This is a genomic window from Dokdonia sp. Hel_I_53 (assembly GCF_007827465.1).
GTDB lineage: Bacteria > Bacteroidota > Bacteroidia > Flavobacteriales > Flavobacteriaceae > Dokdonia.
The window spans coordinates 2,483,086-2,540,756 of record NZ_VISL01000001.1; the positions used below are offsets into that span (position 1 = coordinate 2,483,086).

The following is a 57,671-nucleotide window of genomic DNA, read 5'->3' on the forward strand; positions in this document are numbered from 1 at the left end:
ATAACCCGCATAAGCAACACCACCCACAATCCCAAAACTCAGACCTAAGTTGGCAGCATTTGTAATACTCTTTGCAAAAATCCACGAGATAATGAGACTACCCGTAACCATCCATACATTAGGAGACTTCTTACGATGCGTAGCCTTAAAAAACTCATCAGGACTTTTGGCAAGCGGAGACAGCACAAATAGCATCACACTCGATGCTATAATTAATCCCCATTGCCAGATTTCTACATTCATATATTGATTTCTTATTCTAATATTTATCACTTTCCGTCTGGAAAGTGTATTTCATAAAAGTTCCCCTCTTTGAAGAGGGGCTAGGGAAGATGTCCGCACTACTACACCCATCTCCCACAATTCATTAATCTACATCCCACCACACGCGCACATTAAGGCTATTGCCGTCTGTTGCATCAAAAGCTGTCTGGTAATTATCTGCATTGAGCGCTTCTTCTTCAGATGGGTAAGGCATACGCACAGGAATTAAACCGTCATTAAGACTTGCTTGCACATCCATAAACGCAGGAAAACCGGTACGTCTATATTCTATCCAACCTTCATAGCCGTTTATAATGTTTGCAATCCACTTTTGAGTAAGTATTTGTTCTAGCGGCGAACTATCTGCGTTATTAAAAGCAGCATTACCTGTTAGATAATCTGATGGTAACGGTGTTTGCCAGTATTCAAAAGCGAGCGTTACGCCGTTTTCATAAAGTGCCTGCGCATCTGCGGTGATAAGACCGCGCTGGGCAGCTTCGGCGAGTGCAAGCGAAGTTTCCCAAGCCGTCATAAAGTTGGCATCTAGCACAGAAGTATCTTCTCTAAAAGCTGTGCCTGCAAGTGATAAATCTCCTAATACTGCAGCCGTTGAGGTTGCATCTATTCCATTTATAAGTCCGTTAAAATCGTCAGTATTTGATGCTGGTCTAAAGAACGTATTAAGCCTCGTGTCTTCAAGATCTACAAGAATATTTTCCATCGTTTCAGAAAGTACGAAGTTGTTAAAGTCACCCACACGTAATTGTGCAAGTCTAAAGCTGTTAGGCTCCGTGTTGCTAAAGTTAAAAATAGCATTATCGCTATTACTCGATATAAAGTTATCCTCATTAACAAGTGTTTGTAATTCTGTACTTACATCTACACGATCTGAGATACGTAAAAGATGTTTAATTTTAATACTGTTTGCAAAGCGTACCCAAGCTTGTAAATCACCACCATATAGAATATCTCCTTCTAGCGGGATGACATCTTCATAAGCCTCAATAGCAGCAATTCCTGCATCTAGATTTGCCAGAATACCATCTGCTCCAGTATATATAGCCTCCTGCGTATCATAAGCTGGTGTTACCGTTCCATCTATTCCGTTAAATGCTTCTGAGTAAGGAACATCGCCAAAAAGATCTGTAAGCCCAGCCGCCATATAAGCTTTTAGGATAAGTGCTGGGCCTTCATAAACGGCAAAGGTCACATTAGTTTGCGCCTGCTGTAAGATAATCTCGTTGTCTCTTAAATTCGTATAAAAAATAGGCCAAGGATTTCCTCCTAGCTGAGGTGATTTTAAGGCGTGACGATCAAAAAGGTTAAAGTCAAGAGCCGTTCTGTGTTGCGAGAGTAAATCTCCAGCCACAAAACCTTCATAACTCATTTGCTCTCCGTAGTCATAAATAACTTGTCGCAATAACAAGCTAGGCTGCACGCTAACGGGATCATTTGGGTTTGTGTTTATTTCTTCAAAATCTTCTGTGCAACTGCTCATTCCAAGTAAAAGCAGGAGGGAAGTGATGTATAAAAAATTTTTCATTTGTAATGTTTTATGTTACGCTTTCGCGAAAGCGTTAAAAGTTAAATCCTGCCTTAAATCCGAAGCTTCTTGTTGTAGCATAACTCAAATCTTCTACACCGCTCACAAATCCTTGTCCTTGTACTGCGAGTTGCTCAGGGTCAAAATGTGGATTTTCTGTGATGGCAAAAAGATTGCGCCCTATAAGTGAAAGGTTTACGTCTACACCTTCTTTGAGCCCGATAAATCCGTCTTTAAGCTTGAATGAATATCCTATAGAAAACTGACGAAGTTTTAAGAACGAGGCGTCATAAATGTTGTTTTCTTCGTGGTTGCGGTCATAAAACTGACGGTAGTAACTCTCTGCCGAAACTGCCGTGGTGTTTGGAACAAAATTTGGATTTGCCGCAGTGCCTATGTTTACAACTCCTTGTGCTATAATTCCCTCTTCTGGGCGGAAAGCTGTTTCTGCTAGTTGGCCTCCTACATTACCTAGCGCTCGCGTTCTTGAGACAATATCTCCACCTTGACGCCAGTCAAATAAGAAAGAAGCACTCCATTGCTTGTAGCGGAAATCATTGTTCCATCCTAGGTTAAAATCTGCGGTGTAGTTTCCTATTTTCTTGAGGTTGTTGTCTGCAATAAAGCGACCATTATTATCAATGATAAAATCACCATCGTCATTACGTAGGTAGCCTGTTCCATAAATATCGCCAACTTCCCCGCCTTCTTCTACTTGGAAAAATACGGTTTGGTTTGCGCTGTCATAAATACGGCTAAAGGCAAGCGTAAGACGACCATCAGATTGCGGTAGACTTTCAACTACAGATTTGTTGGTGCTGAAGTTAAAGGTCGTGTTCCATCTAAAGTTTTCATTTACGATAGGAGTGATGCCTGCAATGACCTCGATACCCGAAGTGCGCACCTCACCGCCATTTACCACCTGCTGATTAAAGCCTGAAGAAATAGCAATAGGCAAGGAGATAATCTGATCTTTGGTCAGGGCGTTGTAGTACGTGAAGTCTACATTAAACCTGTCTTTGAAGAAACGTATATCCGTACCTATCTCGTACGATGTAGTTTGCTCTGGTTTTAGGTTTGCATTAGGGATAAAGTTTTGTGCGCTAAAAGTAGGCTGCCCTTCAAAAGGGGTCTGTGCGATAAAAGCTCCAGAAGTTTGGAAAGGATTAGTGTCATTACCCACCTGAGCAACACTTGCTCTAAGTTGTAAATAGCTTATCGCTTCTGGAAGTTCCCAAACGTTAGATCCTATAAAACTCAAACTAGCCGAAGGATAGAAAAACGAAGTGTTATCTGCACTAAAAGGTGTTGCAAGTGCGCTTGACCAGTCATTACGTCCAGTAACATCTAGATATAAAAAGTTCTTGTAACCCAGTTTTGCCACTCCGTAAAAAGAGTTGATACGCTTTTCAGATTCAAATTGGAATGCTTCTATAGGTGATGCGGCATTATTAAGGTTAAAAATACCTGGTTGTGCAAGGTTTGTAGTTTGCACCTGTTTTGTAGAAGCTACTTGTGATAAGCGATTACCTCCAAGACTAACATCTAGCGAGAAGTCGCCAAATTTATTGTCATAGTTAAGTAAGAAGTCTGTGTTGATCTCACGATAAAAAACATCGTGCTCAGCATAACCACCGTTCTGGAAACGGTTAGAACTAAAGTTTCTTAAAAACTGTCGTTTCTCACTACTGTAGTCCATACCTGTGCGTACGGTAAGGTCAAGATTTTTGGCGAGTGTCTGTGTAAGGGCTATGTTACCAAAAACGCGATCACGGTTAAAAGAGTTTCTGTTTTCTTCTAAAATAAAAAATGGATTATCAAAGAAGGTGTAGTTAAAAGAATATTGCTGAACGCCTTCTAATCCTGGCTGCCAGTAATCACGGAGGCTGTCTATATTAAGAGAACGAGGTCCCCAGGCTACGAGTGAGTAATTTACATTCTCACTTCCGTATCCGTTTGATGGGCGGTTGTCGCTTCTAGAATTTACGTAACTAATGCTTGCCTTGATTTTAGTTTTGTCTGTTGGCTTAAAGTTGAGTTTTGTCGCGATAGTTTGTCTATCTAGATTCACACCGGGGATGATAGACTCACTACGTAGGTCTGTAAACGATATACGGAAATCACCTTTGTCAAATCCGCTAGAAACAGCTACATTATTTATGGTGGTTACTCCAGTTTCATAAAAGTCTTTTAGGTTATCTGGGTTTGACCTAAATTCAGTAGGAGTGATGGCTAGTCCATTGTATAAAGCTGTATCTCCACCACGTACAATCGTCCCATCTGCAAGCGTCACCGGACTATCAAACTGCGGAATTAAATTTCCAGCATCTAGTCTAGGTCCCCAAGAATAGGTGATGTTATCTGAGATTCCTGCTCCAAGGCCATCAACATATTCAAAAACTCCACCTTGTCCTTGACCGTACTCGTTTTGAAAATCTGGAAGTTTAAAAGCACTGTCTATAAAGATAGAAGTGTTAATACTTATACCGAGTCCTTTTTTCTTGCTACCATCTTTAGTCTCAATAACAATGACTCCGTTTGATGCACGCGTACCGTATAATGCAGCAGCACTTGGGCCTTTAAGTACAGATACAGAAGCAATGTCATCTGGATTTACTTCCATCGCACCGTTTCCAAAATCTACTTCTTGAAAACCTGCGGCTGCTTCATTTGTAAAGTTAAAAACAGTATTGTTGTTAATAGGTACACCGTCTACTATAAACAGCGGATTATTATTAGAGAACGAAGCTTCTCCACGTATGCTTATGCGTGATGAAGATCCCACACCAGTTGCACCTTGTGTGATGGTAACTCCCGCAAGCTTACCAGAAAGGTTGTCCAGAAAGTTTACAGACTTTACCTCGTCTATATCTTTTGCATTTATGGTTTGTACTGTATATCCTAGTTCTCTTGTGTTACGTTTTACGCCTAGAGCAGTTACAACCACTTCGTCAAGTCCCTCCTGGGAGATGCTTAGTGCAACGTCTATTTGAGTTCTGCTGGCAACAGTAATTAATTGTGAGCTATAACCGAGCGAAGAGAATTTTAAAACGGATACATCCGTAGGTATGGTAATGGTATAAACACCATTTTCGTCTGTAATGGTTCCTTGGTTTGTGCCTTCTACAAGGACATTTGCAAATGGTATTGTAGTGTTATCTTCTGCGCTTGTGACGGTTCCGGTAACGGTAGTTTGAGCATACAAACTTGCTGTAAAAAGCAAGAGTATACTAAGATAAAATGATTTCATCTGAGTGTATTAGTTGGTAATTAAGAAAATCTAAGAATAACTGTAAGCTGTTATGGCTTACAAAATTTAAATACGAGCTAATGATGGTGATCCCTTATTAAAGTGGCTTTTAGTGAGCGACTCAAAGAATCGTTTTATAGTGTGGTAACCAAGAGAAACACCTTGATTTACTATGTTTAATATAAATTGTAATAGTTTTTCTGATAGTGAAGAAGCCTCGTTTAGAATTTGCTTTAGATCTGCATAGGTGTCAAGATCTGAGAGCGTCTCAAGGAGGTAAAGGTTTGTACGCTTTCGCGAAAGCGTATCAGAAATAATTGCACCCAGTTTACTAGACTGCCATGGTAGGTTTTTAAACTGCTCAGGCTTAAAATGGTTCTTTTTAATTCCCATTAAATAACAACCACCATCTGTGCTTGGGCCAATAACAAGCGCAGATTGCTTGAGCTTTTCTTGCGCTAAAAGAATATGTCCCGCCGAAAGGAGCGGAGTATCATTACCTATGGTTATAACTTGGTCATAACCACTGTCAAAAACTGTTGTAAGCGCATTTGTAAAGCGCTCGCCAAAGGTGTTTCCTACTTGCTCATTTTCAGAAAAAATAACATAAGAAATTCCTGTCTTGCGTGCCGTTGCGATAGTTTGCCTATTGAGCTCTTTAAATAAAGCCACAGACTGGCCGAGCTTCTTACGAGAAGCTTCAGTAATTGCTGTTTGAGCAAATATAAGTATGGCGGTTTTTGGTGTCGTGATTCTCTACGTATTAAGCAACGGTTCCTTGACAACTACTTCCTGCACCCGCCGTACAGCCGTAACAGTGTTGAGAGATCATAATGTTACGGTCATTAAGTAAATCTTCATTATAATCCTTTATGTGCTTTACACTACTTGCGACTGGTAATTCTAGCATTTGATTAAAATCACAATCAAATAAATACCCATCCCAGCTTATGGAAATTGTGTTTTTACACATCACATTTTCTACTGCGGCAGGGTTATATGCCTCTACGAGTTGATACATATAATCCTCATAGTTTTCTGATGCGATGAGGTAATCTAAAAATCGTGCTATAGGTAAGTTTGTGATTGCAAAAAGGTTGTGGAACTGGATATTAAAATCCTCTATAAGTGCCTTTTTAAAATCTTTCTCCATACTTGCTTGGTCTCCCGGTAAGAACGCTCCAGATGGATTATAAACTAGGTCTAGTCTTAAGTCGCTGTCTGGCATACCGTAGCCACGCTCGTTGAGCTCTTGTAATGCTTTGATAGACTTGTCAAAAACACCATCACCACGTTGCTTGTCTGTTTTTCCGCGTGTCCAGTGTGGCATCGATGAGATGACGTGTACATTGTGTTTTTTAAAGAAATCTGGGAGATCGTAGTATTTTTTATTTGCACGTATAATGGTAAGGTTAGAACGCACAATAAAGTCTTTAATCCCAGCCTTACTCGCTTCTTCTACAAAACGTCTAAAGTTTGGGTTCATTTCTGGTGCACCACCAGTAAGATCTAGCGTGTGAGCACCTGTATTGCGTATCACTTCGAGACATTGCTCCATAGTCTCCCAAGTCATAATCTCCTTGCGATCTGGGCCAGCATCTACGTGACAGTGATCACACACTTGATTACACATATACCCCACGTTTATTTGGAGTATTTCTAGTTTGTTAGGGCGTAATGGTAGCTGATTTGTCTCTTTGATTTTCTTAGCAAACGTAGGCAGTTCATCTTTGAAAATACCATTAGATAAAATTTCTATCTGCTTATTTGCTTGTGCAAGTTCGCTACCTTCTTTCTTCAGTGATTTTGTTGCTGACATTTAAAAATTTTTGTCGTTTGTAGTGTTGATTTCCTTTGGTTGGAAATCTGTATGAGTACGCTTTCGCGAAAGCGTAAAACTACCCGTCTAGTTTATTTACTTTATTCATCATCATGACTCCATGAACAAGAGTTGCACCACTTTTTATTGCGGCTCCGGCGTGTATGGCTTCCATCATTTCTTCTTTTGTGATGCCTTTTTGTAACCCATCTTTTGTATAAGCATCAATGCAATACGGGCACTGCTCTGTGTGAGCAACCGCAAGTGCGATGAGAGATTTTTCACGAGCAGTAAGCGCACCTTCTTCAAATACCTTACCGTAGTAGTCAAAAAATTTGTTGCCAAGCTCCTCGCTCCACTCTGTGATTTTACCGAATTTTCTAAGATCTTTAGGGTCGTAATATTGGTCTGCCATAATTTTTATTTGTGAAAACACACGAATATAGCGTTAATCGCAATTGTGTACAATTACTTACGGATTAATTGAAAATAAGGTTTCTTATATAGAGGCACTTGTATTTTTTTTAATTTTTTTATTAAAATAAGTTGGTAGATTACAGAAAGGTCTTATATTTGCATCCGCTTACGCGAGGTACCTTAGCTCAGTTGGTAGAGCAACGGACTGAAAATCCGTGTGTCCCTGGTTCGATTCCTGGAGGTACCACATTAAAACCCGATCTTTTGATCGGGTTTTTTGTTGTGTAAACTTTTCCTTTTCTAAAAGACGGTCATTGATTTTATAAGCTGGAAGGAGCTTAATTTATTTTTCTTCTTGATACACAACAATAACAATTCTTTATAATTTAATTTTTTGCCTTGTCCGTGTTTGTTGCTAGATTTAAAGTGATAACTAAAAAAAAACTACTATGAGAAATCAAGATTTAATAAGCACATTAGGTAATTGTATTAATCACTGTAACTATTGTGCAGATGCTTGCCTAGAGGAAGACAATGTGAAAATGATGGTAAACTGCATTAGGACGGATAGAGTGTGTGCTGAGGTGTGTAGTACATTGAGTCAAGTGCTAGCAACAAACTATGAAAACATAAATGGCCTTGTAAAATATTGTATTGAAATTTGTGAGGCTTGTGCTACTGAGTGTGAAGGTCATGAGCATAAACATTGTGTGGACTGCGCGGCCGCTTGTAGAAAATGTGCTGCCGTATGTAAAGAATATTTAGCTTAAGAGTTATTTTTAATGTATTGAAAGCTATCCACGATAATTGTGGGTAGCTTTCTTTGTTGAAAAAGTTTCAATTAATACTTTATTAACTTCCTTTGTTTTGGATTACATCTAGATTTGTTGAAAAAAATTGATGAGTAATCAAGTTAAAATTATTCTGTTTATTGTAACATTAGTATCTATAAGCTGTTCAAGTGTTAAATATAAGAATGTAAATTATACAGGTGATCGCTTTGTAAGTACTAGTGTAAAAGAGGATATTGAAGCGCCTATATTAAACATTTTCAAGCCAAAAAACCTATCAGAAAAAGTTCCAATATTAATTTTCGTGCATGGGGGGAACTGGAATAAGGGTAGTAAAGAAATATATTGGTGGTTTGGACGTAATTTTGCTCGTAAGAATATTTTAACCATATTACCTGGATATACATTGAGTCCCAATGCTACTTATGATGATCAGGCTTCACAAATTGCCACAGCAATTAAATGGATTCAAAATAACGCCCACCTATATGGGGGAGATGTTTCTAAAGTTTATGTAACTGGTCATTCTGCTGGAGGACACCTGGTAGCACTCGCTGTAATGAATCCAAAATATAACATTAAGCAAGACGAAATTTCGGGAATTATACTCAATGATGCAGCTGGACTAGATATGGCTCATTACTTAAAAAGTAACCCTCCTACAAAAAATAATAATTACGTCACCACATGGACAAAAAACCCAAAGCACTGGAAAGACGCATCTCCTATAAACTTTATCAATAAAACAACCCCGCCTATTTTAAGTTATCTAGGTAAAAAAACATACCCATCAATTAAAGAAGCAAATAATAGATTTAGAGAAGCGTTAGTAAAATTTCAGCCAGAGGCAAAACGTATAACTTTAGATAAGAAGCACGTGCCTATGATGACGCAATATATTTTGGGCAGTAATAAACGATACGATGAGATTCTAGATTTTATAGAAGCTACTAAAAATTAGAGGTCTAATTGAGTTTTTAAAGCATATTTTGGAATGATATATCTTATAATTTTTGGATTTTTTGTAGTTTTTGGCTATGTAGGTTTTTCAAAACTTTACACAAAACCGAAGGTTGCCCCATTTCCTAAAGAATGGCGAGCACTACTAAAAGAAAAAGTTAAATTCTACAGAAGTCTTAATCCTATTAAAAGAAATAAGTTTAGAAAGCGGGTCATGAAATTTCTTGCAGAAACTAATGTGGAATCTGTTGGTTTTGAAATGGAAGATCTTGATATTTTACTAGTAGCTGCAAGTGCGGTTATCCCAACATTAAACTTTCCTTCATGGCGGTACAGAAATTTGGATACAGTGCTAGTGTATCCAGATGCTTTTGATAGTGAGTTAGAATTTTCTAAAAGTCAGAAAGATCGTAATATTGGCGGAATGGTAGGTAGTGGGAGGCTCAAAAATCACATGATACTATCTAGGAAGTCTTTAAGGTTAGGTTTTTCTAATAAAACAAGTAAAGGCAATACTGGGGTCCATGAGTTTGTGCATCTTATAGATGGGGAGGATGGTAGTATTGATGGTACACCGGATATTCTTCTCACAGAAAATTATTCAAAACCTTGGATTTCGTTAATGCATAAAGAGATGAAAAAAATTAACGCAGGGTCATCAGATATTCGAAAATATGCTGCTACGAGTGAGGCAGAATTCTTTGCGGTAGCCTCAGTGTATTTTTTTAAGCGGCCTCGACTTTTCCGCAAGAAGCATCCAGAACTTTATAAAATTCTAAAGGCTTGTTTTTCTCCTATAGTTGAGAAGGAAAAAAAGGCAGCTTAAACCGTTAATACAATAAATGTTTATAACAATTTATAACTTATGCAACTCATAATAGATGTAGGTAATACACGTGTAAAAATTGCCGTATTTGAAATTAATAATTTACTTGCAAGACATGATTTTGAGCTATCAGATTTCAATAGCGAGGTTATACGATTTATTAAAAAATATCCTATAAAAAAAGCGATTGTTTCTTCTGTGGGAAGGTTGTCTCGTGAGCAGCTTCGGTTGGTGCAGTTGAGGTTTCCTACGACTTTACTTAGTCATAAAATACCTCTTCCTTTTACAAATGAGTACGGTACTCCAGAAACGCTAGGCGTTGATAGAATGGCATTAGTTTCCGCTTTCGCGAAAGAATATCCTCATAAAAATGGACTTATAATAGATGCTGGCACCTGCATCACATTTGACTTTATTGATTCTAAGGGGTCATATAAGGGCGGAGCAATATCTCCGGGCATAAGATTGCGTTATAAATCATTACATGAACTCACTGCAAATTTGCCTTTGCTTGAAAAGCTAATGCCAAAAAGCATTGTGGGAACAACCACAGAGACTAGTATTCATTCTGGAATTGTACAAGGAATAATTTTAGAAATTGACGGTGTTATAAATGAATATAAGACGCAATATCATGTCGATACTGTAATATTAACTGGAGGTGATGCGCAATTCTTGGCAAAACGATTAAAAAATAGCATCTTTGCGCACTCAAATTTTTTACTTGAGGGCCTCAATTATATTTTAACACATTCTGATGATTAAAAAACTTTGTATTGTAGCAGTGCTTTTGATGGCAGTAAAAGGCCTAGCCCAAGAGGGAGCTACTACATCTCCATATTCTTTTTATGGAGTAGGAATTCAACAATTTAGAGGAACGGTAGAGAGCAAGGCGATGGCAGGAATGCAAATCTACAGTGATAGTATACACCTAAATTTGTTAAACCCAGCGTCTTTGTCAAAAATTAAATATACCACATTTACCGTAGGTGGGAATCATCAGCAGGTGACTGCAAAAACTTCTGATGCTAAAGAAAATGCCTCAAAATCAACATTTGATTATCTTGCAATAGCCTTTCCTGTTGCAGAAAATTTAGGAGTAAACTTTGGTCTTTTGCCATATACTGCTGTAGGTTATAGACTTAATGATGATACCGAGACCACATTAAATAGATTTAGCGGTCGTGGAGGTATTAACCGCGTGTTCCTTTCAGCTGGATATGAAGTCGTAGAGGGCTTAAGTTTAGGTCTAAGTGCTAACTATAACTTCGGTAATATTCAAAACTCCTCATTAAGAACAGAGGAAGATGTGGAACTTGGTGCTCAAGAACGAAATAGAAGTGATTTGTCAGGGTTTGGTTTTGAATTAGGAGCTCAATATGAGCGTATGATAACAGATAAATTACAATTATCAACATCTGTGAAGTTTGTGCCTTCTGCAAGTTATAGTTCAGAGAATGAAAGACAAATATCAACTGTTCAATTTTCACCTACTGGAGCTACTGCTGATTTAGAAACCGAAGAAATAGCGGTGGCAGATACAGATTTTGATTTTCCTGCATCTTTTACTTTTGGAGTAGGTGTTGGAGTGCAAAATAACTGGTTCATGGGGGTGGAGTCTACCTTTCAACAATCAAGTAATTTTACGAACAGAACTTTTGCCATAGAAAATGTTTCTTTCAAAGACGCTGCACAAGTAAGATTGGGAGGTTTTTATATTCCAAAATATAATTCTGTTTCAAGCTACTGGCAGCGAATTACTTATAGAGCTGGTCTGCGTTTTGAGGAGACTGGTATAGTTGTTTCTAACGAAGATATAAATGAGTTTGGCATATCTTTTGGAGTTGGACTACCAGCAGGACGTAAAATAAGTAATCTTAACCTTACTCTAGAATACGGACAGCGAGGAACAACAAATGCAAATCTCGTTCAAGAAAACTTTTTGAATGTAGGTGTGAGTTTATCACTCAATGACCTTTGGTTTGTAAAGACTAAATTTAATTAATAGAAAAAACCATAACTATGAAAACTAAATTAACCACACTTTTTATAGCACTTGTAGTGTCAGTAGGATTTACTGCTGGGGCACAGATAAGTGAAGAGTGCATAACGACAGGTTCTATATTTACAGAGTCTGCCAAAGTTAAAAATTACGACGCAGCAAGAGACTCATTCAATAAGTTAAGAAAAGATTGTCCTAATTGGTCACTTGCACTTTATCAATATGGTGAGCGTCTTCTCAAAAGCGATCTAAAAAAAGCTTCTGGAGATCAACAACAAGTTATTGCAAAAGATCTTATCGAATTCTTAAAACAAAGAGAGCAATATTTTCCAGCAAAAACGCCTAAAGGAGAGAATGCTGCAGATCAAGCACAGATCATGTATGATTATAAAATAGGCACAGAAAAGCAACAATTTGAGGCATTTCAAAAGGCATTTGCTATGGATGCTGCGTCTATAGGTAGTGCAAAAGCAATTTACACTCGTTTTAAACTTGCTGTAGATCTTTATCAAGATGGAGGGCAAGTAGCACTGCAAGAAGTATTTGATCTGTACGATGATACTCAAGATAAGTTAAGTAAAGAAGCTACAGAGTTAGATGGTAAATTACAATCACTCGTTGATAAGGATGAAGCGGGTACCGCATTGACATCTAAAGATAAGCGAAGAATGAAGGGGTATGAAACAAACCTTAAGGCTTTTGGTATTTTTGCAAGTAGTACAGATGGTGCAATGGGAGCGTTAGGAAATTGTGAAAACCTAGTTCCTTTGTATGAGAAAGATTTTGATGATATGAAAAACGACAAGGAGTGGATAAAGAAAGCTGCAGGTCGTCTAGCCGGAAAAGATTGTACCGATACAGATTTATTTAAGCAGCTAGTTGAAAACCTTCATAGACTCGATCCTTCTGCAAAATCTGCAAAGTATTTAGGTATACTTGCTGGTAAAAGAGGAGATTCTAGAGAAGAAGCAAGGTATTATCAAGAAGCTATTGATCTTGAGACGGATCCAAAAGAAAGAGCAAACGCGTATTATAGACTAGCACTGCAAGCTAAGAAGTCAGGTAGCTATGGAAAAGCAAGAGGTCTTTTTAACAAAGCTTTATCTGAGGATGGTTCTTTAGGACAGGCCTATTTAAATATAGCTTCAATGTATGCTGCAAGTGCAAATAATTGTGGAAATTCAACTTTTGATAAAAGAGCAGTATATTGGTTAGCTGCTAGTACAGCAGAGAGAGCAGGTCGTGTAAGTCCTTCCCTTTCTGGAACAGCAAATAAAACAGCTGCTAGTTACAGAGCATTAGCCCCATCAAAGGCAGATATTTTTAGCTCAAATAAGAGTGGTCAAACAATAAGTATAGGTTGTTGGATTGGTCAAAGTGTAAGAGTACCTAAGGTATAGTGAGATACTCCATACTAAATAACACATTTTACTTAGTCACGGCAATTGCCGTGACTTTGCTTTTGGGTTGTGATGGAAAAGCAGATGAAATACGCGCAATGAGTATTAAATCTGATGCACCTGCTACAGAGGGAAGAGGTATTGATATGAAATATGTAGATTCTGGAAAAGTAACGGCTCACCTCAAGACCCCGTACGTTAAGGATTATGCAAATGCATTAAATCCTTACCAAGAATTTCCAGATGGTGTAGAAGTTATTTTTATTAATGAAGAAGGAGAGGAAAGTGTAATAACATCAGATTATGCAATAAGGTATCTTACTACAAATCTTATTGATTTACGAACTAATGTAAAGGTGTTTACAAGCGATTCTGCAACATTAAATGCAGAGCAGATGTATTGGGATCAAGCGAATAGTTGGATTTTTACAGATCAACCCTACACCATAGTATTAAAAGATGGATCAACAAATAGGGGAGACCTCTTTGATTCTAATGAGAAGCTTACAAATTTTGTATCTTTAAATAACGTAAGCAAACAGTACGTAAAAGAAAATTCAGAAGATTTATGATGCGATATGCAAAATACAGAGAGTGGTTATATGCAATAACAGGAATATTTTCATTGTATAAAGTGATTGCTTTGTGGGGAACAGAAGAACAATCTAGAGCCTATCTATTTTTATTTTTTTTAGGCTTGAGCATAGGGATGTTCTTTTTTACCCGTCACTTTCGAAAGAAGTTCGATAAACGCAATAACTCTTAATGGGGAGCCTTGAAACTCAAATTATTGTTGTTTGCTGCTCATTAATACTGTCAGCTTTTTTTTCTGGGATGGAGATTGCCTATGTATCTGCAAATAAAATCCATATTGAAATAGAGAAAAAACAAAATGATTTTCTTTCTGTTGTCCTTAAAAAACTAACAGAGAAACCATCTAAGTTTATAGCTACTATGCTGCTGGGAAATAACATTGCCCTTGTGGTGTATGGTTATTTTATGGGAGCTATTTTACAAAATTGGCTCGTAGGGATGCCTTTCGGCGAAAACATAAGTTGGCTCAATAGTTTTATAGAAGAATTTAGTTTGTTAAGCCAGACTATTATTTCTACCATAGTCATCTTAATTACTGCTGAATTTTTGCCTAAGGTCTTCTTCCAGATTTATGCAAATAAGTTGCTTAAGTTCTTAGCTATTCCAGCCTATTTCTTTTACCTAGTATTTAGCTTTTTAAGTATGTTTATCATTTGGATTTCAGATCTCGTTTTGAAATATGTTTTTAAGACAGATGGAGATGAAGTTCAGCTAGCATTTACAAAGGTGGAGCTTGGAAATTATATTTCAGAGCAAATGGAATCTGTAAATGATCAAGATGAGGTAGATACAGAAATTCAAATTTTCCAAAATGCATTAGAATTCTCTGAAGTAAAGTCACGAGATGTGATGATTCCTAGAACTGAAATTATTGCTGTAGATGAGCGCACAACTCCTGCTGCGATTAATAAACTATTTATAGAAACAGGTCTTTCTAAGGTTTTGGTGTATAAAGATACTATAGATGATATAATAGGGTATGTACATTCTTTTGAACTCTTCAAAAATCCTAAAACCATTAGCAGCGTGTTAATGCCTGTAGTATTTGTTCCCGAGACAATGTTAGTGAAGGATGTTCTCAATACTTTAACTAAAAAACATAAAAGTATTTGTGTTGTCATAGATGAATATGGAGGAACAAGCGGCATGTTAACTGTTGAAGATATCGTGGAAGAGCTCTTTGGAGAGATCGAAGATGAGCACGATAGTGTAGAGCTGGTCGAAGAAACGATAGGAGATAATCACTACAAACTTTCTGCAAGACATGAAGTGGATTATCTAAATGAAACCTACAAATTAGATCTGCCTGAAAGTGAAAATTACGGGACTTTAGGGGGGTTGGTGGTAAGCTATGCAGAAGAAATACCAGAAGCTGGAGAAACGATAGAGATAGAGGGATTTATCTTTAATATTCTTGAGACTTCAAATACAAAAATTGAACTCTTAGAAGTGCTACGTTCTAAAGACTAATATTGACTTATTTTTTTGTTTTTTATTATGCGAGAAAATGGTATTTTCGCCCACTATTATAGCATAAACTACATACAATGGCAATTTTAAATAAAATTCGTAGCAAGAGTATCTTTTTGATTATCATCATCGCACTTGCACTTTTTGCATTTATCTTCTCATCTATCCTAGATAGTGGTGGATTTAGTGCAGATAAGCAAAACCGCGTGGCTTCAATAAATGGAGTGAATATAGATCGTGAAGATTTTGCTGCAAAAGTTGAAGCTCAGTCACGTCGTCTAGGTGCTAATGCATCTACAACTAGAGCAGTAAACACTGTTTGGGATCAAGAAGTAAATCGTGTTCTTTTAGAAGAGCAGTATGAAGAGCTAGGGATACAAGTAGGAAAAGATCGTACACAAGAACTTTTAAAACAAGCACTACAAAGTGATGCCCGTTTTCAAGATGCAGATGGTTTCTTTAGTGAAGCAAAAATGCAAGAGTTTATCGCTACAATGAGGGAGAGTCAAAATCCTAATGACTACAGATCATGGTTAACCTTTGAGGAATCTTTGAGAAATCAAGAAAAACAAAATATCTATTACAATCTTGTAAAGGCTGGCGTAGGAGCTACACTTAAAGATGGTGAAGTTGCATACAGATTAGATGGAAACAATGTAGATATTCAGTTTGTACAAGTGCCATATACATCAATTCCTGATGAAGATGTGTCTGTAAGCAAAGAAGAAATACAAGATTATATTAATGATCATAAAGATGAATTTAAAACGGAGGCAACCCGTTCTATCCGATTTGTGAAATTTGCAGAAGAAGCTTCACTTGAAGATGAAAATCAATTAAAAGCAGAGCTTGAAAAGATACGAAAGCCATATACCTCCCGTAATGGGGCAACTGGAGTAAATGAAACTGTCATGGGTATGGAAGAAACAGAGAATATAGAAGACTTCATTGCAGAGAATTCTGATACTCCTTACGTAGATAGATGGTTTTTCAAGAAAGATCTTCCTTCAAGTATTGCAGATACGCTATTTTCTATGAATACTGGTGATATCTATGGGCCCTATAAAGATGGAAAATTCATGAATCTTAGTCGTGTAGTTGCTGTACGCACTATGCCAGATTCTATTAGATCTAGCCATATTCTTATCGATTACCAAGGTGCAATTACAAATACTCAAAGAGGTCCTGTAGCATCTACATCCACAAGAACAAAAGAAGAAGCAAAGCAATTAGCTGATAGTTTACTAACTGTGCTAAAGAGAAACTCTTCTAAGTTTGAAGATTTAGCTAAAGAGTTTTCTACAGATGTTTCTAATGCTGACAAAGGAGGGGACTTAGATTACCAAAACCCTAATTTATTCGCAGAGGAGTTTAGAGATTTCTTAGTAGATAACAAAACAGGTGATTTAGGGATGGCAGAAACAAATTTTGGTTTCCACGTGATCAAAATTGTAGACCAAAAGAACAGCCAAAAAGTAATGAAAATAGCTACGGTTGTAAAAGAAATTACACCATCTGACAAAACAATTTCAAATGTGTATAACACCACGCAAAAATTTGAAATTGCTGCTAAAGATGGTAATTTTCAAGAAGTAGCAACAGAAAATGGATATGCAGTACGACCAGTGCAAAGAATGCGTGCAATGGACGAAAACCTGCCAGGAGAAGGAGCTCAAAGGGCAGTTGTACAGTGGGCTTTCGAAGAAGATATAAAAGTAGGAGATATCAAACGTTTCGCAACAAATGATGGATATCTTGTAGCACAGGTAACACGTAAAACGCCTAAAGGTACAGAGCGCGTAGAAGATGTCTCAGCTAGAGTGACTCCGATCTTACGTAACCAAAAGAAAGCTGAGGTTATTAAGGATAAATTTTCTGGCAGTACACTTGAAGAGATGGCTCAATCTCAAAATCAAGCTGTAAAATCTGCAAATGGAGTTTCTATGAATGTTCCTACGATTGCAGGTGCAGGTAACGACCCTAAAGTAGTGGGAGCTGCTTTTGGACTTAATGAAGGAGAATTATCAAGCCCAATTGAAGGTGAAAGAGGTGTCTATGTGCTTAAAGTCACAAAAATAACAGAGGCGGCACCTTTAGATAATTACGCTAGTTATGCTGCTCAACAAGCCCAAAAAGCTAGAGTAGCTGTAAATAGTAAAGTTCTTACTGCACTTAAGGAAGCTGCAGAGATTGAAGACAATAGATCTAAATTCTACTAGTAGTTGAGAAAGATTTACAATCGACTATATTAAAATAAAAAATGCCTGAGATTTCTTCTCAGGCATTTTTTTTATGGAATAAGAATTGCGCTTTCGCGAAAGCGAACTATTATAAAATCATATCATCATAAGAAATGATAGTTTGAAATCCTCTGCTATAGAAATAGTTCTTCTGTAAAGTGCCTCCTGTTGCTAGGATAAAATCGCCACCCCAACCCCCTAAACTCTTAATAGTCTTAGGGTAATCAGGAAAGAGTTGCGATTTTATAGTTGGAGTTTTAAGTACCTCAGAAAGGCGAGATTCATGAGCTTGTAATAAATGTTCAAATTCAGTCAGATCGCTACTTTGAATGATGTGTTCTGTGAGTGAGGAAAAATAATCAACCTCTTTCTGTAGCTTAATTTTACTAAGGCTTCTGTAATGCTTAATGCTCTCTCTACTATTTTGTTTTTTATTGAGATGGACAAAAAACAGCCGATCTCTAAATGAGGGGTTAAATGAAACATCTTTTGTCACAGCCTGAGAACTTTTATTGTGATAGCGTATAGGGCCTTGAGCAGTGGCGCAGGCAATATCATAACCGCTCCCTCCAAAAGTTGCTTTTAATAAATCATATGGGTTTACGTTTGCCCAGCGAGCTACATTTGAAATCAAGGTAGAGGAGGACCCTAATCCCCAGTTTTGAGGAAATTCTAATGTTGTTATTACGTCAAAACCTTCGCTTTTCTCAAGAAAGTCAGGATTGAGCTCAGTTGCTTTTCTTAGGATAGATAAGAGTCGTGATTCAATTTTTCCTTTGGGACTTAACGAATCACTCAGGGGTAATGAAAAATTTATATCAAGCCATACACTACCATCTTCTAGAAAACTTTTCCAATGTACACAGTTGTGATCTGTTTCTTTAACGATAAGCGATTGTCCTTTCTTTGTGGGAAGGGCAAGAGCCTCTGCGCCATCAAGAACAATATATTCTGAGGTCAATAATAGTTTTCCGTGGCTATAAAATGTCTTACTCAATGCTACTATTGTTTTACAGTATTACTAAATATAAGATGCTGGAAATTCGTTCTAGGCAGTTCTTAGCGAGTTAACAAAATCTACTACTGCGCTGTGTGTTACAGTATGTGTTTTAAAATACTGTACAGTTTTTTGTTTTTCTTCAGGCTGGGCTTCTAGTTGATTTAAAATATTCATTAAGTGCATTTTCATATGCCCTTGTTGTATTCCGGTAGTTATAAGGGATTTGACAGCAGCAAAATTTTGTGCGAGGCCTGCTACTGCAACAATCTCCATTAATTCTTTTGAGCTTGGATTTTGTAAGAGCTCCATTGACCATCTCACAAGTGGATGTAATTTTGTCAGACCTCCCACAGTCCCTAATGCAAGAGGTACTTCAATCCAGAAAGTAAATATTTCATCTTCTATTTTTGCATGTGTAAGGCTTCTATATTGCATTGTTCTTGCGGCATATGCATGTACACCAGCCTCAACAGCTCTAAAATCATTTCCAGTAGCAAGAACCACTGCATCTATACCGTTCATGATTCCCTTATTGTGAGTGACAGCACGGTAGGGCTCATGCTCTGCAATTGCTATTGCTTGAAGAAACTTCTCTGCAAACATAGCGCCCTCTATATTTTTTTCAGAAAGTTCTTTTACTGGACAGCTTACCTCTGCTCGTACTAGGCAATCTGGGACATAGTTAGATAAAATAGACATTATTATTTGTAAGGAGTCTCCGCTTTCGCGAAAGCGAGGATCTTTTAAAAATCCATTCTCAAACGTAGATGCAAATTGCTCTAAGCAGCTGTTTATGAAGTTTGCTCCCATTGCATCAAGCGTTTCAAAGGTGCAATGTAGCTGATAATAGTTTGAAATTGAAGCTGTTTTATTAACTAACGTAATATCTTTTATGCCACCACCACGTTTTTCCATATTTCGAGTGATAGACGCTGCTTCAGAAAACAGTACGGGTTTTATGTCTGAAAAATAAGACTGCAATTGCTTAGCATTACCAGTATAGGTAAAATGTACTTGGCCTACTTTTGTTGTACCTAGTATTTCAGTTTTAAATCCGCCACGGGTTGCCCAAAACTTTGCTGCTTTGCTAGCTGCAGCTACTACAGAACTTTCTTCGATGGCCATGGGGATGGTATACCGCTTGTTGTTAATTAAAAAATTAGGCGCTACACCTAATGGTAAATAGTAGTTTGAGATCGTGTTCTCTATAAATTCATCGTGTAATTGTTGTAGCTTCTCATCGCTATTCCAGTAAGAAACAAGAGTTTGCGTTGCTTGTTCTTTATCTTGAAAATAGTGCTGTGCTAGCCAGTCTATTTTTTGTGATTTTGTAAGTTTTGAAAAACCAGATACTTCTTTTGTCATCAAAGATTTTTTGTGAGAATCACAAAGATACTGAGATTGCAGAGATCGTATGTGCGCAAGGGTTGTGACGGGGAATTATTTCTTAACATTATGTTAGTATTTAACAGTAAAAGCAGGGATTTGTGCAGTTTTTTTAGTAAAATTGAAAACTTTAGATTAATCAAACACATATATGAGATTATACACCTATGTAGCTACCTTTTTTCTTCTGGTAGTACAAAGCACAATTGCACAAAATAAACAAATTACACTTGAGGACATTTGGAAAGACGGTACTTTTAGAGCAGAGCGTCTACAGTCTATCCATTCTATGGCAAATGGAAGTGAATATGCGGTCCAGAATTTTGATAGAGAAACTCGTACGGGGAGTGTTGATATTTATAGCTATGCCACTGGGGAAAAAGTCCGCACAGCGGTTAGCAGTAGTGATATAGATAGCCTAAATTACTTTATAAGTTACCGTTTTAGTCCTGATGAAAAACAACTATTACTGTCTACTAAGCTAAAGTCTATTTTTAGAAGATCTACACTGGGGGAGTACTATGTTTGGAATCCGCTTTCGCGAAAGCTTACACAAGTTTCTAAAGATTTAATACAAGAGCCTACCTTCTCTCCAGATGGAAAAAAAATTGCCTACGGAAAAGATAACAATCTGTATGTTTTTGACATTGCTTCACAAACAACCAAGCAGTTTACTTTTGACGGTAAAAAGAATAGTATTATTAATGGAATTACGGATTGGGTATACGAAGAAGAATTTGGATTTGTACGCGCTTTTGATTGGAGCGCCGACAGCAAAAAAATAGCTTACATACGTTTTGATGAAACAAATGTTCCAGAATTTTCAATGGATGTTTATGGCTCAGAATTGTACCAAACGCAAACAGTTTTTAAATATCCAAAAGCTGGAGAAACAAATGCAGAGGTAAGTGTTCATGTTTATACAGTAGATGATGCAAATCAAGGAGCTAATGTAGTGAGGTCGATGGCTCTTAGTTTAAAAAATGCAGATGCTTACTATATCCCAAGATTAAAATGGTCTAAAGATCCGAACGTCTTATCTATTCAAGTACTTAATAGACATCAAGATCATTTAAAACTTCTTTTTTACAACACTCAAACCAATATGGTTAAGCAAGCCTTGAGGGAAAGAGATGAAGCATATGTAGATGTAACAGATAACCTAACGTTTCTTGCTGATAATAGTTTTTTATGGACTAGTGAAAAAGATGGATGGAATCATATTTACCATCACAATCCAGATGGGTCATTAAGAAGACAAGTGACTTCTGGAGACTGGGAAGTGACAGGTTTTTATGGTTATGATTTAAAAACAAATCGTGTTTTTTATCAGAGTTCAGAAAACGGTTCTATTAATAGAGGCGTGTATGCTGTAGCCTTAAATGGAGAAGATAAGCAAGCTTTAGCAGCTTCTGAAGGAACAAATGATGCAGACTTTAGTTATTTTATACACACTTACTCAAATACTACTACACCTTACCGTTTTACACTTAACAATGCAAAAGATGGAAGTCAGGTACGTGTTATAAAGGATAATAAAGATTTAAAAGAATTATATGCAGGATACGATATCTCTCCAAAAGAATTTTTTGAAATTGATATCAATGGAGTGTCTTTGAATGCGTATATGATTAAGCCTACAGATTTTGATCCTTCCAAAAAGTATCCACTTTTTATGACGCAATATTCTGGACCAGGTTCACAAAGTGTTGCCAATGAATGGGATACTTCTAATGATTATTGGTTCCATATGCTGGCACAAAATGATTACATCGTAGTGTGCGTAGATCCGAGAGGCACAGGATTAAAAGGACGTGATTTCAAAAAGATGACTCAAAAAGAATTAGGGAAGTTTGAAGTTCAAGATCAAATAGCCGCTGCCAATGAGCTAAGTAAAAGGTCATATATAGACGAAAGTCGTACGGGAATTTGGGGATGGAGTTATGGTGGCTTTATGGCATCAAACTCTTTATTTCAAGGATCAGATACGTTTGAGATGGCTATTGCAGTAGCACCAGTTACTTCTTGGAGGTTTTATGATACAATTTATACAGAGCGCTATATGCAAACTCCACAGGAAAATGCAAGTGGTTATGATGAAAACTCACCTTTGAGTCACGTAAGCAAATTGAAGGGTGACTTTTTATTAGTACATGGTGGAGCAGATGATAATGTTCATGTACAAAACTCTACTAGACTTGTAGAGGCGCTTGTGCAAGCTAATAAGCAATTTGATTACTTCAATTATCCAGACAAAAATCATGGAATTTATGGAGGAAATACACGTCTTCACTTATATACCATGATGACTAACTTCATTAAAGAGAAATTATAATAACTAACTAACCAATAATTTTATTCAAAAAATCACTTATATGGAATTTAAATACGGAGGTTCTCTAACCAATCAAAAAACAGTACTTGGGCATCCATCTGGTCTGTTTGTCCTATTCTTTACAGAGATGTGGGAGCGTTTTTCTTACTATGGTATGCGTGCATTACTAGTGCTATTCTTAGTTTCAGCTGTGCTCGATGGAGGATGGGGCTGGGAAAGAGCAGAAGCTCTTCAACTATATGCATTCTATACAGGACTCGTATATGTAACTCCAATTTTTGGGGGTTTAATTGCAGATAAAATAACTGGATACAGGAGAGCAGTAGTTATAGGAGCTTTGTTAATGACTTTAGGTCATGCATCTATGGCTTTTGAAGTGACAGCAGACTTTTTCTTTTATGCTGGACTTGTACTTTTAATTATTGGGAATGGTATGTTTAAGCCTAATATTTCTTCAATGGTAGGTCAGCTTTACAAAGATCAAGGGAAAGAGAAAGATGCTGGGTACACTATATTTTATATGGGTATTAACTCTGGAGCATTTTTAGGTATTCTTTTGTGTGGATACATTGGGGAAAGTGTAGGATGGCATTATGGTTTTGGTTTAGCTGGAATTTTCATGCTCGTTGGGATGTTGCAGTTTCATTTTGCACAAGATATATTTGGAAGGATTGGTCTTTCTCCAAAAAAATCGGAGGAGTTCGACGATGCTCTTGAAGATAGTGTTGAAGATGCTATTGACAAAATTGAAGACGTTGTTGATGAATCAAAAAAATCTAAGGTTACTAGAGATAGATTGATTGTTATAGGTGTATTAGCCTTCTTTACAATATTCTTTTGGTGGGCATTTGAGCAGGCTGGTGGTTCAATGACCATTTTTGCTGCAGATTATACAGATAGAGTTCTAGAGGGAAGTAGTGGTATGACTTTCAAAATTGTTAATACTCTTCTCACAGTTGTTCCAATGATAATTATTACTTGGGTTTTGAGTTTGTTATTTAGACAGACTTTTGGAAAGTTTGCACTTTCTAACATTATATTGGGAGTAGGATTTGTAATAATTTGGGGGATTGTAATATGGATGCTTTCTCGTCAATTTGCTGATGACGCTCCAGAAGTACCAGCGTCTTGGTTTGGTATTTTAAATTCTTTCTTTATCATCGCATTCGCTCCATTGTTTTCTAAAATTTGGAAAAGTAAATTCAATCCAAGTGGTCCAATAAAATTTGCCATAGGTCTAATATTATTAGGTCTCGGGTTTGGAATACTCTCTTATGGATCTATGGGTATTCCATTAGGAGCAAAGACTGCTTCTGTAAGCATGATTTTTCTTGTACTAGCATATTTGTTCCATACATTAGGAGAACTATGTGTCTCTCCAGTAGGTCTTTCTTATGTAAGTAAACTAGCTCCAGCAAAACTTGTTGGCTTAATGTTTGGAATTTGGTTTGTGGCAAACTTTATAGCAAATTTTGCAGCTGGTATTACAGGTAGTTATATTGACCCAATTGTCGAAGAATACGGAATGGCAACGTTCTTTATGATCTTTACAATAGTACCTGTAGGAGCAGGGCTTTTAATGCTTGCTTTAAATAGAACTTTAATTAAAATGATGCACGGAATCAGATAAAATGTTACATATCTTACTTTAATTAAAAAACGTTCCAATTTTGGAACGTTTTTTGTCTAAATCGTTTTGATTGTATATTAGATCTATAAAAATAATTAAATGAAAAAGTTAGTATATATTTTATTGTTTATTTCTACAGCCACGCTTAGTGCCCAACAAATTAACTGGATCACTATGGATCAAGCGCTAGCAGCTCAAAAAGAGACTCCTAAAAAAATCTTTATGGATGTATATACTACGTGGTGTGGACCTTGTAAAATGCTGGATAGAAATACATTTGTAGATAAAGATGTAGTACAATTCATCAATGAAAATTACTATGCTGTAAAGTTTAATGCAGAAGGCACAGAATTTATAAATTATCTAGGTAATACATATACGAATCCTAGACACGATCCTAAAAGAAAAGGACGTAATTCCCAGCATGAATTTGCTCAAGGACTAAAAGTAAGAGCTTATCCCAGTATGGTGTTTTTTGATGAGAATGGTAACTATATCCAACCTATCACAGGGTATCACACACCACAACGACTTGAAATTTACGTAAAAATGGTAGCAAATGATGATTACAAAGAAATAACTACTCAAGAGAAGTGGGATCAATACCAAAAAGACTTTAAATACTCTTGGTCAAAGTAATCATGCTATTTAATTAAAAAAGCTCCCTTTTTATACGTGTTATGAAAAGGGATTTTTTCTTTTAGACATGTTTTCTCCCACTTTTGGATATAACTCCTGTAATTAGATCCATCTGCTATTATTGTGGCTTTTGGGTGTACTAGTATTAATCGTCTTAAATTAATTTTTGGAGAATTAGATAGCAGAATAAAATTAGGTCGCGTTTCAGGAATATCATATATGCCTAAGCTATCAACAACAAGAATTTCTTTTTCATTAAAGCGATAATAATTAGACATAGCGTGTACACTTAATTTATTAATGGTTACTGCATCTTTATAAGCATCAATGATATAATTAGGTTTAAAACTTTCAGTGCTATCATTTTTAAAAACTAATAATTTATTACCCTTAAGTACTGTGACTGTAGAAGTTTTATATTTATGTAATATCGCTAGGTGAGATGGAGAGTTTCTAGTTTTTTCTTCTAATAATACACATGTAAAACACATTAAACTAAATGCTGCGATATAGACTCTAAGAGCCGTATATTTCTTTAGAAGAAAAATAATGGAGATGATTAAAATATAAGACGCTATTAGTAAAGGTATACCTAAAGTAATATGCTTTAGTACAAATAGATCTTGACTTGCTATCCAGTGTATATAGGAGTTCATTAAGTCAATAATCCATCCATACGTTTTAATAAAAACTGTTGGAACTTCCCCAATTAGCGCAATTAAAATTATTAATAAACCATATCCTAGTATCAAGGTCAAAAAAGGTAAAACGATAATGTTAGACAAGAAAAATAAACCAGCAAATTGATGAAAATAATATAGGCTTAATGGTACAACTCCAAGTTGTGCTGAGATAGTTACTGTCGCAACCCCCCAAAGCAACTTATCTATATAGTATTTTGGTTTGTAAAAAGAGGAGAGCCAAGGCTGAATCCATAGAATTGCCATCACAGCCATATAGCTTAATTGAAAGCCTACCTGATAGATCAAAAGAGGGTCGTATACAAGCAAGAATAAAGCAGATGCCAGCACTGCATCTTTTGATTTTCTTTTTCCACCTAGAGAACTTCCAATCTCTAAAAAACTAAACATGGTTGCCGCACGTAATACAGAAGGAGACAATCCCGTAACAAGGGCAAAACACCATATTGAGATGATAATTAAAAATGAGCGAAACCACCTTAATCGATACCAGTTTATAAAACGAGTAAGAAAACGTAAGATTAAAAGAATGATCCCTACATGCAATCCCGATACTGCAAGGATGTGCATCATTCCTGCTGCAGCATAGTCATCAGTAAGCTTTTTGTCAATATTTTCACGTTGCCCTAGAAGAAGTGCGTCCATAATGGCAAATTGGCTTTTTGTAAAATGACAAGAATGAAGCTTATTTAGTACGCTTTCGCGAAAGCGTGATGCGCTCACCATGAAGCCACTGGATGTTTTATTAGAAAGAATGAGTTCCTGTTCAGATAACAACAACTGTCCATAGATTTGTCTTTGTTGTAAATAGTTTCCATAATCAAACTGATAAGGATTTTTTTGAAATGGAAGAGGTAATATAAGAGTCTTTGCATGATACCATTTTCCTACTGCCATTTTCTTGGAAACACTATCTTTTTTTACAGACAGAAGTAGATCACCTATTGCAGGTTCTTGATCGATTAGATGAACACTTATTATATACTTATCTTGAAATTGACTTGACTTGAGCCGATTTTTTATTGAAAATAATAGTCTTTGAGGGTGCTTTTCTAGCAAGTGTAAATAATGTCTATCATTAACACGTTGATCCGTAGAGTATGATTTTAGATACCCTAACCCAATAAACAGAAATAGAACAACAATAATAAAAGGAATTTCAGAAAAGGATAGCTTACCCGCTGCAATATGAAGTGATACTAATGTAATAAAACAGAATATCACTGAAAGTAGTATCTCGAGAAGTGTATGCTCCAGCCTACCGTAAATAAGGATACCAGCAATAAATGCTAGTAATATATTAAGTATAGGGAAATTAATATTCTTCAATGAAAAATCTCGTAAGAAATTACTTCATGAAGATAGTTAAATAATTGTAAATGAGTTTAATCCTCTTAAAGTAGTCGTTTTGCCATGACAAAAGCACGATCCCAATACCGTTCATTAAGATTTGATGTAAGGACACCTTTGGAAGTGGTTGCGTGTATAAAATAGACCTGTCCATTCTTGATTTCTGTAACAAGGCCTACATGATTAATACGGTTTCTAGTCTTACTGGTTTTAAAAAATAATAAATCTCCTTTTGCAATATTTTTTCCATGCACAGGCTGGCCTTTTTTTGCCATTTCTCTAGAAACACGTGGTAACGCGATATTTTCTTCTTGAAATGCAACAAAAATAAGTCCTGAACAATCCATACCCTTTCTGGTAGTTCCTCCAAATTTATATCGAGTGCCATTATAAGATTGGGCATTCTGTATGATTCTTTCTGTTTTTCCTATTCGAGGAGCTTTTCTGTAAGATTTTTTTGAGCTCCCACAAGAAGTGAGTACTAACAATACAAGTAACGAGGTGAGTAACTGTTTCATAAATAATGATGGGGTGTCATATATAAACTAAGGTAATTACTTTTTAGTCTCTTTCACAATTAATTTAGCAGCTTTAGAACTTGCTCCAGAGCCACCTAATTTTTTTTCTAAATCGTAATAATCACTAAATAACTGTTTTCTGGAAGTATCGCTTGTAATTTTATCAAGCTCAGCCTTTAAATTCTCTGTGGTCAGTTCTCCTTGAATTAATTCTTTTACAACCTCTCGATCCATAACAAGATTTACAAGAGAAATATAAGCAGTTTTTATAATGCGTCTGGCAATTTGATAAGAGATGACATTCCCTTTATAACATACCACCTGAGGAACTTTAAAAATTGCAGCTTCAAGTGTAGCAGTTCCAGAGGTAATTAAAGCGGCGTTTGCAAAGCTCAAAATGTCATAGGTTTTATTCATGATTAGTTTTACAGGGAAATCTTCAAGAAAAGGGCTGTAAAAAGACTCCTCTTGGCTAGGTGCTCCGGCTATTACAAACTGATAGTTAGGGAAATAATCTACAATACTCAGCATGATATCTAGCATTGCTGTAATTTCCTGCTTACGACTACCGGGTAATAAAGCAATTATAGGTCTTTCATCCAAATCATGTTGCTTAGCAAAGAGCCCTGGATCTGCTTGATCTCTTCCAGAAATAGCGTCCAGTAGTGGATGTCCTACAAAATGCACATCATAATTATAAGAAGCATAAAAATCTTTCACAAAAGGTAGTACTACATACATATGATCTACGCTCGCTTTTATAGCTTTTACACGACTTGATCTAGAGGCCCATACCTGCGGACTTATGTAGTAATGTGTAGCTACTCCTAATGGTTTTGCCCACTGCGCAATACGCAAGTTAAATCCAGAATTGTCAATTAAAATCAAGGCGTCTGGTTCAAAACGAGCAATATCTCTTTTACACTGCTTAATGAATTTAGTAATCTTTCTTAGATTCGTAAGAACCTCCAGAAAACCCATAAACGCACGCTCCTTGTAATGAGAAACGAGTGTACCTCCTACTTCTTGCATTAAGTCACCACCCCAGAAGCGTATTTCTGCATTAGGGTCTTCTCTAAATAATGCTTTCATTAAATTAGAGCCGTGTAAATCTCCACTAGCCTCGCCTGCAAGTATATAGTATCTCATTAATAAAACATTAATAGCATAGTAATTATAGCAATCCCTATAGTAGCAAGCAATACTCCGCGAGCTTTATAAATCTCATTTTTCTTTAAGAAAATAAAAAAAGTAATGAGATTGAGTGTTGCACCTAGAGTGATAATTTTACCTAGGTACCCCTCTGCAAGAGCTTTCTCAATAGTTGCATCACTGCCCTTGTCTGAGAAAAGTAAAATGTACAGGATGATTCCTAACGCATTGGCTAGAATTCCAGCAAGGATTCCTATTAAAATATCTTTTTTCATGGATAATTATTTTTTACGCTTTCGCGAAAAATTGATGATCGAAAAATAATTTATTTTAAATAAACTTTTCGCGAAAGCGAGAAATTATATCTCCCCCTATTTCTATTTTTCTGAAGAGAGTTTTAGTAATCTAATTAAAGATATTATTGATCCCATTCATTGAGTTCTTGAATAAAATGATGTGCTGTAAGGTCAAACTGAACCGGCACAACAGATACAAAGCCTTTAGAAAGAGCCCACTCATCTGTATCTTCTCCTTTGTCTTGATTCACAAATTCGCCTGTAAGCCAGTAATAATCCCTGCCCATTGGATTTGTTCTTTTATCAAAGTCCTCAACCCATTGTGCTTTTGCCTGACGGCAAATTTTAATCCCTTTTATCTCGCCTGCTGGTAATTTAGGGATATTTACATTGAGAACAATTCCTTTTGGGAGTCCATTTTCTAAAACCTGCCTAGTTATTTTTTCTACATATTTTTTTGAGGGTTCAAAATCTGCCTCATGACTGTAGTCTAAAAGAGAAAACCCTATGGCAGGAATTCCTTCTACACCAGCTTCTACGGCAGCACTCATAGTACCACTATAAATCACATTGATGCTAGAGTTACTACCATGATTAATACCGCTTACACAAATGTCTGGTTTACGTGGAACAATTTGTTGGTTTGCAAGTTTAACACAATCTGCTGGAGTTCCAGAACACGTATACTCTTTATGAGTAGCGTCTGGCTCCAAAGTTACAGGATCACAATACAAAGTATCATTTATAGTGATGGCATGTCCCATGCCACTTTGAGGACTATCTGGGGCTACTACAATCACATCGCCTATTGTTTTCATTACATGTATCAATGTACGTATTCCAGGGGCTGTAATTCCGTCATCATTAGTAACTAGAATGAGAGGTTTTGTAGTCATAAAACTGTATTAGAAATTAACTACGAAAATACGTAAATTGCATTTCATTTATAAAATTGATGAGGTTTAACAAAGAATATTGGGTTGTGATTTTTTGTGGCACAATTTTTAATGTACATTGTAGTTAATATGCAAATAGAAGATTTTATGAAAAGGAATTTAAAACTCATTGCACTAGCCTTACTATTCTCAGTGGCTAGTTGCAGTTTTACAACAAAATCATTTGAAGATACAGATAAGGATAAAATATTATTAGATCTTATTTCTTATGTTCTTTCACGCGGTCATTATAACGCTAAGGAGATTAATGATGAGTTTTCACAGGCAGTATTTGATGACTATATAGATGCTCTTGATCCTTATCGTCGCTTTTTTTACAAAAGAGATATAGATGAGTTTCAAAAATATAAGTATGAAATTGATGATGCGATTAGAGATAAAGATCTCAGTTTCTTTAATCTCACCTATGAGCGTTTAAAACAACGTACACACGAAGCACAGGCTATACAGCAAGAAATTTTAACGGCACCTTTTGACTTTAACCAAGATGAAGATTTGAATACAGAGTATGAAAAGTCGCCTTTTGCAAAGAATAAAAGAGAATTAAGAGACCGATGGAGAAAGCAACTTAAGTTAAATGCGTTAAGTGCTTATTTTGATAAAAAGAATGATGAAGAAGCCAGTCTAGATGAAAAAGACTCAAAAATCGAAAGTTTAAAGGAAACCTTTTCAGATAAAGAGCTAGAGTTAAAATCACGTCAAGAAGTAACTGATAACACGAAAGAGTTTTTTGAGTTTACAAATGAATTAGAGCGCAAAGATTATTTTTCGATTTTTTTAAACGCAATTGTTGAAGGTTTTGATCCTCACACCTATTATTTCGCTCCTGTAGAAAAAGATCGTTTTGATACACAAATGAGTGGTCAGTTTCAAGGTATAGGAGCTCGTTTACAAAAAAAGAATGGTGAAATTCGTGTAACTGATATAATTTCTGGTGGTCCAGCTTGGAGAAGCGAGCAACTCAAAGAAGGAGACGTGATTCTTAAAGTAAAGCAGGAAGATGAAAAAGATGCACTGAATGTGGTAGGTATGCGTCTTGAGGATGCTATAGAATTTATTAAAGGACCTAAGGGTACCAAGGTAACGCTATCAGTTAAGACGAAGCTTGACGGGAGTACTAAAAACATCACGATAGAACGTGATATTGTAGAGCTAGAGGAGGTCTACGCCCGTTCTGCCAAAGTTGTAAAGGATGGCCGTAAATACGGACTTATCAATCTTCCAAAGTTTTACTTTGACATGCAAAATTATAAAGAAAAAAATGCTGCAAAGGATGTAAAGAGAGAAGTTGAGCGATTAAAAAGAGAAGGTGTAGAAGGACTTGTAATTGACCTTCGTAACAATGGAGGTGGTTCTTTAAAAACAGTAGTTGATATTGCTGGATTATTTATACGTCAAGGCCCTGTTGTTCAGGTTGCTGGAAATGGAGATGAACCAGAAGTTCTAGAGGATTTAGATCCATCAATTGTGTGGGATGGCCCACTTGTCATTTTAGTAAATGAAATTTCGGCCTCTGCAAGCGAAATACTCGCTGCAGCTATGCAAGATTATGAACGAGCTATAATCATTGGAGGGAAACAAACTTATGGTAAAGGTACAGTGCAAAATGTAGTAGACCTTAATCCATGGCTGCGCAATAACCAGTATGGTGATTTAGGGGCGCTTAAGGTTACTACTCAAAAATTTTACCGTGTGAATGGTGGTTCCACACAGCTCGAAGGTGTGAAAAGTGACGTTGTTGTAGCAGATCGTTTTAAATATGTTGATATTGGAGAGCGTGATCAAAAAAATCCATTACCATGGGATAAGATAGCTCCAGCAGACTATAAAAAATGGGATGGAAATATCAATCTAAAGCAAACTATCAAAAAGAGTAATGCACGTATGTCTAAAAATGAGCATTTAAAGCTAATTGATGAATATGCAAAGTGGATCAAAGAAAGACGCGATGATAATATCTGGTCTTTACAATATGAAAAGTATAAAGAGCGTATAGAAACAAGCGAGGCATTTGCTAAAAAATTTGATGCGATAGATGAGTATGATTCAAACCTTGAGTATAATTCTTTACCGTACGAGCAGAGACTTTTCAAGACAGATACTATTTTAAAAGAAAAGCGTAATCGCTGGCATAAGAGTTTAGCAAAAGATGTTTATGTAGAAGAAGCATTAAATGTACTCAAAGATTTAAAGTCTAGTAATATAAGGAATAAGCTGGCTACGCTTAGAGATTAGTCTATGTCCCAACCGACACAATCATTAACAGCTCTAGCGCTCCAAAAGTTTAAAAAAAACTTTTGGGGCGTTTTGAGTTTAGTCTATATCGTACTCTGTGGGCTCGCTGCATTATTTGCTTATGTTATAGCACCAGATAGTAGTCAAAATGCAAACCAAATGCATTTATCCATCCACTCTCAGCCTCCAGGTTTCCAAGTTGATATGTTGACAATTCCTAGTGACATTGACACTGAACAGTCTTGGTTTTTAAAGTGGTTTTCTGGAAAAAAAACTTCAGATACCGAAATACCGATAACTTCTCATGTAGTCACTGATAATGGTATATCGTATGTTCCGTATACTGGCGATGAAAGCGCTGGAATTGTAAAAAATCTAACCGTAAATGGTGTAGAAGACTATCACGCTTTCGCGAAAGCAAATATCAATTCCTCAAAATTCTTACTTGGAACCGATAAGTATGGAAGAGATTTATTAAGCCGCATGCTTATAGGAGCTCGTATATCTTTTTCTATAGGATTTGTAGCTGTGTTTATCTCTCTTATAATAGGTTTGTTGTTAGGAGCATTTGCAGGCTATTTTGGCGGAAAAATCGATGCTGCTATTATGTGGATAATAAATGTTACTTGGTCCATACCTACATTGTTACTTGTGATAGCCATCACGCTAGCTCTAGGTAAAGGATATTGGCAAGTTTTTATAGCAGTAGGACTTACTATGTGGGTAGAAGTGGCTAGGGTGGTTCGTGGACAAGTTATGGGAGTGAAAGAGATGCAATATGTAACTGCTGCTAGAGCACTGGGCTATACAGATGCGCGCATAATTATAAAGCATATATTGCCTAATGTCATCGCCCCACTTATTGTTATTTCTGCTGCAAATTTTGCAGGTGCTATCCTTATTGAAAGCGGACTCAGTTTTTTAGGAATAGGAGCCCAGCCTCCTACCCCCAGTTGGGGAGCTATGATTAAAGATCATTATAGTTATATCATCTTAGGTAAACCTTATCTAGCAATTATTCCTGGTCTTGCAATTATGCTGTTAGTAATGGCCTTCATGCTTGTGGGGAATGCACTTCGAGATGCGCTGGATGTAAAGGGTTAAATTACATATATGAAAAGAAAATACCTTTATCCATTATTAGTTGCGTTGTTTACCTTAGGTTGGTACGCATTTGAACAGTATGCAAATAGGGCTTTAGATGCACCGCTTATAGAAGAAGGTAAGAAGCCTAAAGTAACCACAAATACTTATTTTTTGCCAAGTTCTACCACCGATCAAGTAATACATCATCATTATTATTCATTAAGCTACAGTGAGCCAGACGAACAGGCAGAGTGGGTGGCTTATGAACTTAAAAAGAATCAAGTAGTAAATGCAGATTTTAAAAGACCATACTTTGAGGTAGATCCCAAAGTACCTTCAAAATCTGCTCACTGGCGCAATTACAAAAACTCAGGGTATGATCGTGGTCATCTATGTCCAGCAGCCGATCGAGAGTTTAGTAAAGAAGCATTTGAAGAAACTTTTTTAACAAGTAATATCACTCCACAAAGGCATGTTTTTAATGCAGGAGTTTGGAACAGGTTGGAACAGAAGGTTCGGTATTGGGCAAAAAGATATGATGGAGTTTTTGTAATTACAGGAGGTGTTTTAAAAGATAAAGTGGGTGCAATAGGTACAGAAAACGTAACGGTGGCAGAATCTTTTTATAAAATTGTTTACGATCAATCTGGCGGAAATAAAAAAATGATAGCTTTTTTAATGAATCATGCAGCTTCAGAGAAAAGATTGCAATCTTTTGTAACTTCAGTAGATCAAATTGAAACACTTACAGGAATTGATTTTTTTCCAAATTTAGATGATGAAACTGAAAATAAGTTAGAGGCTGCTATAGATTTAACGCACTGGAGGTTTTAAATTGTGACATCATAAAAAAGCGACCCAATTCTATTAGGTCGCTTTTAAAAAAAATTATCCCTTGATCAAACCTCTAGAGATAACAATCTTTTGTATCTCACTTGTTCCTTCATAAATTTGAGTGATTTTTGCATCACGCATTAATCGTTCTACGTGGTATTCTTTTACAAAACCGTTTCCACCGTGTATCTGAACAGCTTCCACACTTTGCTCCATTGCTACCTTAGAAGCATAAAGTTTTGCCATTGCACTAGATTGATCATAGTTATTTCCTTGGTCTTTATCCCAAGCAGCTTTCATTACTAAGTGACGTGCAGCTTCAATTTCTACAAACATATCAGCCAGTTTAAAAGCAATTGCTTGGTGATTGCATATTTCTGTGCCGAATGCTTTACGCTCTTTACTATATTTAAGTGCGAGTTCATAAGCACCAGATGCAATTCCCAAAGCTTGCGCAGCAATCCCAATACGACCTCCAGAAAGTGTTTTCATTGCAAATTTAAATCCAAAACCATCTTCACCTATGCGATTCTCTTTAGGAACTTTTACATCATTAAACTGTAAGGTGTGTGTGTCACTACCACGTATGCCAAGTTTATCTTCTTTAGGACCTACTTCAAAACCTTCCATCCCTTTCTCAACTATAAAAGCATTGATGCCACGATGTCCTTTTTCTCTATCTGTTTGTGCAATTACTAAATATACATCAGAGCGTCCTCCATTTGTGATCCAGTTTTTCGTACCATTAAGTACATAATGATCGCCATTGTCTATCGCAGTAGTAGCCTGCGAAGTCGCGTCAGATCCTGCTTCTGGTTCAGATAAACAAAATGCGCCTACCATCTCACCCGTAGCAAGCTTTGTAAGATATTTTTGTTTTTGTTCTTCAGAGCCATAAGATTCTAGGCCGTAGCATACAAGTGAGTTGTTTACAGAAACAATTACAGAAGCAGAAGCATCCACTTTAGAAAGCTCCTCCATAATAAGTACGTAAGAAATAGCATCCATACCACTACCTCCATATTTTGGGTCTACCATGATACCCAAAAAGCCAAGGTCTCCCATTTTACGTACAAGTTCTGAAGGGAATTGTTGTTTTTCATCGCGTTCAATAACGCCAGGTAATAATTCTGTTTGAGCAAAATCGCGAGCTGCGTCGCGCACCATTATATGTTCTTCTGTTAAGCTAAAATCCATTGTGTATGAAGTATTAAGGATTGTGTAAAAAATCTGTGCAAAGATACTTGTTTCTTGCCTTTTTCTCAATAGATTTAGGGTAATGGAACAAAATAGCTATAACGTTATCGGGGTAATGAGTGGTACAAGCCTAGATGGGATAGATTGTGCTTATGTCCAAATCCTAAAAAAGCCACAATATTCTGCACTCATAGATAAGGCGCAGACATACCCATACACTCAACAATGGAAAGATAAGTTGAGTGCTGCACATACACTCTCAAAAGAAGATCTAACCCACTTAAATGAGGAGTACACACGCTATTTAGGTGAGGTTATAAATACTTTTATTGAAGAATTTAAAATAGAGCATATTGATATAATTTCTTCCCATGGTCACACAATATTACATCAGCCAGAGAGAGGATACACACTTCAAATTGGAAACCTTCAACAATTGGCTGCTCTTACAAGTCAGAAGGTGGTTTGTGATTTTAGAGTGCAAGATGTTGTATTAGGTGGTCAAGGAGCTCCTTTAGTGCCTATAGGTGATGAGTTGTTGTTTAGTCATTACGATTATTGTTTAAATCTAGGAGGCTTTGCAAATGTCTCAACAAAAAGAAAGGATATCAGGATTGCATATGATATTTGCCCTGTAAATGTTGTTCTCAATAAGTATGCACAAAAGCTAGATGCAGAGTACGATGATAATGGCGCTTTCGCGAAAGCGGGAGTGGTTCAAAATCAATTATTAGAAAAATTAAATAGCCTTGCTTTCTATAATTCTGCTCCCCCTAAATCTCTTGGAATAGAATGGGTACATCAATATGTTTTTCCATTATTAGATGCAACCGATCTCACACCCAAGGACTTCCTTGCAACTTTCACAGAGCATATTGCAATCCAGCTTGCTAATCAATTTGAAAAGAATTCTAGCGTTTTTGTGACTGGCGGTGGGGCATACAATAGCTTTTTATTAGAACGATTATCATTTCATAAAGATGTAACTCTTATCGTGCCAGATGCAAGTATGTTAGAGTTCAAAGAGGCGCTAATATTTGCATTATTAGGAGTTTTGAGGTTAGATAATAAAGTCAACATACTTTCTTCTGTTACTGGAGCATCTTTAGATCATTGCTCTGGAGTAATTTACAACTAGTAAACACGAATGTTCTTTCTTAAAGAATTGTTAAGATATAGAGAAGGGGTAGAGGTTTCTTATATTTGTGGGATATTCATTAAATACACATATGAGAGCACTTTTACAACGCTACGAAGATAAATCTCCAGAAATAGTTTTTCATTGGAATGACCCAGAAACCGAAGCAGAAGGTTGGGTAGTTATTAACTCACTACGCGGCGGTGCTGCAGGTGGTGGGACGCGTATGCGTAAAGGTTTAGATATGAACGAAGTGCTTTCGCTTGCAAAGACAATGGAAGTTAAGTTTACCGTATCTGGGCCAGCGATAGGAGGTGCAAAATCTGGAATTAATTTTGACCCTAAAGACCCACGTAAAAAGGGAGTTTTAGAAAGATGGTATAAAGCAGTGTCACCATTATTAAAAAATTATTATGGAACTGGTGGAGATCTAAATGTAGATGAAATACACGAAGTAATCCCAATTACTGAGGAGAGTGGTGTATGGCATCCTCAAGAGGGTGTTTTTACTGGTCATTTTCAACCTACAGAGGCAGACAAGATAAATAGAATAGGACAGTTGCGTCAAGGTGTGATTAAGGTCATAGAAAACCCTTTGTTTTCGCCAGATGTCACTCGTAAATATACAGTAGCAGATATGATTACTGGATATGGCGTAGCCGAAGCTGTACGTCATTATTACAATATTTATGGGGGAGACGTAAAAGGAAAGCGAGCAGTCGTTCAAGGCTTTGGGAATGTAGGGGCAGCAGCAGCATTTTACCTAGCTCAAATGGGTGCCAAAGTAGTTGGTATTATTGATATTGTAGGTGGGCTTATTAATGAAGATGGGTTTACATTTGACGAAATACGAGATATGTATCTTTCTAAAACAGGAAATACGATGAATGAGAAGGATTTAATTCCTTTTGATGAAATGAACGAACGTATTTGGAAACTTAAAACAGAAATTTTTGCACCGTGTGCTGCGTCACGCCTTATAACAGAAGCACAAATTTCAAGTATGATTGATACTGGTCTAGAAGTTATATCTTGCGGTGCTAATGTACCATTTGCTGACAAAGAAATTTTCTTTGGCCCTATTATGGAGCATACAGACGCAAAAGTGAGTCTTATTCCAGATTTTATATCAAACTGTGGTATGGCAAGAGTTTTTGCATATTTTATGGAACGTAAGGTGCAGATGACAGATGATGCTATCTTTAATGATACTTCTCAAACCATTCGTAATGCTATTGAAAATACCTATAGCAATAATAGTAGTAAACAAAATATAAGTAAAACCGCTTTTGAGATTGCTCTAAAAGAATTACTTTAATCACAACTAATTAATAGACAATTATGACTTCTGTAATCATCCTGATTTTTATTATAGGATATCTTTCTATAACCCTTGAACATCCTCTTAAATTAGACAAAACTGTTCCTGCGCTCATTATGGCGTCACTTATTTGGGCTTTTTTAGCAGTTGGGTTTCACTATGGCTGGTATGATGTAATTGATACCCATGAACATGCCTGGAGTTACCTTACTGGAGGAGAGGCCGCAGAAGAAGGCTTCGAAAATACATTATTACATCACCTAGGAAAAACGGCAGAAATCCTAATTTTCCTAATAGGGGCAATGACTATTGTGGAAATTATAGATTTACACCGTGGTTTTGAAGTCTTAAAAGGAGCTGTAAGAACACGCAGCAAGAAAAAACTATTATGGATTATAGGTATTCTCGCATTTATATTATCTGCCATAATTGATAACCTTACAGCAACAATTGTATTAATTACTTTACTTCGTAAGCTTATTGTAAATCGGGATCAGCGTCTTTGGTTTGCGGCTATGGTTGTGATTGCTGCAAATGCAGGTGGAGCTTGGTCTCCTATAGGAGATGTAACAACTACTATGCTATGGATCGCAGATAATGTAACTGCTATGAAATTAATAGAATACGTTGTAATACCTTCTGTAATCTGTTTTGCTATTCCTTATTTTATAGCGATGTATCTACCAGCATTTAAAGGTGAAATTATAGTTGATACAGAAGAAGATGAAGAGGCAGAAAGATTACTAAGTAGTAAGACAATGTTATTTTTAGGACTGGGAATGATTGTATCTGTTCCTATTTTTAAAACATTAACACACCTCCCTCCATATATGGGGATGATGCTTGCTCTAGGGGTGGTTTGGTTAGTTTCTGAATATATTCATCCAGAAGAAGATTTTACTCAAGAGCGAAAGCATTTATATAGTGCGCATAAAGCGCTATCTCGTATTGAGATTTCAAGTATCCTATTCTTTCTAGGTATTTTAATGGCCGTTGCTGGTCTTGAAAGTTTGGTATATGGAGTTTCAGAAGCAGGAGATCCAGTAGGTACGTTAAGATACGTTGCAGAAATTTTAAATGAAGCAATTCCTAATCAAGATATTGTTGTTGTAATTCTTGGGGTTCTTTCGGCTATAATCGATAACGTACCACTCGTTGCAGCCTCTATGGGAATGTATGAAGCACCTACAGACAGTCTTTTATGGCATTTTATTGCTTACTCAGCAGGTACGGGTGGAAGTATGCTCATAATTGGTTCGGCCGCAGGTGTTGCTGCTATGGGTATGGAGAAGATAGATTTTATCTGGTACCTAAAGAAAATAACATGGCTAGCATTTATTGGATTTGCTGCAGGGGCATTGGCTTTTGTACTGCTTACAGGAGGAACAATGTAAATTCTATCTCGTACAATTTTATAAATTAAACATCGTTTCATACTAAAGTCTTAATAAACATAATATGGTGTATAACCTAATTCAACAGGGTTCTCAAGAAGGCGCAGAAATTCTAGCAACTGAAGAGCCAGTAGAACAAACCTTATCTATTATTGATCTACTTCTTACAGGAGGTACCGCTGGAATTATTATCATTCTGGTTCTCTTCGTATTACTTTTTGTAGCTATCTATATTTATTTTGAACGACTATTTGCAATAAAAGCAGCCTCACAAATAGATGGCAATTTTATGAACCAAATTCGAGATAATGTGGCCACAGGCAATATTGAGAGTGCAAAGATTTACTGTGCTCAAACCAATTCTCCAGTCTCTAGACTTACCGCAAAAGGAATATCTCGTATAGGAAGTCCTTTAGAGGATATAAATACAGCCATTGAAAATCAGGGTAAACTTGAAGTCTATAAATTGGAGCGTAATGTAAGTGTGCTTGCAACTATTGCTGGAGCAGCACCTATGATAGGTTTCTTAGGAACAGTAATAGGTATGGTACTTGCATTTCACACATTAGCAACTAGTTCTGGTCAGGCAGAGATGGGTACACTTGCAGAAGGAATCTACACAGCGATGACTACAACGGTGGCTGGACTCATCGTAGGAATCATCGCTTACATGGGCTATAATCACTTAGTAGTACGTACAGATAAGGTGGTTCATTCTATGGAGGCAAATGCAGTTGACTTTCTAGATTTATTAAACGAACCTAGCTAATATGAATCTCCGCGGAAGAAATAAAGTAAGCCCAGAGTTCAGTATGAGCAGCATGACAGATATTGTATTTCTGTTATTAGTGTTTTTCCTACTTACATCTCCTGCCATCACTCCAGATGCTTTAGATTTAATTCTACCAAAAGCAAAAGGAAAGACCAGTAACAAGCAAAATTTATCTGTAAGCATCACTAAAGATTTAGATTACTACGTCAATAAAGAACGAGTAAGTGAGAATACTATTGAAAGTACAATCACAAATGCTTTATCTAGCGTAGAAGAACCTACAATCATCTTAAGGGCAGAAGAAGGTGTTCCTATTGAAAATGCTGTAAAAATCATGGATATTGCAAATCGCAATAAGTACAAAATAGTATTAGCTGTAAGGCCTAATTAATGCAATAAATGTGTTGTTAATTTTGGTTTGCTCGCTTTCGCTAAATCATAATTAATTCGCATACTGCATCTTGATTATATAATATGACGACAGTTTATATCGTTTTATAACTTTCAATCTTTATCAAATTGCCATATTTAGACACCATACACAAGCGTAAATCATTCACGATAAGCAGCGTTATTATGATGCTTATCTTATTGTTAATGTTCTTTGTGGGAATGAATTATATGGATCCACCAGAAGAAGGTGGAATTGCTGTAAATTTTGGAACTTCAAGTGTAGGTTCTGGAGCTATACAACCTATAAAACAAGTTGCCTCTGCCCCAAAAAATACAGCTCCACAGCCTAAACTTACCCAGACGCAACCTGAAATTAAGGATGAAGTAGTTACTCAAGACATAGAAGATGCACCAGTAATAGAGAAAAAGCCAAAAGTAAATCCAAAACCTAAAGTTGAGACGTCAAAAACGAAACCTACAGAAAAGCCAGTAGAAGCAACAAAACCTGATCCTAAGCCAGACAAATCCACCACCAGCGCACTTGATGCATTAATAAATGGTCCCAAAAAGGATGGGGCCTCTCAATCTGGAGAGGGAAATGATAATCAAGCAGGAGATAAGGGAGATCCTAATGGTGACCCTAACGCTTCTAGCTACTATGGAACAGGAAAAGGCCTTGACGGTGATGGTAATTATCAATTAGGAGGTCGTAAAGCATTAGGTAAACCTAAGCGCCAACAAGAATGTAACGAGGCAGGGATAGTTGTGGTGAGTATAGAAGTAGATCGCTCTGGGAAAGTTATTAAAGCTACCCCTGGAGTAAGGGGGACTACAAATAATACTCGTTGCTTGCTAGAACCTGCAAAGGCAGCTGCGCTAGCCACAAAGTTTAATAGTGATAGCAATGCGCCTTCAAAACAAATAGGGAAGATAGTATACCGTTTTAGTCTTTCAGATTAAGAGCTACTTTTTGTAATCATTTACTTTTTGAGTAACATCTAGCCTATTTTTATATCGTAACCTCAAATTCTATAAGTTATCAAGTACCAAGAAATCTTACATTGGCTTTTCTCACAACTACCTATGTATCAGCGAGAGGGAGCAGCGGCTTACAAATCAGATTTGAATAATATCAAATTGCTTTCAGCATATTTGAAAAATCCACACATTAAATTTAAATCAGTTCATGTTGCAGGAACAAACGGTAAGGGCTCTACAAGTCACATGATGGCATCTGTCTTGCAAGAGGCTGGTTATAAAGTAGGATTGTACACATCTCCACATCTCAAAGACTTTAGAGAACGCATCAAAGTAAATGGAGAGATGATCGAACAGCAATTTGTTGTTGACTTTGTTTCTGAAAACAAAACTTTTTTTGAAACAAATAAATTATCATTTTTTGAAATGACAGTAGGAATGGCGTTTTTATACTTTGCTGTTAAAAAAGTGGACATTGCTATCATTGAAGTGGGGTTAGGTGGGAGGTTAGATGCAACAAATATTATTACACCTCTTTTGTCTATTATTACTAATATAGGCAAAGATCACACGCAATTTTTAGGGGAAACGCTTCCTGAAATAGCCTTGGAGAAGGGAGGGGTTATTAAGGAAGGTGTACCTATTGTGATAGGCGAATACCATCCTGATACGGAAGAGGTTTTTGAAACGCTTTCGCGAAAGCGTAATGCGCCCCTATATAAAGCTTACGAATTTGACCTTATGCCAATGAAGTCTGATCTCACAGGAAACTACCAAGAGCTAAATATAAGAACAGTACAAACAGCCTTCTCCGTATTACAAGGGAAAGAGTTTCATGTGGGTATACAACATATAGCAAAAGGATTGTGTGCTGTTGTAAAGAATACTGGCTTGCTAGGGAGATGGCAAACACTCCAACAATCACCAAAGATAATTTGTGACACAGCACATAATAAAGAGGGGTTGTCATTCGTAATGGATCAACTTACTCGCGAGAAATTTAATAAAATTCACATCGTATTGGGAGTTGTCTCAGATAAGGACCTCAATACTATATTGCCGTTATTTCCAACCTATGCAAATTATTATTTTTGTAAACCAGCTGTGCCTAGAGGGATGGATGTTCACATCCTGCAAAAGGCAGCTCAAGATCACTTATTGACCGGTGAGTCATATCTAAGTGTTCATGATGCGTTAGAGGCAGCAAAAGAAAGTGCAGGAACTAAAGATTTAATTTTTATAGGAGGGAGTACTTTTGTTGTGGCAGAGGTAGTATAGGCTACATATCATAAATGTAATCTCTTCTTTCAACTTCAATCGTATCTTTTTCCCTTTTAAACAAAAAACTCCAAAAGCCTCCAAATTTTCTTTCTTCTAGAATAGAGTTAGGGCAGTCTAGCTTTGCTATAACACGTTCGTTAATTTGAGGGAACCTAGCCTTTGTAATTTTATTAAATAGTGTGTCTTTATTCATTTTCTGTAAAAGTAATGCAGTAACTGGAAGAGCAGCATTTGCACCCTGGCCCACTCTTGTACTTCTAAAACCTATTCTGTGATCATCATGTCCCACCCAAGTGACTGTAACTAGCTCTGGCATAACACCTACAAACCAAGCGTCTTTATTATCTTGAGTAGTTCCCGTTTTACCTCCTATGTCATTGTCAAGTCTATACTTATAGCGTAATCTACTTCCTGTACCGTAATTTGCAACTGATTTTAACATGTGAACCATCGCTTCACGAGTGTCTGCTCTCAAAGCCTTATCTTTTCCTTCTTTTGGCCCAAAACGTTGCATCATATAACCCTCAGCATTTTCAATACGTTCTAGATAATACGGTTCTACAGGCTTTCCCATATTTACAAATGCGGCATAAGCACCTGCCATCTCTGTGATGGTTAACTCTGCGGTCCCTAAAGCGATTGAAGGAACCTTAGGTAATTCACTATTTATATTAAGAGCTCGAGCTAATGATACAACCCTATCAATACCAGTACGTTCTAAAATTTTTACACTTATCGCGTTAAGTGAATTTGTAAGTGCTCCGGTCATGCTGTACTGCAAACTATCATGTTTAGATTGATTTCCATTAGAAGGGCTCCAGTTGTCTAAATTTTCATAAATAACCTCTTTGCCAGAAATATATTCGCAAGGATCGACGCCTCTTTCTAAGGCAGCAGCATATACTATAGGCTTAAAAGTAGAACCTACTTGACGCTTACCATCCATATGGTCATATTTAAAAGAGTCGTAGTTGAGCCCTCCTAACCACACGTTAATGGCACCGTTACTTGGATTAATTGCTAGTGTTCCTAGATTAAGTTGCTTAAGTTGGTGACGTAAGCTGTCTATGGTGCTGTAATTTACTTCTTGTTCTTTATCGTAGGTTGAAATAATCATAGTTCGCTTTCGCGAAAGCGTATCAAGTATATCTTTATGCCCAAGCCCTTTTTTACGTAAAGAGATATATTTAGGAAGAGCCGTAACATAAGATTTAAAAATTGGATCTTGATCCCTCCATGGAGCTCCCCATGCATACTCTTTCTCAAATTGTCCTTGTAAAACTTTCATATGCTCTTTTGCAGCCTCCTCTGCTAATTGTTGCATTTTAAGATCAATAGTGGTATAAACTTTTAATCCACTAGCGTATAAATCATAGTCACGACCATTTACACTATTTAATCTGCACCAATCTAATAGTCTACGTTCTAATTTACTTAAGAAGTGCGGTGCGACACCAACTTTATTGTCTTTTAGGCCAAACTGCAAATGAAACTTTTCTTCGACTGTGCATTCATATAATTCATCTTCTAAAAAACCATATTTTTTCATCTGGCTGAGCACAACATTCCTTCTTTTTTTACTGCGCTTAGGGTGAACCTCAGGATTGTAATAACTAGTGGCTTTTAACGTACCGATGAGTGTTGCTGCTTCTGCAATAGTGAGCTCTCCTGTGGATTTATTGAAAAACTTTTGGGATGCACTCTCTATACCGTATGTGTTGCCAGCAAATGGTACAATATTTAGGTATAGTTCTAAGAGTTCATCTTTTGTGTAAAGATCTTCAATACGTCTGGCTGTAAACATTTCTTTTGTTTTCGCTACTGGAATACTTAGCATACCATAGTCTTCTCTATTAAAAAGGTTTTTTGCAATCTGTTGAGATAAAGTGCTTCCTCCTCCAGCGCGATCATTACTTAGTAATATAGATTTAATTAAAACCCTGCCTAAACTCTTATAATCTACGCCACTATGCTTTAAGAACCTAACATCTTCTGTGGCAATAAGTGCATTTATGACATGGGGAGGAATATCTTTAAAAGAAATAGGTTTCCTGTTGTATTGTGTAAACGTGGTGATGAGCTTTCCATTTCTATCATAAACTTCAGAAGGAGTGAATTTTGCAAGTCTTTTAATTGCAAGATCATTAGGGATTTTACCCCAAGCACCAAGATAAACAGAGCTTGTAAATAACAACAAAACACCTATTAAAGCGCTGAATGTGAGAAGTGTATATTTTAATATTTTCTTTGTTTTTTCCGTCAAGATTTCTCTGTTTTTTTCAACCTACAAATTTCGCTTAATAACTGCTTTTAATAGTTTTCTTTAACCTTAGTTTAAAACTATATGTTATTTTGTCTTAATAAACGATCACTTTTTAAGAGGAATGGTGGCTTTGATAAAAATCTTTTATTTTAATGAGAAAACATTTTATTCTATAAAACTTTAATTCTATATTTGCACCCGCAATAAGGGAAATAGCTAATGGAACTTATTGTTACTTGATAATTATTCAGGGCGCTTAGCTCAGTTGGTTCAGAGCACTTGGTTTACACCCAAGGGGTCAGGGGTTCGAATCCCTTAGCGCCCACAAGCAAGAAATGATCACTTGTTTAAAAATGATCTAATCGGATGTTCGGATTTCGATTCACAAATGATTCGGGCGCTTAGCTCAGTTGGTTCAGAGCACTTGGTTTACACCCAAGGGGTCAGGGGTTCGAATCCCTTAGCGCCCACAAAAAAATCTCGTTAGAAACTTCTAACGAGATTTTTTTATTTGAGAGTGATTTTAAAAGAATTACTGTTTTAAATGACTAATATCTTTCGTAGTAATTATAATTCTTCCTCCCCAGTATTTTATATTTTCGATAAACTAATTACAATTTATGGATCAAAGAATAGGAGTAGTTTTGTCTGGAGGAGGCCACCGAGGAGCTGCACATGCTGGAATGCTTAAAGCTATGGAAGAATTTAACTTAGAACCAGATGTCATTTCTGGCTCAAGTGCAGGTGCCATTGTAGGAGCTATTTATGCAGCGGGTCATTCTCCTGAGACTATTTTAGATATTTTTAAAAATATCAAATTATTTTCCTTTTCATTTTATGCCAGACGAAAGGCTGGAATTATTGATTCTGAGCGTTTTGAGGATATTTTGAAACCATATTTCACATCAAACTCTTTTGAGAATCTCCAGAAAACATTATTAATAACTACAACAAATATTGTAAAAGGAGAGGTACGGGTTTTTGAAAAAGGTCCTCTGATACCATCCATTTTAGCAAGTGCAGCATTGCCTGGTATTTTTACGCCTATACCTATTGAGGACTCTTTATACTCAGACGGAGGAGTTTTAGATAATTTCCCAGTCAGTCCTTTATTAGGAAAGTCGTTAGATATTTATGGGAGCTACGTTTGTCCACTTAAAAAATTAAGTGTGAAAGATTTCAAACATTCATATAACGTTATTGATAGAGCAGTAAACTTAATGATGCATAATACCTCTGTACAAAAATTTGAGTTATGCAAGATGGTCTTTAGTCCAGACTCATTAGAGGAGTTTGGTCTTTTTAAAACAGGACAAGCAGATCGTATTTTTCAAATAGGGTATGATCATGCGAGTAAAAAACTAGCTGCACAGAAAATGTGAGTTACAATCCAGCGACATTGTAAAGTTTTGCAACCGCTTTTAAAGACTCAACAGTGAGTGAGTTTCCTTTGAGTCTAGCATCTATTAACTTTTGCTCGCGTGTATTAATTAAAAATAAAGAGCTTTCCCCAAGAAAGAACTTACGTTCTTCTGCGACCACCAATGTCTCGTAATCATTTATAATATTTGAAATATAGGTATTCTGGATACTGAGCGAATTGATCTCGGCTTCAGTCGCGGTTAATTTATTTTTTATTGCTAGGGTTGTTGCTGTGCGCTCAAAGTTTGCATCTTTTACTTTTAGTGCAGCTAGCTGTAGATCACCGCGTTCTTTTCTTAAAAAAAGAGGAAAGCTCACGTCGACAAATGCTTTATAATTAGACGTGTTTAAATTATCAAAGGTATCTACCTCTGGTGTTAGAAAATTATACTGAATATTTACTTTAGGTAATAATTTATTTTTTTTCAAGAAACGCTCTACTTCAAGGCTATTTATTTTTGCAGTTAAACTTTCAAGTTTAGGGTGCTCTATTAGGATTGCATTTGTATCTGTAAGTCCTGCAATAGATAAGGAGTTATTTAATGATGTGGGAGTTGGGATCTGAGGTTGCGTATTATCATTAATTTCTAGAGGCAGTCCATCTAGCCAGATGTAGTTACTTACTTCTAATCGAGATTTTGTTGCTTTTAAAGATGCCGCTTCTAATGCGAGCTTTCTATTTTCTAATACTATACGAGCTTCTGTGATGTCTATTCTTGCTTTGTCACCCTCATTAACACTCCTTGTGACGGCATTCAGTCTCGTTTGAGCATTAGACAAAAAGCTTGTATAAATAATTTTTTCATTTTCATTTTTGAGCCAATTAAAATAAGCTAGGCTAGCTTCATATAAAATTTTGTTTATAAGTAATCTGCGATCAGCTATAGATTGTTGTTGAAAGAATTTTGCTTTTTTTAAAGTAGCCATTCTCTCATTTATTAATAAACCTTGAGCTAGTGCAAATGATACACCAGCGCTATAGAGTCCATCTTCCGGAACAGTTAAGTTAGGGTTTAAAAATTGACCTGTATTCTCCTCAAATGTTCCTTTTAATTCTACTCCATACCAGGTTGGAATTTTGAAAGCTGTATAAAGTTGATCATAATAAGTAGTCCCTTTAAATTTTTTTCGATCATAATCTAGTTCTACTTTTGGGTCAAATCCACCACGAGCTTTTAAAAGGTTTGCTTCACCAGCAGTAAGTACCAACTCTGCTTGTTTGATGAGAGGATGGTGTTTTTTTACGAATCCTATATATTCTTCAAAAGAAATAACATTTTCAGGTACAATAGGATTCTCTTGTGCTATTATCGCTTTCGCGAAAGCGAAAAAAGTGGCTACACATAAAATCTTCAAGAATAATTTCATTTCTTAGCTATTTTTGAAGTTTTAGCATTTTCTGGAGTGTAATAATCTGCGGGAAATCCGTTGAGTCTTCGCCATAATTCATACCAAATAGGGACGTCATTGAGAAGAGCAATGGTACGCGCACCAGAACCTACTCTAACATTTTGTGGCCATTTTTCCCCTTCCTTATCAGGGGCCACCAAAACTCGAAATTTACCATTAGGGCTTATAAAAGTTTCAACCGCTACAACCTTACCGCCATAGGTGCCAAAAGAAGCGTCTGGCCATCCTGAAAAAACGATTGCTGGCCACCCATCAAACTGAACCCTAATTTTTTCACCTGTATGAATAAGAGGTAGGTCAATGGGAGCAACAAAGGTCTCTACAGCAAGGTCGTAATCTGAGGGCATAATACCCACAAGTTGTTCTCCTTCTTTAAAGGTTTCTCCTAATCCCGCTTTGATAGCTTTATTAATATACCCGTTTTGAGGCGCAGTAATGTATAGCAAAGCACTGCGTAATTCATAATTAGTGCTCGCATTTTCTAATTTGCTTACTTGGGCTTCTGTATCATATTGAGCTGCGGTCGCTGTAGATCTATCACTTTGGGCTTTACTTATTTTTTCTGCATAGCTTGCATTTGTACGATTTATTTCGAGAGAACTGTTAAGCACACTGTTTCTACTTGAAAGTAATTTATTTTCTTGTGATATTAACTTGGCCTCAGTCTCCTGTAATTTAAGGCGTTTATCTTCTACATCTGCGGTAGATTTTAAACCTTCTTGAGCTAGTGTGGCTGTTCGATTGTATTGTTTTTGAGCAATATCTCTATTTGTTGTTGCGGCTACCAGATCAATACTATCACTTTGTACTTTTAAAAGAGCTTGCTTAAGCTTATTCTCTGCTTGCTGTAATTTTAAATCACGCTCTTTTACTAATGCAGCGAGCTGGTTTCCTAGTGCCTGCACCTTAGATTTATAAGAACCTACTGCATTACTTTTTGCATCACGCTGTTGGCGGGTGCGTTCTGCAAGTAGCGGGTCTTGGTACTCATTTTTTATTTCAGAAATACGTAAGATGGTATCTCCTTTTGCTACATAATCTCCTTCTCTGACATACCATTGTTCTACTCTTCCTGGGATGGGTGATTGTATGGTTTGTGGACGTTGTTCTGGAGTAAGTGTAGTAACGTACCCTTGCCCATTAACATTTTGTGTCCAGGGAAGGAATAAAATAATAAACCCTATAACAGCAAATGCTATAAGAAATCTATTAAAGTATTTAAAATGTCTGGTTTTATGCGCTTTCGCGAAAGCGGAATACCCCCTTACATCTACCTTTTTATTAAGTTGGTTATTAGAAATATTAAGCATCCCTTATTTATTTGTTGAATTAATTTTGCCGCCCTTTAGATGAATATGTGTAGGGCACATATGATCCCAATCCTTGTTATTGCTTGCAACTACCAATGCCCAATTACGATCTGGATGAACTAAATATTCCATAATAGAATAAGCCTCGCTAGTTTCAAAATGTTCTAAAGCATCTTTAAGTAGTAGTAACTTAGGTTCATGTATTATTGCTCGCGCAAGTAAGATGCGTTTTGAAATCGTATGAGGGATTTGTTGCCCTTCTGGGAAAAGAATAGTTTCTAGTCCATTTACTTGACGCCTTACGAAGGATTGTAATCCTACAATACGGATGACTTCATTTATTCGCTCTTTAGTGATTTGCTCGTTGCCAAAGCTGATATTTTCCAAGATAGTGCCTTCAAATGGATTTTGTTCTGGGAGTACTTGTCCAATATTAGATCTATATGCATTGGGTTTCATTCCTTTGAAAGAATAGTCGTTTACATATAAAACGCCATTTGTAGGCTCAATTACTCCAGATAGAAGTTTAAGTAATGTAGTTTTTCCAGAACCTGAAGCACCATGTATCAATATGCGATCTTTAGAATTTATGTGGAGGTTAAAATTTTCTAGAATATTTCCTGCTTCTGGTCTAGCATAACTCACATCTTCCATTTCTATATGTAATCTCGAATGATTTTGAAAAGGATTTGTACCATCTTGGGGTTCTAGTTTTTTATCTACTACTTGGCCAATTTTTTCAAGAGATGTAAGAACATCATAGAAACTCTCTAATCCAGTAATGAGCTTTTCTACAGAGCTTATCACAAGAAGAATGATTATTTCTGCTGCAACAAATTGTCCAATGTTCATCTGTTGATTGAGAACTAACAGACCACCTATAATCAATAGCCCTGCAGTAACCAGAATTTTAAAACCAATCATTTGTATAAACTGTAGTACTAAAATTCTAAAGTGACTTTCACGAGCTTCAAGGTACTTCTCAGTTAGATAGTTGTTACGATCCATTGCTAGTTTTGTACGACCTGATAGTTTAAAGCTTATTAAAGATCGCGCAACCTCTTGTAGCCAGTGTGCAACCATGTACTTACTTTTTGATTCCGAAAGGCTTGTATCTAATCCTTTTCTTGCTGTAAACTTAAAAACTAAATAAACTAGTAATACTAATAGAAACCCATAAATAATAAAGAAGGGATGGTAAAAGGAAAGTAAGATTAGCCCAAAGAAAATCTGCAGGATGGCTGCTGGGAAATCTAAAAGGATTTTTGATAATCCTTTTTGTACGGTCAATGTATCAAAAAACCTATTGGCAAGTTCGGGAGGGTAGTAATTATGTAGTTCGCTCATTTTTAGCTTTGGAAACCTATAGGCAAACTCAAAAGAGGAGCGAGTAAAAATCTTTTGTTGAATGTTTTCTAAAATACGAACCTGCATTAATTGTAAAATACCTTGAAAAGCCACCCCTAGTGTAACTAATACCACAAGAACAATCCAAGATGTACTCACCTGAGCTCCCTGTATTAAATTTATAATAGCTTGTATACCTAGCGGAAGTGTTAGGGCTACTAAACCAGCAAAAATTGCATAAAGCAATATCTGTTTAAGGTCGCGCTTGTCGAGCTCTAACATATTTACAAAACGTTCCCAAGGAGTCATGTCTTTCATATCTTAATGCTTTCTTTAGTATTGATTAATAGCTTTAAAAACTAGATCACTGTAAAAATTTTCTATGGTTTTTTGTCCTTCTTTCACATTTGTAAGAGAGGGCAAATGCTCTGCAAAATAGCGTTGATGATGGGCACCTTCTATTACCGTAGATATGAGCATGTGAGGAAAATCATAATCAGGATTAAGCTCTAAAACAATGTCACTTATGCGTTGTACAACACGTTTGTAAGTTTTATAATAACCCTTTTGATTTTCTTTATCAATATCTTTAGTGTGGTACGCTTTTGAAGATTCTGCTATAATAATGCGATGTAGCTTGACTTCATTCACAAAAGATACATTAGTATCTTGTGTAATCTTTTTTGTAATGAGTTGTAGAGCATTGCGCAATTTTATTTTTGGATCGAAAACATTTGTAATAGAAAAGAGAAGCCTATATTCAACCCAACTCCAATACCAACTTATTAAATACACTAATAGTGAATGTTTACTTTCAAAGTATCGGTATATAGAACTTTCGTTTGAAGAAATTCGTACGCCTAATTTTTTGAAGGTAAAAGATTCAAAACCAAGTTCATCTATGAGCTCAATGCTCTCACTCACAATCTTACGCCCTAAATCTGTACTTTCAGGATTGCGGAGGTATAGAGCTGGATTAATGGTGATTTGTATTTGTAATTGATCCATAATGTAAATTTATAATAGTAATACTATTATAAATTATTGTTTAACTTTAATTTATGAGTTTTTTTGTTACGCTTTCGCGAAAGCGAAGTTCCCCTACATACTTTTTTAATTATGCAATCATTAACATGGGTCAGAATTACAAATCGCTACCTTACCTTACTGATTTAATAGCTATGAAAACAAATTTTAAAGTGGTACCAGATTTTGTCAAGACCATTAATGTTTTGCCAGATGCCTGGAGTAGTAATGATTATAAAGAGCTTCTCGATATAATGGATTATGGAAATACATCAGATCTTTCTGAGGATGAGTTAATGGAAATGACATTAATTTCACTTTCAGACAATGCACCAAATGTTGCTGCCGAAATCGTATTAAAACATGTTTTTAAGGATGCTTTAAATAAAGGTCAAGTACAGAACTTATCTCACGAAATACAAGAGGAAAACACTTGGGAAACCTATGCTGATTTATCAATGCATGAAAATTTTTTTAATACGGTACAGTTATTATATAAAGCATACAATGGCAAATTTCCTCATCCAGATGCCATGTATTTTAGAGTTAGCTTTGAGGTGAAAAGCAAAGTAATGCTAGATATTTTTAATGAAGAAACAGAAAAACATATTATAAGAATACTGGCTCAGGGCATGCCTCCTCATACTTTATTAAAGAGATTGTATAAAGAAGAACTAGAGGATGGAGCATTTAAAAATGCTTCAGATATTATTTGGCAATTAAAAAAAGTGAAAGAAACAGAAACTTCAATTACCTTTGACGTAGTAAGTTCTAATCGTTGGTTTGAAGATATTAAATATGTAGAGCCTTACGAAGCTCAACTAGTATATGAGGAAGATTGATCTTAAAAATTTTTCTTATTAGAATAGGGCCATTAACTCAGTTGGTTCAGAGTGTCACGTCGACAACGTGGAAGTCATTGGTTCGAATCCAATATGGCCCACAAATTATAATCCCCAATATTTTATTGGGGATTTTTATAGTTCTAGATCTGGGAAAAACACTATGATTGATCAGTTTTTTTGATACTCAGACTTTTTTTCTCAATTTCTGTTCCCATTTCCAAGCGCTTTTTATAGCTTCTTTGAGAGAGGATTCTGCTTTCCAGCCCAACACCTTATTTGCTTTTTTAGTATCAGCATACGCTGCTGTAACATCTCCTTTTCGTCTAGGTACAGTTTTGTAATTGAGTTTACTTTCTGATATTTTTTCAAATGTACGGATGACTTCTAATACAGAACTTCCAGTTCCTGTACCTATATTAAATACTTCATAATTTGTATCACTATTATTTTTAAGCATTCTTTCTAAAGCGACAACATGTGCTTTTGCGAGATCTACTACATGTATATAATCTCGTATAGCAGTTCCGTCATGTGTAGGGTAATCGTTTCCAAACACAGAAAGCTGTTTTCGTAAGCCTATTGCTGTTTGTGTTAAATAGGGTACTAAGTTTACAGGTATACCTGTTGGTTGCTCACCTATCTCTGTAGAGGGATGTGAACCTATAGGGTTGAAATATCTTAATGCTATGGCTTTTAACTGCGGCTGTACATTACAGGCATCTCTTATAATTTCTTCACCTATCTGTTTTGTATTTCCGTAAGGAGATTTCGCAGGTTTAATTGGGGCATTTTCCGTAATGGGTAGTTCATCTGCTTGACCGTATACAGTACATGAAGAGCTAAAAATGAAAGCAACGTTTTTTTTATATTGCAGCTCTTGTAATACGTATATTAATGGAGTGAGGTTGTTCTCATAATAGAGTAGTGGATTCTCTACACTTTCACCCACCGCCTTTGATGCGGCAAAGTGTATGACACCTTCTATATCAGGGTATTTTGAAAAGAACTCCTTTACAGTAGATTTTTCTCTTAAATCGATATTTTCAAATTCAGGTGTTTTGCCACTTATAGCGCTAATACCTTTTAAAACTTCTGGTGATGCATTAGAACAATTATCAATGATAATAACATCATAGCCTTTACTTTGAAGTTCTACTACAGTATGTGACCCTATAAAGCCTAAACCACCTGTTACTAGGATTTTCATAAATGCTATCAAATTTGATTAAAAAAAATAACTGCAAATGATACATCTGCAGTTATAAAAATAAAGTAATTATTTATGCTACGCTTTCGCGAAAGCGTATTCCTTAGAATATTAAATAAGTGCTCAATACTAATAATACTATAAGACCGCCAACAATCCATGCGTACTTCCATGGTGTGGTATCAATTGCTTGGGTTTGTTGAGGTATGTAAACGTCTCTTTTAGGTCTTAAGGCTCCTACAATAAGCATGATAATAATATTTATGACAAACAAAATTCCCATAATATGTAGAAAGTGTGGGAAAGCTTGAGCTTTTATAATAGCAAGCTCGCTAGTATTCGTAATCCCATTTGCAGCTGCTTCTGCCAGTGCTTTTTCTTGGAATGAAGGTCTCATGAATATAGTGCAGATGTACATAATCACTCCGCCAATCATTGCTATTTTTGCACCCAGTGCAGGTACTTTTTTAGTGACTATCCCTACGACAACTACAGCAAGAATTGGGACACTTAAACTACCCAATGCTTGTTGTATGTAGTCAAATAACCCAGCGGGCGCATTTGCAATAAAGGGAGCTATTATCATTGCTACTAAAGCTACTACTAGACCGAACACCTTGCCAGCTCTAACGGCTTTATGCTCAGAAGCATCTCTGTTAAAGAATTTTTTATAAAGGTCAAATCCAAAAAGCGTAGCACTACTATTTAGCAAACTATTGAAAGAACTCAATACAGCTCCAAATAATACAGCTGCAAAAAATCCAACCAAAGCAGGAGGAAGTACTTCTTTAACTAGAGTTGGATATGCTTTATCTGCAGAACTCAAATCATTTTGAAATAAATGCCATGCAATTATACCTGGAAGCACAACAATTACTGGGATAAGAAATTTTACAAAGGCAGCAAGCATCATTCCTTTTTGTCCCTCTTTTAAGCTCTTAGCTCCAAAGACACGTTGCAATATAGCTTGATTTGTTCCCCAGTAATACATTTGAGCAATCATCATTCCAGTAAATATAGTACCTACGGGTATAGAGGAAGTGATATCTCCGGTTACGTCAAATTTATCTTGATTTTCTGTCCACAACTCATTTAATCCAGCTCCTACACTTCCATCGCCTATTAATTTAAGACCAAAGTAGGGTATCAGTAAACCACCTATTAGTAACCCTATTGCGTTAACAAGATCAGACACTGCGACCGCTTTTAAACCTCCAAAAATGGCATAAATGATCCCAATAATACCAATTGTCCAGACACACAATGTTATAGTAGCTCCATCAGAAAAACCTAACAATGTAGGTAAGTCAAACATAGTACTAAAGGCTAAAGATCCAGAATATAAAATTGTAGGTAACAAGACTACCCCAAAAGCTATCAGAAATAAAATAGAAAGAATGGCTTTGGTGTTTTCGTCAAAACGCTCTTCAATAAACTCTGGTATTGTGGTGATACCCTTGTGCATATATTTAGGTAAAAAATATACGGCAGTTATGACCATTGCAATAGCGGCAAGTGTTTCCCAGGCCATTACAAGTATACCCTCAGAAAAAGCTTGACCATTAAGCCCTACAATTTGCTCTGCAGATAAGTTTGTGAGTAATAAAGATCCAGCAATAGTTAATGCACCAAGACTACGTCCTCCTAGATAATATCCGTCAGCACTTTTTTCATCCGTTTCTCGTGTTTTCCACCAAGCATATCCAGCTACTAGTAATGTAAATCCAAGAAAAGAAATGAGTCCCATAAGGTTTGTTTTTAATATTCTAAAGTCTAAAATATGACTTTTTCACATATAATTAAGAGTATTTTTTAGAATCCTCTTACTACAACGTTATCGTAATGAACGCTATAAAATGTTGACACAAAGAATTTTTTCCGCTTTCGCGAAAGCAAAATCTTAATTAAATTCAACTTCATAAAAAGTACTAGCATCTTTAATTAATGAGTCCAAATGCTCATTTTCTTTAATGACTCGGCTCTCATTCCAACCTAAGTACTTAATCATATCCTCTTGAACAAGAGATCTGTATTGACGTACAGAATCTATGTCAAAATAGAGTCTGCCGGTGCGTCTTACAAAAAAATCAGAAAGGCTATTACACATCTCATGATGGACACAATACCAAAGTTCTGATCGAATAAGTTTTTTTTGAGGATCCTCATTTATAAAAAAAATCATTTTATTAAGTATTGTATCACTCTGTTTACCGTAGGTGCTTGCAAGATACCAGCTTTGATAGCTATCAGTAATACCTAGTTCTATAAGATCTTTTAGGATCGATTTCTGATAAATTGCTACCTCCTTACTACTTTCTAAAGGTACTGATGTAAGAGGAATTTTATCAGTATATGAATCTACTAATTTTTCTTTTTTCTTTTGAGGCATCTCTTTGAGCACCCGATCTATGACACGTTGAGCCATTTTCCGGTATCCAGTAAGTTTACCACCCGCAATGGATATTAATCCTGTTTTTGAAACAAAAATCTCATCCTTTCTACTTAGTTCAGAAGGATCTTTACCATCTTCATGAATAAGCGGTCGGAGTCCGGCCCAATTTGATTCTATATCATCTATAGTTAGTTTTACTTCAGGAAACATATTATTTGTGGCATCGAGTAGATAGGTGGCATCTTTTTGGGTAGCTACTACGCGATTTAAATTGCTGCTGTAGTTAGTGTCTGTTGTACCTACATAGGTAGCTCTTCCTCTGGGTATAGCAAAAATCATTCTGCCATCTGGAACATCAAAATAGATTGATTGCGTAAGAGGAAAACGTTCTCTTGAGAAGACAATGTGTACACCTTTAGTAAGATGGAGGTGCTTAGTATTCATAGAATGATCTTTTTTACGAAGTAAATCAACCCAGGGTCCGGCAGCAGAAACGTAATTATTTGATTTTAGTTTGAAGGACTTTTCAGTGTTATAGTCATAACATTGTAGGTTTTTTATCTTACCATTTTCATCATATTTAAATGATTTCATCTCACAATAATTGATGATTGTAGCCCCAAATGTGGCAGCTTTTTTAAGAAGCTCTATAGTTAACCTTGCATCGTCTGTTCTATATTCTGCATAGTAGCCGCCACCTATTAAATGTTCCTTATGAAGCAGCGGTTCTCTAGAGGCTGTTTCTTCTGCACTGAGCATTTTACGTTTATCAATACCTTCTACATTGGCCAGAAAATCATATACTTTAAGTCCTATAGCCGTCATCATTTTTCCGTAAGTACCGCCTTCAATAAGTGGGAGTAGCATTTTTTCAGGAACTACAAGATGTGGGGCAAGTGTGTGGACTATAGCTCGTTCACTACCAGATTCTTTAACAAGTCCAATTTCCATTTGCTTTAAATACCTCAAACCACCGTGAATGAGCTTTGTTGATTTATTACTGGTACCCGAGGCAAAATCATTTTTTTCAATAAGACACACCTCCATCCCTCTAGATGAGGCATCTAATGCAATACCAGCTCCAGTAACACCACCACCTATGATAATGAGGTCAAAATTTTTAAGCTGTGCCCTTTTGAGTTGTAGCTCTCTATCTAATATAGAAAACGGCATAGGAGTGTCATCTTCTGCGGTAAGCATTAAGTTAGTGCTACTTTTTGTACGTGCAACTGCATTCTTCCAGCCAGTATATTGTTTGTTTCTTTGATATTCAGTGATTATAGGTTGAAAGCATTTTTCTCGTTTTCTAATTTTTGTAATATCTTTTTTATTCCAAACCCCTGCTTGAATACCGGCAATAAACGCTGCGCCAAGCGCTGTTACTTCTAACATTTCTGGGCGGTCTACTTCTATATTAAGAATATCTGACTGAAATTGCATTAAATAGTCATTTGCACTAGCACCCCCATCTACTTTTAATGATTTAATTTGTTTTCCAGAGTCTTCAATCATGGCCTCGACCACATCACGAGTTTGATACGCCAGTGCATCGACCGTAGCCTTTATGATATCGTTTTTATCTGAGTCTAATGTAAGTCCGTAAATAGCTCCTTTTGCATCCATATCCCAGTGGGGAGCTCCTAATCCTGCAAATGCGGGTACTACATAAAGGTGCTCGCTATGGTTTGTATTCTTACAAATTTGTTCAGTCTCTTTTGCGTTTTGTATGATCTCTAACTTATCACGTAACCATTTTATAGAAGCCCCTCCAGCAAAAATGGATCCTTCAAGCGCATACTTTATTTTTTGACCAGGGAGGGAAGCGCATAAGGTGGTGAGTAATCCATTTTTGGAATGATATGGCTTTTTTCCAGTGTTCATCATCATGAAACAACCAGTACCATAAGTGTTTTTTGCAATACCTGATTTATAACCCCCTTGCCCAAAAAGAGATGCTTGCTGGTCTCCAGCAACTCCGCAAATAGGAATTTTAATTCCTTGAATTTCAATTTCTCCAAAATCTGAAGCTGAAGATTGAACCGTAGGTAGCATGGATTTTGGAATGTTTAATGCGTCTAGCATTTTAACATCCCATTTGAGATCAATTATATTGTATAATAAAGTTCGGCTTGCATTGGAGTGGTCTGTTGCGTGTACTTTTCCGTTGGTAAACTTCCAGATAAGCCATGAGTCAATAGTGCCAAAGAGTAAGTCGCCTTGTTGCGCTTTCGCGAAAGCGTTATCTACATTATCTAATATCCATTTAACTTTTGTTCCAGAA

At 36.4% G+C, this 57,671-nt stretch carries 47 protein-coding genes and 4 tRNA genes (2 of these 51 only partly in view); 29 read left to right on the forward strand and 22 right to left on the reverse strand.

All coding sequences use genetic code 11. The annotated features are described in order from the left end of the window. The 6 genes from OD90_RS11125 to OD90_RS11150 form a co-directional block, all read right to left on the reverse strand. On the reverse strand, nucleotides 1–243 hold the beginning of the coding sequence (locus tag OD90_RS11125) for a sodium:solute symporter family transporter (protein WP_144669241.1). 1,092 nt of this gene lie to the left of the window's left edge; 243 of the gene's 1,335 nt are visible here — the first part of the coding sequence; it begins with the start codon at nucleotides 241–243; the stop codon falls past the left edge of the window. A 124-nt stretch (nucleotides 244–367) separates the two neighbouring features. Then, nucleotides 368–1,807 carry a SusD/RagB family nutrient-binding outer membrane lipoprotein gene (locus tag OD90_RS11130; protein ID WP_144669242.1) on the reverse strand — a complete coding sequence of 480 codons (1,440 nt, stop codon included), beginning with the start codon at nucleotides 1,805–1,807 and terminating at the stop codon, nucleotides 368–370. A gap of 34 nt (nucleotides 1,808–1,841) precedes the next feature. Next, entirely contained in the window at nucleotides 1,842–5,057 is a 3,216-nt protein-coding gene (locus OD90_RS11135; protein WP_144669243.1) for a SusC/RagA family TonB-linked outer membrane protein, read from the reverse strand. A 66-nt stretch (nucleotides 5,058–5,123) separates the two neighbouring features. Next, nucleotides 5,124–5,729, reverse strand: a complete 606-nt coding sequence (locus tag OD90_RS11140) for a DUF2064 domain-containing protein (protein WP_186434754.1) — start codon at nucleotides 5,727–5,729, stop codon at nucleotides 5,124–5,126. Between the two features lie 91 nt (nucleotides 5,730–5,820). Beyond that, nucleotides 5,821–6,876: an arsenosugar biosynthesis radical SAM (seleno)protein ArsS gene (gene arsS / locus OD90_RS11145; RefSeq protein ID WP_144669245.1), complete on the reverse strand. Its 1,056-nt coding sequence runs from the start codon at nucleotides 6,874–6,876 to the stop codon at nucleotides 5,821–5,823. Nucleotides 6,877–6,955: 79 nt separating this feature from the next. Next, the gene (locus OD90_RS11150) at nucleotides 6,956–7,291 is read right to left on the reverse strand and encodes an arsenosugar biosynthesis-associated peroxidase-like protein (RefSeq protein WP_144669246.1); all 336 of its coding nucleotides are present in this window, start codon (nucleotides 7,289–7,291) and stop codon (nucleotides 6,956–6,958) included. Between the two features lie 176 nt (nucleotides 7,292–7,467). Between OD90_RS11150 and OD90_RS11155 the strand changes: the two genes are divergently transcribed. From OD90_RS11155 to OD90_RS11205, 11 genes are all read left to right on the forward strand, one after another. Further along, nucleotides 7,468–7,540 (forward strand) — tRNA-Phe (locus OD90_RS11155). 202 nt (nucleotides 7,541–7,742) lie between these two features. Beyond that, a complete protein-coding gene (locus OD90_RS11160; protein WP_144669247.1) occupies nucleotides 7,743–8,063 on the forward strand; it encodes a four-helix bundle copper-binding protein in 321 nt (106 codons plus the stop codon). Nucleotides 8,064–8,193: 130 nt separating this feature from the next. Continuing rightward, nucleotides 8,194–9,045 (forward strand): alpha/beta hydrolase, encoded by an 852-nt coding sequence (locus tag OD90_RS11165; protein WP_144669248.1) that lies wholly within the window; start codon nucleotides 8,194–8,196, stop codon nucleotides 9,043–9,045. A 33-nt stretch (nucleotides 9,046–9,078) separates the two neighbouring features. Next, nucleotides 9,079–9,870 carry a zinc-dependent peptidase gene (locus OD90_RS11170; protein WP_144669249.1) on the forward strand — a complete coding sequence of 264 codons (792 nt, stop codon included), beginning with the start codon at nucleotides 9,079–9,081 and terminating at the stop codon, nucleotides 9,868–9,870. A 39-nt stretch (nucleotides 9,871–9,909) separates the two neighbouring features. Further along, on the forward strand, nucleotides 9,910–10,635 hold the full coding sequence (locus OD90_RS11175; protein ID WP_144669250.1) for a type III pantothenate kinase: 726 nt from the start codon (nucleotides 9,910–9,912) through the stop codon (nucleotides 10,633–10,635). Continuing rightward, nucleotides 10,628–11,875 (forward strand): hypothetical protein, encoded by a 1,248-nt coding sequence (locus tag OD90_RS11180; RefSeq protein ID WP_144669251.1) that lies wholly within the window; start codon nucleotides 10,628–10,630, stop codon nucleotides 11,873–11,875. The genes OD90_RS11175 and OD90_RS11180 overlap by 8 nt, the downstream gene beginning before the upstream one ends. Nucleotides 11,876–11,892: 17 nt before the next feature. Beyond that, the gene (locus tag OD90_RS11185; RefSeq protein WP_144669252.1) at nucleotides 11,893–13,272 is read left to right on the forward strand and encodes a hypothetical protein; all 1,380 of its coding nucleotides are present in this window, start codon (nucleotides 11,893–11,895) and stop codon (nucleotides 13,270–13,272) included. After that, the gene (lptC, locus tag OD90_RS11190; protein ID WP_144669253.1) at nucleotides 13,272–13,844 is read left to right on the forward strand and encodes an LPS export ABC transporter periplasmic protein LptC; all 573 of its coding nucleotides are present in this window, start codon (nucleotides 13,272–13,274) and stop codon (nucleotides 13,842–13,844) included. The genes OD90_RS11185 and lptC overlap by 1 nt, the downstream gene beginning before the upstream one ends. Next, complete coding sequence (locus OD90_RS11195) at nucleotides 13,841–14,038, forward strand: hypothetical protein (protein WP_144669254.1); 198 nt, start codon at nucleotides 13,841–13,843, stop codon at nucleotides 14,036–14,038. The genes lptC and OD90_RS11195 overlap by 4 nt, the downstream gene beginning before the upstream one ends. Further along, nucleotides 14,038–15,336 carry a hemolysin family protein gene (locus tag OD90_RS11200; RefSeq protein ID WP_144669255.1) on the forward strand — a complete coding sequence of 433 codons (1,299 nt, stop codon included), beginning with the start codon at nucleotides 14,038–14,040 and terminating at the stop codon, nucleotides 15,334–15,336. Before OD90_RS11195 ends, OD90_RS11200 begins: the two co-directional genes overlap by 1 nt. Before the next feature lie 77 nt (nucleotides 15,337–15,413). Continuing rightward, nucleotides 15,414–17,555: a peptidylprolyl isomerase gene (locus tag OD90_RS11205; protein ID WP_144669256.1), complete on the forward strand. Its 2,142-nt coding sequence runs from the start codon at nucleotides 15,414–15,416 to the stop codon at nucleotides 17,553–17,555. A 109-nt stretch (nucleotides 17,556–17,664) separates the two neighbouring features. Here the strand turns inward: OD90_RS11205 and OD90_RS11210 are convergent, their stop codons facing one another. Together OD90_RS11210 and OD90_RS11215 are read right to left on the reverse strand one after the other, a co-directional pair. Then, nucleotides 17,665–18,573 (reverse strand): GYDIA family GHMP kinase, encoded by a 909-nt coding sequence (locus tag OD90_RS11210; protein ID WP_144669257.1) that lies wholly within the window; start codon nucleotides 18,571–18,573, stop codon nucleotides 17,665–17,667. Between the two features lie 51 nt (nucleotides 18,574–18,624). After that, nucleotides 18,625–19,983 (reverse strand): hydroxymethylglutaryl-CoA reductase, degradative, encoded by a 1,359-nt coding sequence (locus OD90_RS11215; protein ID WP_261374535.1) that lies wholly within the window; start codon nucleotides 19,981–19,983, stop codon nucleotides 18,625–18,627. Nucleotides 19,984–20,113: 130 nt separating this feature from the next. Here OD90_RS11215 and OD90_RS11220 point away from each other — a divergent pair, with 130 nt between their 5' ends. The 3 genes from OD90_RS11220 to OD90_RS11230 all read left to right on the forward strand — a co-directional run bounded on the left by OD90_RS11220 (nucleotide 20,114) and on the right by OD90_RS11230 (nucleotide 24,566). Then, entirely contained in the window at nucleotides 20,114–22,297 is a 2,184-nt protein-coding gene (locus tag OD90_RS11220; RefSeq protein WP_144669259.1) for a S9 family peptidase, read from the forward strand. Between the two features lie 40 nt (nucleotides 22,298–22,337). Then, the gene (locus OD90_RS11225) at nucleotides 22,338–23,927 is read left to right on the forward strand and encodes a peptide MFS transporter (protein WP_144669260.1); all 1,590 of its coding nucleotides are present in this window, start codon (nucleotides 22,338–22,340) and stop codon (nucleotides 23,925–23,927) included. Between the two features lie 99 nt (nucleotides 23,928–24,026). After that, complete coding sequence (locus OD90_RS11230; protein WP_144669261.1) at nucleotides 24,027–24,566, forward strand: thioredoxin family protein; 540 nt, start codon at nucleotides 24,027–24,029, stop codon at nucleotides 24,564–24,566. Between the two features lie 5 nt (nucleotides 24,567–24,571). Here the strand turns inward: OD90_RS11230 and OD90_RS11235 are convergent, their stop codons facing one another. From OD90_RS11235 to surE, 5 genes are all read right to left on the reverse strand, one after another. Continuing rightward, nucleotides 24,572–26,596, reverse strand: coding sequence for a ComEC/Rec2 family competence protein (locus OD90_RS11235; RefSeq protein ID WP_144669262.1), 2,025 nt, complete (start codon nucleotides 26,594–26,596; stop codon nucleotides 24,572–24,574). A gap of 65 nt (nucleotides 26,597–26,661) precedes the next feature. Next, nucleotides 26,662–27,135, reverse strand: a complete 474-nt coding sequence (locus tag OD90_RS11240; protein ID WP_144669263.1) for a C40 family peptidase — start codon at nucleotides 27,133–27,135, stop codon at nucleotides 26,662–26,664. Nucleotides 27,136–27,171: 36 nt separating this feature from the next. Next, nucleotides 27,172–28,284, reverse strand: a complete 1,113-nt coding sequence (lpxB, locus tag OD90_RS11245) for a lipid-A-disaccharide synthase (protein WP_144669264.1) — start codon at nucleotides 28,282–28,284, stop codon at nucleotides 27,172–27,174. Beyond that, nucleotides 28,284–28,562, reverse strand: coding sequence for a hypothetical protein (locus OD90_RS11250; RefSeq protein WP_144669265.1), 279 nt, complete (start codon nucleotides 28,560–28,562; stop codon nucleotides 28,284–28,286). Before OD90_RS11250 ends, lpxB begins: the two co-directional genes overlap by 1 nt. Nucleotides 28,563–28,705: 143 nt before the next feature. Continuing rightward, nucleotides 28,706–29,479: a 5'/3'-nucleotidase SurE gene (gene surE, locus OD90_RS11255; RefSeq protein ID WP_144669266.1), complete on the reverse strand. Its 774-nt coding sequence runs from the start codon at nucleotides 29,477–29,479 to the stop codon at nucleotides 28,706–28,708. Between the two features lie 147 nt (nucleotides 29,480–29,626). Here surE and OD90_RS11260 point away from each other — a divergent pair, with 147 nt between their 5' ends. From OD90_RS11260 to OD90_RS11270, 3 genes are read left to right on the forward strand one after another with little or no spacing between them, the layout of a single operon-like run. Then, nucleotides 29,627–31,774 (forward strand): carboxy terminal-processing peptidase, encoded by a 2,148-nt coding sequence (locus OD90_RS11260; protein ID WP_144669267.1) that lies wholly within the window; start codon nucleotides 29,627–29,629, stop codon nucleotides 31,772–31,774. 3 nt (nucleotides 31,775–31,777) lie between these two features. Beyond that, nucleotides 31,778–32,878, forward strand: a complete 1,101-nt coding sequence (locus OD90_RS11265; RefSeq protein WP_144669268.1) for an ABC transporter permease — start codon at nucleotides 31,778–31,780, stop codon at nucleotides 32,876–32,878. A gap of 9 nt (nucleotides 32,879–32,887) precedes the next feature. Continuing rightward, nucleotides 32,888–33,694: a DNA/RNA non-specific endonuclease gene (locus tag OD90_RS11270; protein WP_144669269.1), complete on the forward strand. Its 807-nt coding sequence runs from the start codon at nucleotides 32,888–32,890 to the stop codon at nucleotides 33,692–33,694. Nucleotides 33,695–33,748: 54 nt separating this feature from the next. Here the strand turns inward: OD90_RS11270 and OD90_RS11275 are convergent, their stop codons facing one another. Then, complete coding sequence (locus OD90_RS11275) at nucleotides 33,749–34,891, reverse strand: acyl-CoA dehydrogenase (protein ID WP_144669270.1); 1,143 nt, start codon at nucleotides 34,889–34,891, stop codon at nucleotides 33,749–33,751. An 82-nt stretch (nucleotides 34,892–34,973) separates the two neighbouring features. Here OD90_RS11275 and OD90_RS11280 point away from each other — a divergent pair, with 82 nt between their 5' ends. From OD90_RS11280 to OD90_RS11310, 7 genes are all read left to right on the forward strand, one after another. After that, nucleotides 34,974–36,029: an anhydro-N-acetylmuramic acid kinase gene (locus OD90_RS11280; protein ID WP_144669271.1), complete on the forward strand. Its 1,056-nt coding sequence runs from the start codon at nucleotides 34,974–34,976 to the stop codon at nucleotides 36,027–36,029. Nucleotides 36,030–36,120: 91 nt separating this feature from the next. Then, entirely contained in the window at nucleotides 36,121–37,347 is a 1,227-nt protein-coding gene (locus OD90_RS11285) for a Glu/Leu/Phe/Val dehydrogenase dimerization domain-containing protein (RefSeq protein ID WP_144669272.1), read from the forward strand. A 23-nt stretch (nucleotides 37,348–37,370) separates the two neighbouring features. Further along, the gene (gene nhaD, locus OD90_RS11290; protein ID WP_144669273.1) at nucleotides 37,371–38,744 is read left to right on the forward strand and encodes a sodium:proton antiporter NhaD; all 1,374 of its coding nucleotides are present in this window, start codon (nucleotides 37,371–37,373) and stop codon (nucleotides 38,742–38,744) included. 64 nt (nucleotides 38,745–38,808) lie between these two features. Then, the gene (locus tag OD90_RS11295; protein WP_144669274.1) at nucleotides 38,809–39,513 is read left to right on the forward strand and encodes a MotA/TolQ/ExbB proton channel family protein; all 705 of its coding nucleotides are present in this window, start codon (nucleotides 38,809–38,811) and stop codon (nucleotides 39,511–39,513) included. A 1-nt stretch (nucleotide 39,514) separates the two neighbouring features. Beyond that, nucleotides 39,515–39,907 carry an ExbD/TolR family protein gene (locus OD90_RS11300; protein WP_144669275.1) on the forward strand — a complete coding sequence of 131 codons (393 nt, stop codon included), beginning with the start codon at nucleotides 39,515–39,517 and terminating at the stop codon, nucleotides 39,905–39,907. A 185-nt stretch (nucleotides 39,908–40,092) separates the two neighbouring features. Continuing rightward, nucleotides 40,093–40,869 carry an energy transducer TonB gene (locus tag OD90_RS11305; protein WP_144669276.1) on the forward strand — a complete coding sequence of 259 codons (777 nt, stop codon included), beginning with the start codon at nucleotides 40,093–40,095 and terminating at the stop codon, nucleotides 40,867–40,869. Nucleotides 40,870–40,947: 78 nt separating this feature from the next. Further along, on the forward strand, nucleotides 40,948–42,165 hold the full coding sequence (locus tag OD90_RS11310; RefSeq protein WP_144669277.1) for a bifunctional folylpolyglutamate synthase/dihydrofolate synthase: 1,218 nt from the start codon (nucleotides 40,948–40,950) through the stop codon (nucleotides 42,163–42,165). A 1-nt stretch (nucleotide 42,166) separates the two neighbouring features. Here the strand turns inward: OD90_RS11310 and OD90_RS11315 are convergent, their stop codons facing one another. Then, the gene (locus tag OD90_RS11315; RefSeq protein WP_144669278.1) at nucleotides 42,167–44,431 is read right to left on the reverse strand and encodes a transglycosylase domain-containing protein; all 2,265 of its coding nucleotides are present in this window, start codon (nucleotides 44,429–44,431) and stop codon (nucleotides 42,167–42,169) included. Between the two features lie 250 nt (nucleotides 44,432–44,681). On the opposite strand from OD90_RS11315, the gene OD90_RS11320 reads away from it, so the two are divergent. From OD90_RS11320 to OD90_RS11330, 3 genes are all read left to right on the forward strand, one after another. Further along, nucleotides 44,682–44,756 (forward strand) — tRNA-Val (locus tag OD90_RS11320). Between the two features lie 70 nt (nucleotides 44,757–44,826). Next, nucleotides 44,827–44,901, forward strand: a tRNA-Val gene (locus OD90_RS11325). A 150-nt stretch (nucleotides 44,902–45,051) separates the two neighbouring features. Continuing rightward, nucleotides 45,052–45,813, forward strand: a complete 762-nt coding sequence (locus OD90_RS11330; RefSeq protein ID WP_144669279.1) for a patatin-like phospholipase family protein — start codon at nucleotides 45,052–45,054, stop codon at nucleotides 45,811–45,813. A 1-nt stretch (nucleotide 45,814) separates the two neighbouring features. Here the strand turns inward: OD90_RS11330 and OD90_RS11335 are convergent, their stop codons facing one another. Genes OD90_RS11335 through OD90_RS11350 form a run of 4 tightly spaced genes read right to left on the reverse strand, consistent with a single transcriptional unit; the run spans nucleotide 45,815 to nucleotide 50,928 of the window. Further along, the gene (locus OD90_RS11335) at nucleotides 45,815–47,221 is read right to left on the reverse strand and encodes a TolC family protein (protein ID WP_144669280.1); all 1,407 of its coding nucleotides are present in this window, start codon (nucleotides 47,219–47,221) and stop codon (nucleotides 45,815–45,817) included. Beyond that, a complete protein-coding gene (locus OD90_RS11340; RefSeq protein ID WP_144669281.1) occupies nucleotides 47,218–48,573 on the reverse strand; it encodes an HlyD family secretion protein in 1,356 nt (451 codons plus the stop codon). Before OD90_RS11340 ends, OD90_RS11335 begins: the two co-directional genes overlap by 4 nt. Nucleotides 48,574–48,576: 3 nt before the next feature. After that, entirely contained in the window at nucleotides 48,577–50,238 is a 1,662-nt protein-coding gene (locus OD90_RS11345; RefSeq protein WP_144669282.1) for a peptidase domain-containing ABC transporter, read from the reverse strand. 15 nt (nucleotides 50,239–50,253) lie between these two features. After that, nucleotides 50,254–50,928: a TetR/AcrR family transcriptional regulator gene (locus OD90_RS11350; protein WP_144669283.1), complete on the reverse strand. Its 675-nt coding sequence runs from the start codon at nucleotides 50,926–50,928 to the stop codon at nucleotides 50,254–50,256. A gap of 53 nt (nucleotides 50,929–50,981) precedes the next feature. On the opposite strand from OD90_RS11350, the gene OD90_RS11355 reads away from it, so the two are divergent. After that, on the forward strand, nucleotides 50,982–51,788 hold the full coding sequence (locus OD90_RS11355) for a hypothetical protein (RefSeq protein WP_261374500.1): 807 nt from the start codon (nucleotides 50,982–50,984) through the stop codon (nucleotides 51,786–51,788). A 26-nt stretch (nucleotides 51,789–51,814) separates the two neighbouring features. After that, nucleotides 51,815–51,889, forward strand: a tRNA-Val gene (locus OD90_RS11360). Nucleotides 51,890–51,975: 86 nt separating this feature from the next. Here the strand turns inward: OD90_RS11360 and galE are convergent. The 3 genes from galE to glpK all read right to left on the reverse strand — a co-directional run. Then, nucleotides 51,976–52,998: a UDP-glucose 4-epimerase GalE gene (galE, locus tag OD90_RS11365; protein WP_144669284.1), complete on the reverse strand. Its 1,023-nt coding sequence runs from the start codon at nucleotides 52,996–52,998 to the stop codon at nucleotides 51,976–51,978. A gap of 103 nt (nucleotides 52,999–53,101) precedes the next feature. Further along, complete coding sequence (locus OD90_RS11370; RefSeq protein ID WP_144669285.1) at nucleotides 53,102–54,745, reverse strand: solute:sodium symporter family transporter; 1,644 nt, start codon at nucleotides 54,743–54,745, stop codon at nucleotides 53,102–53,104. 153 nt (nucleotides 54,746–54,898) lie between these two features. Further along, a protein-coding gene (gene glpK, locus OD90_RS11375) for a glycerol kinase GlpK (RefSeq protein WP_144669286.1) crosses the window boundary here: on the reverse strand, nucleotides 54,899–57,671 show its 3' portion. It continues 407 nt past the right edge of the window; the window shows 2,773 of its 3,180 coding nt (coding positions 408–3,180); the start codon falls outside the window, past its right edge — the gene reads right to left on this strand; the stop codon is at nucleotides 54,899–54,901.

Excerpts from the sequence above, each read along its gene's own strand:
- OD90_RS11160 (WP_144669247.1), top strand. The coding sequence starts at position 7,743 with ATGAGAAATCAAGATTTAATAAGCACATTAGGTAATTGTATTAATCAC.
- arsS (WP_144669245.1), bottom strand. The coding sequence starts at position 6,876 with ATGTCAGCAACAAAATCACTGAAGAAAGAAGGTAGCGAACTTGCACAA.
- OD90_RS11240 (WP_144669263.1), bottom strand. The coding sequence starts at position 27,135 with ATGAAACAGTTACTCACCTCGTTACTTGTATTGTTAGTACTCACTTCT.
- surE (WP_144669266.1), bottom strand. The coding sequence starts at position 29,479 with ATGACTACAAAACCTCTCATTCTAGTTACTAATGATGACGGAATTACA.
- OD90_RS11300 (WP_144669275.1), top strand. The coding sequence starts at position 39,515 with ATGAATCTCCGCGGAAGAAATAAAGTAAGCCCAGAGTTCAGTATGAGC.
- OD90_RS11305 (WP_144669276.1), top strand. The coding sequence starts at position 40,093 with ATGATGCTTATCTTATTGTTAATGTTCTTTGTGGGAATGAATTATATG.
- OD90_RS11185 (WP_144669252.1), top strand. The coding sequence starts at position 11,893 with ATGAAAACTAAATTAACCACACTTTTTATAGCACTTGTAGTGTCAGTA.
- OD90_RS11345 (WP_144669282.1), bottom strand. The coding sequence starts at position 50,238 with ATGAAAGACATGACTCCTTGGGAACGTTTTGTAAATATGTTAGAGCTC.
- nhaD (WP_144669273.1), top strand. The coding sequence starts at position 37,371 with ATGACTTCTGTAATCATCCTGATTTTTATTATAGGATATCTTTCTATA.
- OD90_RS11220 (WP_144669259.1), top strand. The coding sequence starts at position 20,114 with ATGAGATTATACACCTATGTAGCTACCTTTTTTCTTCTGGTAGTACAA.
- OD90_RS11150 (WP_144669246.1), bottom strand. The coding sequence starts at position 7,291 with ATGGCAGACCAATATTACGACCCTAAAGATCTTAGAAAATTCGGTAAA.
- OD90_RS11330 (WP_144669279.1), top strand. The coding sequence starts at position 45,052 with ATGGATCAAAGAATAGGAGTAGTTTTGTCTGGAGGAGGCCACCGAGGA.
- lpxB (WP_144669264.1), bottom strand. The coding sequence starts at position 28,284 with ATGAGATACTATATACTTGCAGGCGAGGCTAGTGGAGATTTACACGGC.
- OD90_RS11350 (WP_144669283.1), bottom strand. The coding sequence starts at position 50,928 with ATGGATCAATTACAAATACAAATCACCATTAATCCAGCTCTATACCTC.
- OD90_RS11355 (WP_261374500.1), top strand. The coding sequence starts at position 50,982 with ATGAGTTTTTTTGTTACGCTTTCGCGAAAGCGAAGTTCCCCTACATAC.
- OD90_RS11265 (WP_144669268.1), top strand. The coding sequence starts at position 31,778 with ATGTCCCAACCGACACAATCATTAACAGCTCTAGCGCTCCAAAAGTTT.
- OD90_RS11205 (WP_144669256.1), top strand. The coding sequence starts at position 15,414 with ATGGCAATTTTAAATAAAATTCGTAGCAAGAGTATCTTTTTGATTATC.
- OD90_RS11175 (WP_144669250.1), top strand. The coding sequence starts at position 9,910 with ATGCAACTCATAATAGATGTAGGTAATACACGTGTAAAAATTGCCGTA.
- OD90_RS11170 (WP_144669249.1), top strand. The coding sequence starts at position 9,079 with ATGATATATCTTATAATTTTTGGATTTTTTGTAGTTTTTGGCTATGTA.
- OD90_RS11195 (WP_144669254.1), top strand. The coding sequence starts at position 13,841 with ATGATGCGATATGCAAAATACAGAGAGTGGTTATATGCAATAACAGGA.
- OD90_RS11270 (WP_144669269.1), top strand. The coding sequence starts at position 32,888 with ATGAAAAGAAAATACCTTTATCCATTATTAGTTGCGTTGTTTACCTTA.
- galE (WP_144669284.1), bottom strand. The coding sequence starts at position 52,998 with ATGAAAATCCTAGTAACAGGTGGTTTAGGCTTTATAGGGTCACATACT.
- OD90_RS11165 (WP_144669248.1), top strand. The coding sequence starts at position 8,194 with ATGAGTAATCAAGTTAAAATTATTCTGTTTATTGTAACATTAGTATCT.
- OD90_RS11200 (WP_144669255.1), top strand. The coding sequence starts at position 14,038 with ATGGGGAGCCTTGAAACTCAAATTATTGTTGTTTGCTGCTCATTAATA.
- OD90_RS11230 (WP_144669261.1), top strand. The coding sequence starts at position 24,027 with ATGAAAAAGTTAGTATATATTTTATTGTTTATTTCTACAGCCACGCTT.
- OD90_RS11340 (WP_144669281.1), bottom strand. The coding sequence starts at position 48,573 with ATGCTTAATATTTCTAATAACCAACTTAATAAAAAGGTAGATGTAAGG.
- OD90_RS11135 (WP_144669243.1), bottom strand. The coding sequence starts at position 5,057 with ATGAAATCATTTTATCTTAGTATACTCTTGCTTTTTACAGCAAGTTTG.
- OD90_RS11130 (WP_144669242.1), bottom strand. The coding sequence starts at position 1,807 with ATGAAAAATTTTTTATACATCACTTCCCTCCTGCTTTTACTTGGAATG.
- OD90_RS11225 (WP_144669260.1), top strand. The coding sequence starts at position 22,338 with ATGGAATTTAAATACGGAGGTTCTCTAACCAATCAAAAAACAGTACTT.
- OD90_RS11280 (WP_144669271.1), top strand. The coding sequence starts at position 34,974 with ATGGAACAAAATAGCTATAACGTTATCGGGGTAATGAGTGGTACAAGC.
- OD90_RS11250 (WP_144669265.1), bottom strand. The coding sequence starts at position 28,562 with ATGAAAAAAGATATTTTAATAGGAATCCTTGCTGGAATTCTAGCCAAT.
- OD90_RS11370 (WP_144669285.1), bottom strand. The coding sequence starts at position 54,745 with ATGGGACTCATTTCTTTTCTTGGATTTACATTACTAGTAGCTGGATAT.
- OD90_RS11180 (WP_144669251.1), top strand. The coding sequence starts at position 10,628 with ATGATTAAAAAACTTTGTATTGTAGCAGTGCTTTTGATGGCAGTAAAA.
- OD90_RS11275 (WP_144669270.1), bottom strand. The coding sequence starts at position 34,891 with ATGGATTTTAGCTTAACAGAAGAACATATAATGGTGCGCGACGCAGCT.
- OD90_RS11285 (WP_144669272.1), top strand. The coding sequence starts at position 36,121 with ATGAGAGCACTTTTACAACGCTACGAAGATAAATCTCCAGAAATAGTT.
- OD90_RS11335 (WP_144669280.1), bottom strand. The coding sequence starts at position 47,221 with ATGAAATTATTCTTGAAGATTTTATGTGTAGCCACTTTTTTCGCTTTC.
- OD90_RS11295 (WP_144669274.1), top strand. The coding sequence starts at position 38,809 with ATGGTGTATAACCTAATTCAACAGGGTTCTCAAGAAGGCGCAGAAATT.
- OD90_RS11260 (WP_144669267.1), top strand. The coding sequence starts at position 29,627 with ATGAAAAGGAATTTAAAACTCATTGCACTAGCCTTACTATTCTCAGTG.